The organism is Paenibacillus senegalensis JC66 (assembly GCF_000285515.1).
Classification (GTDB): Bacteria; Bacillota; Bacilli; order Paenibacillales; family NBRC-103111; genus Paenibacillus_L; species Paenibacillus_L senegalensis.
The window spans coordinates 1-57,671 of the sequence record NZ_HE610966.1 but is presented as its reverse complement, the minus strand read 5'-3'; the positions used below and the strand labels follow the sequence as shown (position 1 = coordinate 57,671).

60 protein-coding genes and 1 riboswitch (1 of these 61 running past the window's edge) are annotated in these 57,671 nt (G+C 47.1%); of the genes, 55 read left to right on the top strand and 5 right to left on the bottom strand.

The genetic code is table 11. The annotated features are described in order from the left end of the window. The 3 genes from PSHG_RS24965 to rsmI all read left to right on the top strand — a co-directional run. Positions 1 to 116, top strand: partial view of an initiation-control protein YabA gene (locus tag PSHG_RS24965; protein ID WP_010279439.1) — the 3' portion only. 223 nt of this gene lie to the left of the window's left edge; only the last 116 of its 339 coding nucleotides appear in the window; its start codon lies off the left edge, out of view; its stop codon occupies positions 114 to 116. A gap of 137 nt (positions 117 to 253) precedes the next feature. Beyond that, positions 254 to 1,054 (top strand): tRNA1(Val) (adenine(37)-N6)-methyltransferase, encoded by an 801-nt coding sequence (locus PSHG_RS24960; RefSeq protein WP_010279437.1) that lies wholly within the window; start codon positions 254 to 256, stop codon positions 1,052 to 1,054. Beyond that, complete coding sequence (rsmI, locus tag PSHG_RS24955) at positions 1,051 to 1,926, top strand: 16S rRNA (cytidine(1402)-2'-O)-methyltransferase (protein ID WP_010279433.1); 876 nt, start codon at positions 1,051 to 1,053, stop codon at positions 1,924 to 1,926. Before PSHG_RS24960 ends, rsmI begins: the two co-directional genes overlap by 4 nt. A 196-nt stretch (positions 1,927 to 2,122) precedes the next feature. Here rsmI and PSHG_RS24950 read toward each other — a convergent pair whose 3' ends face one another. Further along, on the bottom strand, positions 2,123 to 2,377 hold the full coding sequence (locus PSHG_RS24950; RefSeq protein WP_010279429.1) for an AbrB/MazE/SpoVT family DNA-binding domain-containing protein: 255 nt from the start codon (positions 2,375 to 2,377) through the stop codon (positions 2,123 to 2,125). A 427-nt stretch (positions 2,378 to 2,804) separates the two neighbouring features. Here PSHG_RS24950 and PSHG_RS24945 point away from each other — a divergent pair, with 427 nt between their 5' ends. Both PSHG_RS24945 and PSHG_RS24940 read left to right on the top strand, forming a co-directional pair. Next, complete coding sequence (locus PSHG_RS24945) at positions 2,805 to 4,070, top strand: HD domain-containing protein (RefSeq protein ID WP_010279428.1); 1,266 nt, start codon at positions 2,805 to 2,807, stop codon at positions 4,068 to 4,070. Positions 4,071 to 4,109: 39 nt separating this feature from the next. Further along, positions 4,110 to 4,877 (top strand): TatD family hydrolase, encoded by a 768-nt coding sequence (locus tag PSHG_RS24940; RefSeq protein WP_010279427.1) that lies wholly within the window; start codon positions 4,110 to 4,112, stop codon positions 4,875 to 4,877. Positions 4,878 to 4,955: 78 nt separating this feature from the next. Here the strand turns inward: PSHG_RS24940 and PSHG_RS24935 are convergent, their stop codons facing one another. Continuing rightward, entirely contained in the window at positions 4,956 to 6,164 is a 1,209-nt protein-coding gene (locus tag PSHG_RS24935) for an ABC transporter permease (RefSeq protein WP_010279426.1), read from the bottom strand. Further along, a complete protein-coding gene (locus tag PSHG_RS24930) occupies positions 6,161 to 6,913 on the bottom strand; it encodes an ABC transporter ATP-binding protein (RefSeq protein ID WP_010279425.1) in 753 nt (250 codons plus the stop codon). The genes PSHG_RS24935 and PSHG_RS24930 overlap by 4 nt, the downstream gene beginning before the upstream one ends. Positions 6,914 to 7,197: 284 nt before the next feature. Continuing rightward, a riboswitch (cyclic di-AMP (ydaO/yuaA leader) is annotated at positions 7,198 to 7,369 on the top strand. A gap of 267 nt (positions 7,370 to 7,636) precedes the next feature. Between PSHG_RS24930 and PSHG_RS24925 the strand changes: the two genes are divergently transcribed. The 13 genes from PSHG_RS24925 (at position 7,637) to PSHG_RS24865 (ending at position 18,121) form a co-directional block, all read left to right on the top strand. After that, positions 7,637 to 8,782, top strand: a complete 1,146-nt coding sequence (locus PSHG_RS24925) for a 3D domain-containing protein (RefSeq protein WP_010279423.1) — start codon at positions 7,637 to 7,639, stop codon at positions 8,780 to 8,782. A 136-nt stretch (positions 8,783 to 8,918) separates the two neighbouring features. Continuing rightward, positions 8,919 to 9,506 (top strand): ribonuclease M5, encoded by a 588-nt coding sequence (gene rnmV, locus PSHG_RS24920; RefSeq protein ID WP_010279421.1) that lies wholly within the window; start codon positions 8,919 to 8,921, stop codon positions 9,504 to 9,506. Continuing rightward, positions 9,499 to 10,383, top strand: a complete 885-nt coding sequence (gene rsmA, locus PSHG_RS24915) for a 16S rRNA (adenine(1518)-N(6)/adenine(1519)-N(6))-dimethyltransferase RsmA (protein ID WP_010279419.1) — start codon at positions 9,499 to 9,501, stop codon at positions 10,381 to 10,383. Before rnmV ends, rsmA begins: the two co-directional genes overlap by 8 nt. A 57-nt stretch (positions 10,384 to 10,440) precedes the next feature. Further along, positions 10,441 to 11,316, top strand: coding sequence for a sporulation peptidase YabG (gene yabG, locus PSHG_RS24910; RefSeq protein WP_010279416.1), 876 nt, complete (start codon positions 10,441 to 10,443; stop codon positions 11,314 to 11,316). Positions 11,317 to 11,529: 213 nt separating this feature from the next. Beyond that, positions 11,530 to 11,805, top strand: a complete 276-nt coding sequence (veg, locus tag PSHG_RS24905; RefSeq protein ID WP_010279413.1) for a biofilm formation stimulator Veg — start codon at positions 11,530 to 11,532, stop codon at positions 11,803 to 11,805. Positions 11,806 to 12,009: 204 nt separating this feature from the next. After that, on the top strand, positions 12,010 to 12,198 hold the full coding sequence (locus PSHG_RS24900) for a small, acid-soluble spore protein, alpha/beta type (protein WP_010279410.1): 189 nt from the start codon (positions 12,010 to 12,012) through the stop codon (positions 12,196 to 12,198). A 101-nt stretch (positions 12,199 to 12,299) separates the two neighbouring features. Continuing rightward, complete coding sequence (gene ispE, locus PSHG_RS24895; RefSeq protein ID WP_010279406.1) at positions 12,300 to 13,154, top strand: 4-(cytidine 5'-diphospho)-2-C-methyl-D-erythritol kinase; 855 nt, start codon at positions 12,300 to 12,302, stop codon at positions 13,152 to 13,154. A gap of 111 nt (positions 13,155 to 13,265) precedes the next feature. Continuing rightward, positions 13,266 to 14,087, top strand: coding sequence for a pur operon repressor (gene purR, locus PSHG_RS24890; protein ID WP_010279403.1), 822 nt, complete (start codon positions 13,266 to 13,268; stop codon positions 14,085 to 14,087). Between the two features lie 11 nt (positions 14,088 to 14,098). Beyond that, positions 14,099 to 14,485, top strand: coding sequence for a RidA family protein (locus tag PSHG_RS24885; protein WP_010279402.1), 387 nt, complete (start codon positions 14,099 to 14,101; stop codon positions 14,483 to 14,485). A gap of 122 nt (positions 14,486 to 14,607) precedes the next feature. Then, positions 14,608 to 14,895, top strand: a complete 288-nt coding sequence (gene spoVG / locus PSHG_RS24880; RefSeq protein ID WP_010279400.1) for a septation regulator SpoVG — start codon at positions 14,608 to 14,610, stop codon at positions 14,893 to 14,895. 118 nt (positions 14,896 to 15,013) lie between these two features. Next, positions 15,014 to 16,411 carry a bifunctional UDP-N-acetylglucosamine diphosphorylase/glucosamine-1-phosphate N-acetyltransferase GlmU gene (gene glmU, locus PSHG_RS24875; protein WP_010279398.1) on the top strand — a complete coding sequence of 466 codons (1,398 nt, stop codon included), beginning with the start codon at positions 15,014 to 15,016 and terminating at the stop codon, positions 16,409 to 16,411. A 32-nt stretch (positions 16,412 to 16,443) separates the two neighbouring features. Next, positions 16,444 to 17,391 (top strand): ribose-phosphate diphosphokinase, encoded by a 948-nt coding sequence (locus PSHG_RS24870; protein ID WP_010279395.1) that lies wholly within the window; start codon positions 16,444 to 16,446, stop codon positions 17,389 to 17,391. Positions 17,392 to 17,494: 103 nt separating this feature from the next. After that, entirely contained in the window at positions 17,495 to 18,121 is a 627-nt protein-coding gene (locus tag PSHG_RS24865; protein ID WP_010279392.1) for a 50S ribosomal protein L25/general stress protein Ctc, read from the top strand. Positions 18,122 to 18,357: 236 nt separating this feature from the next. Here the strand turns inward: PSHG_RS24865 and PSHG_RS24860 are convergent, their stop codons facing one another. Continuing rightward, positions 18,358 to 18,558, bottom strand: coding sequence for a hypothetical protein (locus tag PSHG_RS24860; protein ID WP_010279390.1), 201 nt, complete (start codon positions 18,556 to 18,558; stop codon positions 18,358 to 18,360). 230 nt (positions 18,559 to 18,788) lie between these two features. Here PSHG_RS24860 and pth point away from each other — a divergent pair, with 230 nt between their 5' ends. The 37 genes from pth to lysS all read left to right on the top strand — a co-directional run bounded on the left by pth (position 18,789) and on the right by lysS (position 57,145). Next, positions 18,789 to 19,352: an aminoacyl-tRNA hydrolase gene (gene pth, locus PSHG_RS24850; RefSeq protein ID WP_010279387.1), complete on the top strand. Its 564-nt coding sequence runs from the start codon at positions 18,789 to 18,791 to the stop codon at positions 19,350 to 19,352. Positions 19,353 to 19,448: 96 nt separating this feature from the next. Continuing rightward, positions 19,449 to 19,679, top strand: coding sequence for an anti-sigma-F factor Fin family protein (locus PSHG_RS30195; RefSeq protein WP_010279383.1), 231 nt, complete (start codon positions 19,449 to 19,451; stop codon positions 19,677 to 19,679). 89 nt (positions 19,680 to 19,768) lie between these two features. After that, positions 19,769 to 23,290: a transcription-repair coupling factor gene (gene mfd / locus PSHG_RS24845; RefSeq protein ID WP_010279381.1), complete on the top strand. Its 3,522-nt coding sequence runs from the start codon at positions 19,769 to 19,771 to the stop codon at positions 23,288 to 23,290. Beyond that, complete coding sequence (locus tag PSHG_RS29020) at positions 23,277 to 24,389, top strand: peptidylprolyl isomerase (protein WP_010279379.1); 1,113 nt, start codon at positions 23,277 to 23,279, stop codon at positions 24,387 to 24,389. Before mfd ends, PSHG_RS29020 begins: the two co-directional genes overlap by 14 nt. A gap of 213 nt (positions 24,390 to 24,602) precedes the next feature. After that, positions 24,603 to 25,145 carry a stage V sporulation protein T gene (spoVT, locus tag PSHG_RS24835; RefSeq protein WP_010279376.1) on the top strand — a complete coding sequence of 181 codons (543 nt, stop codon included), beginning with the start codon at positions 24,603 to 24,605 and terminating at the stop codon, positions 25,143 to 25,145. A gap of 147 nt (positions 25,146 to 25,292) precedes the next feature. Then, entirely contained in the window at positions 25,293 to 26,990 is a 1,698-nt protein-coding gene (locus PSHG_RS24830; protein WP_157213496.1) for a putative polysaccharide biosynthesis protein, read from the top strand. 35 nt (positions 26,991 to 27,025) lie between these two features. Then, complete coding sequence (gene yabN, locus PSHG_RS24825) at positions 27,026 to 28,519, top strand: bifunctional methyltransferase/pyrophosphohydrolase YabN (protein ID WP_010279370.1); 1,494 nt, start codon at positions 27,026 to 27,028, stop codon at positions 28,517 to 28,519. An 82-nt stretch (positions 28,520 to 28,601) separates the two neighbouring features. Then, positions 28,602 to 28,874, top strand: coding sequence for an HU family DNA-binding protein (locus tag PSHG_RS24820; protein WP_010279367.1), 273 nt, complete (start codon positions 28,602 to 28,604; stop codon positions 28,872 to 28,874). After that, positions 28,875 to 29,123 (top strand): RNA-binding S4 domain-containing protein, encoded by a 249-nt coding sequence (locus PSHG_RS24815; RefSeq protein WP_010279366.1) that lies wholly within the window; start codon positions 28,875 to 28,877, stop codon positions 29,121 to 29,123. A gap of 120 nt (positions 29,124 to 29,243) precedes the next feature. Then, entirely contained in the window at positions 29,244 to 29,525 is a 282-nt protein-coding gene (gene yabP, locus PSHG_RS24810) for a sporulation protein YabP (RefSeq protein ID WP_010279362.1), read from the top strand. Then, on the top strand, positions 29,522 to 30,100 hold the full coding sequence (gene yabQ / locus PSHG_RS24805; protein WP_026021602.1) for a spore cortex biosynthesis protein YabQ: 579 nt from the start codon (positions 29,522 to 29,524) through the stop codon (positions 30,098 to 30,100). Before yabP ends, yabQ begins: the two co-directional genes overlap by 4 nt. A 15-nt stretch (positions 30,101 to 30,115) precedes the next feature. Beyond that, positions 30,116 to 30,442: an FtsB family cell division protein gene (locus PSHG_RS24800; RefSeq protein WP_010279358.1), complete on the top strand. Its 327-nt coding sequence runs from the start codon at positions 30,116 to 30,118 to the stop codon at positions 30,440 to 30,442. Positions 30,443 to 30,533: 91 nt separating this feature from the next. Further along, positions 30,534 to 31,007 (top strand): S1 domain-containing RNA-binding protein, encoded by a 474-nt coding sequence (locus tag PSHG_RS24795; RefSeq protein ID WP_010279355.1) that lies wholly within the window; start codon positions 30,534 to 30,536, stop codon positions 31,005 to 31,007. 568 nt (positions 31,008 to 31,575) lie between these two features. Further along, entirely contained in the window at positions 31,576 to 34,092 is a 2,517-nt protein-coding gene (spoIIE, locus tag PSHG_RS24785) for a stage II sporulation protein E (protein ID WP_010279352.1), read from the top strand. A gap of 68 nt (positions 34,093 to 34,160) precedes the next feature. Continuing rightward, entirely contained in the window at positions 34,161 to 34,409 is a 249-nt protein-coding gene (locus PSHG_RS24780) for a hypothetical protein (RefSeq protein ID WP_148497860.1), read from the top strand. Between the two features lie 194 nt (positions 34,410 to 34,603). After that, positions 34,604 to 35,377, top strand: a complete 774-nt coding sequence (locus PSHG_RS24775; protein WP_010279347.1) for a vWA domain-containing protein — start codon at positions 34,604 to 34,606, stop codon at positions 35,375 to 35,377. Then, positions 35,361 to 36,290 (top strand): protein kinase domain-containing protein, encoded by a 930-nt coding sequence (locus tag PSHG_RS24770; RefSeq protein ID WP_010279345.1) that lies wholly within the window; start codon positions 35,361 to 35,363, stop codon positions 36,288 to 36,290. Before PSHG_RS24775 ends, PSHG_RS24770 begins: the two co-directional genes overlap by 17 nt. Positions 36,291 to 36,314: 24 nt before the next feature. Further along, positions 36,315 to 37,736, top strand: a complete 1,422-nt coding sequence (gene tilS / locus PSHG_RS24765) for a tRNA lysidine(34) synthetase TilS (protein ID WP_010279342.1) — start codon at positions 36,315 to 36,317, stop codon at positions 37,734 to 37,736. Between the two features lie 50 nt (positions 37,737 to 37,786). After that, positions 37,787 to 38,326: a hypoxanthine phosphoribosyltransferase gene (gene hpt / locus PSHG_RS24760; protein ID WP_010279341.1), complete on the top strand. Its 540-nt coding sequence runs from the start codon at positions 37,787 to 37,789 to the stop codon at positions 38,324 to 38,326. A 100-nt stretch (positions 38,327 to 38,426) separates the two neighbouring features. Further along, the gene (ftsH, locus tag PSHG_RS24755; protein WP_010279339.1) at positions 38,427 to 40,457 is read left to right on the top strand and encodes an ATP-dependent zinc metalloprotease FtsH; all 2,031 of its coding nucleotides are present in this window, start codon (positions 38,427 to 38,429) and stop codon (positions 40,455 to 40,457) included. A 296-nt stretch (positions 40,458 to 40,753) separates the two neighbouring features. Next, entirely contained in the window at positions 40,754 to 41,692 is a 939-nt protein-coding gene (gene nadA, locus PSHG_RS24750) for a quinolinate synthase NadA (protein WP_010279335.1), read from the top strand. 205 nt (positions 41,693 to 41,897) lie between these two features. Beyond that, the gene (gene nadB, locus PSHG_RS24745; RefSeq protein WP_010279333.1) at positions 41,898 to 43,505 is read left to right on the top strand and encodes an L-aspartate oxidase; all 1,608 of its coding nucleotides are present in this window, start codon (positions 41,898 to 41,900) and stop codon (positions 43,503 to 43,505) included. Beyond that, positions 43,505 to 44,371, top strand: a complete 867-nt coding sequence (gene nadC / locus PSHG_RS24740; RefSeq protein ID WP_010279331.1) for a carboxylating nicotinate-nucleotide diphosphorylase — start codon at positions 43,505 to 43,507, stop codon at positions 44,369 to 44,371. The genes nadB and nadC overlap by 1 nt, the downstream gene beginning before the upstream one ends. Beyond that, positions 44,368 to 45,141 (top strand): type III pantothenate kinase, encoded by a 774-nt coding sequence (locus PSHG_RS24735; protein ID WP_010279329.1) that lies wholly within the window; start codon positions 44,368 to 44,370, stop codon positions 45,139 to 45,141. Before nadC ends, PSHG_RS24735 begins: the two co-directional genes overlap by 4 nt. Positions 45,142 to 45,201: 60 nt before the next feature. Beyond that, positions 45,202 to 46,077: an Hsp33 family molecular chaperone HslO gene (gene hslO / locus PSHG_RS24730; RefSeq protein WP_010279327.1), complete on the top strand. Its 876-nt coding sequence runs from the start codon at positions 45,202 to 45,204 to the stop codon at positions 46,075 to 46,077. Positions 46,078 to 46,098: 21 nt separating this feature from the next. Beyond that, entirely contained in the window at positions 46,099 to 47,037 is a 939-nt protein-coding gene (locus PSHG_RS24725; RefSeq protein ID WP_010279326.1) for a peptidylprolyl isomerase, read from the top strand. A 252-nt stretch (positions 47,038 to 47,289) separates the two neighbouring features. Further along, positions 47,290 to 48,228, top strand: coding sequence for a cysteine synthase A (gene cysK, locus PSHG_RS24720; protein ID WP_010279324.1), 939 nt, complete (start codon positions 47,290 to 47,292; stop codon positions 48,226 to 48,228). A gap of 155 nt (positions 48,229 to 48,383) precedes the next feature. Then, complete coding sequence (locus tag PSHG_RS24715; protein WP_010279322.1) at positions 48,384 to 50,018, top strand: anthranilate synthase component I family protein; 1,635 nt, start codon at positions 48,384 to 48,386, stop codon at positions 50,016 to 50,018. Positions 50,019 to 50,056: 38 nt separating this feature from the next. Continuing rightward, a complete protein-coding gene (pabA, locus tag PSHG_RS24710; protein ID WP_010279319.1) occupies positions 50,057 to 50,644 on the top strand; it encodes an aminodeoxychorismate/anthranilate synthase component II in 588 nt (195 codons plus the stop codon). A 52-nt stretch (positions 50,645 to 50,696) separates the two neighbouring features. Next, positions 50,697 to 51,584, top strand: a complete 888-nt coding sequence (gene pabC / locus PSHG_RS24705) for an aminodeoxychorismate lyase (RefSeq protein ID WP_010279316.1) — start codon at positions 50,697 to 50,699, stop codon at positions 51,582 to 51,584. Further along, positions 51,577 to 52,437: a dihydropteroate synthase gene (folP, locus tag PSHG_RS24700; RefSeq protein ID WP_010279312.1), complete on the top strand. Its 861-nt coding sequence runs from the start codon at positions 51,577 to 51,579 to the stop codon at positions 52,435 to 52,437. The genes pabC and folP overlap by 8 nt, the downstream gene beginning before the upstream one ends. Before the next feature lie 2 nt (positions 52,438 to 52,439). Then, the gene (gene folB, locus PSHG_RS24695) at positions 52,440 to 52,805 is read left to right on the top strand and encodes a dihydroneopterin aldolase (protein ID WP_010279308.1); all 366 of its coding nucleotides are present in this window, start codon (positions 52,440 to 52,442) and stop codon (positions 52,803 to 52,805) included. A gap of 3 nt (positions 52,806 to 52,808) precedes the next feature. Then, positions 52,809 to 53,345, top strand: coding sequence for a 2-amino-4-hydroxy-6-hydroxymethyldihydropteridine diphosphokinase (gene folK, locus PSHG_RS24690; protein ID WP_010279305.1), 537 nt, complete (start codon positions 52,809 to 52,811; stop codon positions 53,343 to 53,345). Continuing rightward, positions 53,297 to 53,524, top strand: a complete 228-nt coding sequence (locus PSHG_RS24685; protein WP_010279301.1) for a helix-turn-helix domain-containing protein — start codon at positions 53,297 to 53,299, stop codon at positions 53,522 to 53,524. Before folK ends, PSHG_RS24685 begins: the two co-directional genes overlap by 49 nt. Next, positions 53,524 to 54,540, top strand: a complete 1,017-nt coding sequence (gene dusB, locus PSHG_RS24680; protein ID WP_010279297.1) for a tRNA dihydrouridine synthase DusB — start codon at positions 53,524 to 53,526, stop codon at positions 54,538 to 54,540. The genes PSHG_RS24685 and dusB overlap by 1 nt, the downstream gene beginning before the upstream one ends. 301 nt (positions 54,541 to 54,841) lie before the next feature. Next, the gene (gene greA, locus PSHG_RS24675) at positions 54,842 to 55,318 is read left to right on the top strand and encodes a transcription elongation factor GreA (protein ID WP_010279293.1); all 477 of its coding nucleotides are present in this window, start codon (positions 54,842 to 54,844) and stop codon (positions 55,316 to 55,318) included. Between the two features lie 336 nt (positions 55,319 to 55,654). Then, positions 55,655 to 57,145: a lysine--tRNA ligase gene (gene lysS, locus PSHG_RS24670; protein ID WP_010279289.1), complete on the top strand. Its 1,491-nt coding sequence runs from the start codon at positions 55,655 to 55,657 to the stop codon at positions 57,143 to 57,145. Positions 57,146 to 57,395: 250 nt separating this feature from the next. Here lysS and PSHG_RS31300 read toward each other — a convergent pair. Further along, positions 57,396 to 57,671 (bottom strand): hypothetical protein (locus PSHG_RS31300; protein ID WP_210436489.1); only part of this gene is annotated, 276 nt, incomplete at its 5' end.

The following is a 57,671-nucleotide window of genomic DNA, read 5'->3' as shown; positions in this document are numbered from 1 at the left end:
GCTACGATAACCTCGCCAGATTGTACTATGAGGGCTTTCATATATGCAATGTTTACTATGGTCATCTTCGCAATGAAGGAGATTGTCTGTTTTGTTTATCCTTTCTTAATAAGTAAATCCAACCGTGGAGATTCGTCTCTGCGGTTTTTTTGAATAATCAAGTGCCCGTATTACGTTCTCGAAATAATGCCAAGAATTAGCTTGCTTGAGAAAGAACAGAACCAGCGGGTTAGCCGAATCAAGGGGAGTATAGATGAAAACCGTGGAACTCAAAGATAGGGAGAGAGTCGATGATCTGCTGACTAATGACCTGCAGATCATTCAAAGCGATCAAGTCTTCAGTTTTTCGATGGATGCCGTGCTGCTGGCGAGGTTTTGCTCCGTTCCCCAGCGAGGCAGAATTATAGACCTTTGCACAGGAAATGGGGTTATCCCTTTACTGTTAACCACCCGTACGAAGGCAGAGATAGTAGGAGTGGAGCTGCAATCAAAATTAGCAGACATGGCTGAAAGAAATATCCGGTTGAATGATCTGACAGATCAGATTAGCATCTTGCATGATGATATTCGAACTGTGCATGAACGATTGGGCTATGGAAAATTTGACTTGGTGACGGTCAATCCTCCATATATGAAAGGGGATACCGGGGACCGTAACAGCAATCCATACATTGCAGCCGCTCGCCATGAAATTCACTGCACACTGGATGATGTAGCTGCGGCTTGCAGCAGGCTGGTACGTTCCGGAGGCAAGGTGGCTATGGTTCATCGCTCATCGCGATTGATCGAGATTTCAGTTGCTTTTCGAAAATATAAGCTGGAAATCAAGAAGCTTCGCTTCGTCCACCCGCGCGCAGGAGAAGAAAGCAATATGGTATTGATCGAAGCGGTAAAAGATGGAAAGCCGGAGGTTAAAATCCTGCCGCCGCTTATTGTCTATGAACCAAACGGGCGGTATGTGGATGAATTAATGAAGATTTATTATGGCGAGCGCAATTCAACGAACGAGTCCGCTCTAAAACAGCAGCCAAAAGGATCGGGGGGATTACAATGACTTTTCAAGTACAAAAAAGCTTTCAGCCCCATGATGGGAAAGGGTGCCTGTACTTAGTCGCTACTCCTATTGGAAACCTGGAGGATATGACCTTTCGGGCCGTTCGGATTCTTAAGGAAGCAGACTGGATTGCAGCTGAGGACACCCGGCAAACCCGCAAGCTGCTCACTCATTTTGACATCTCTTCGCGAGTGGTCAGTTATCATGAGCATAACAAAAAATCGAGCGGAGCTGAGCTTATAGAAAAGCTTGAATTAGGCCAGTCTGTAGCGCTTGTTTCGGATGCGGGACTTCCTTCCATCTCCGACCCCGGATATGATCTGGTTCAATCGGCGATTGCGCAGCAAATTCCCGTTATTCCGGTGCCTGGAGCGAATGCCGCCCTATCCGCTCTTATCGTTTCGGGATTAGCAACGGATCGCTTTGTGTTTATCGGATTTCTGCCGCGGGATCAAAAGAGCTTGAAGAAGGAGCTGGAAAGGTGGCAAGGAGTCCCTGCAACATTGCTTGTTTACGAATCCCCCCACAGGGTTAAAAAGACGTTGGAAGCCATTTACAAACAATGGGGGAATCGCCGGATAGCCTTAGTGCGGGAATTAACCAAACGCTACGAAGAAGTGATTAGAGGAACCGCGCTCGAGTGCATGCAGTGGCTTGATACGAATCCCCCTTTAGGAGAATATTGTATAGTTATTGAACAGGCTGGCAAAGAGGAGCTGGAGCAACTGGAATCCGTTTGGTGGGAGGAATATTCGCTGGAAGAGCACTTAGAGCATTACATGGAGCAGGGTGAGGATAAAAAAGCCGCAATGAAATGTGTAGCAAAAGATCGTGGCATGTCCAAAAGAGATGTATACAATTCACTATTATAATAGTAGAAACACGATTTTGTTAGGCATAAACCTCTGCTTTTTGCCTACTCCGAAGCAAAACATCATAGCCCCTGAAATTTGGGGGTGATATGTAAAAAAAGTCCCTAAGCCGGTTATAGCGGCTTAGGGATGTAGAGGAGATATGAAAAAGGTTAGAATTAACAAATGGTATTAGTTCTATTATACACTACTTTTTTTATTTTGTCACAGGTGTAGGCATTTCTGTTATGCAATTATGGCAAACAATTTTTCCTTTGAAGTAAGTTACTTCTTCAGCGTTGCCACAAAAGATGCAAGCAGGCTCGTATTTCTTCAGCATAATGCGCTCGCCGTCGACGTAAATTTCCAGAGCGTCCTTCTCACCGATTCCTAATGTGCGGCGAAGCTCTATCGGGATAACCACCCGTCCCAACTCGTCAACTTTTCTTACAATACCTGTAGATTTCATCATAGTTTTTCACCCCTAGTATATTAATCGGCATTATTCGACATTATTTTACTTAATTATAATACCAACTCTTCCCATAATAGTCAACTTAAATTCATATAACGCAATCAAGCAATCGGTGGAAGTTAATAGTTTCATAGGAGAATACAGGAAATAGATGGTTTATTCGGTTTTAGCGGGCACAACTTGGATTACTGTTATTTAAAAGATTCATTTGCAATCACTATTTTTATATTTTATTAATAATTTAATAATATTCAAGTATTAAACTAGTCAGTCTGTGAAAATTAGGTAATCAATTATTAGAAGAACTGGAAAAAGAATTTGTAGAATTTTCGACAAACTTAAGAATTGTTTGTCGAATAAGTAGTTAAGCAAATCCTATTAAGTGAGCATTTCGCCGAGATGATAATAGAAGGTAGGAGAGCGAATGAAAGAGGAAAAGGTATTTAAAGATCCGGTACATAAATACATTTATGTACAAGATAAGGTGATATGGGACCTGATTAACACTAAAGAATTTCAACGTCTTCGCCGCATCCGCCAGCTGGGCACCTCGTATTTGACTTTCCATGGAGCGGAGCACAGCCGCTTCTCGCACTCGCTTGGAGTTTATGAAATCACGCGCAAAATTATTTCATTATTTGAGCGGCATAATTATTCCGATTGGCCCCGTGATGAAAGACTGCTCTGTCTGTGTGCCGCATTGCTGCATGACATTGGCCATGGGCCTTTTTCCCATTCGATAGAAAAAGCTTTTCGGATGAACCATGAGGACTGGACCTGCCGCATTGTGCTGGGGGACAGTGAGGTTAACCGGGTACTATATCATGCAGATCCTACTTTTCCACAAAAGGTCGCTGACATCATCTGCAAAAAATACTCGAATGAGCTTGTTGTTAGCTTGATCTCCAGTCAGCTAGACGCCGATCGTATGGATTATCTATTGCGGGATGCTTATTTCACCGGCGTCAATTACGGAACGTTTGATTTGGAAAGAATATTAAGAATGATCCGGCCTCATCAGGGTCACCTCGTAATTAAAGAAAGCGGCATGCATGCCGTCGAGGATTATTTAATGTCGCGTTATCAGATGTATTGGCAGGTCTATTTTCATCCGGTGACGCGCAGCGGGGAAATATTGCTGGACAAAATATTTCAACGGGCAAAAGCTTTGTATCAGCAAGGCTATTCCTTCGGGTTCTTGCTTCCGCCCCTGGAGAAGCTTTTCATTGCGAATATGACAACAGAGGATTACTTTCAACTGGATGAATCGCTTATGCAAACGGTATTTATGCAGTGGAGCAGCGAATCGGATCGGATTTTGGCCGACCTGTGCAGCCGGTTTCTCCATCGCAAGTTGTTCAGATATACGGCTGTGGAATCTGACGCGGACCCCCGTTTAACCAATCTAAAGAATTGGATGAATCAGAATGGCTGGGATGCCGAGGCTTACCTCGAGATTGATTTCCCGCTGGACATGCCTTATGATATTTACCGGCCGGGAGAAATGGATGAAAAGCTGCCGATTTTGCTGCTCGATGATCAAAAGCAGCTTAATGAAATCTCGACGATTTCTGAAATCGTTCGTTCCATTAGCGGCATCCGAAAAGGAAAGCCACAGCTATATTACCCTGCAGAATTAGCGCAAGAGCCAAGCTTGCCGGGCGAAGTCAGATCGTTGTTGTTTCCGTAACCATTCGATAGATTAGAACAGGTTGGAAGGGAGATCATCATGTTAACGGACACACATACTCATATGAATGCCGAGGCCTTTGATGAAGACCGGGATGAAGCGATTCAGAGGGCTTGGGAGCAAGGTGTGACAAGAATTGTCAATGTCGGTTTTAACCGGGAGACGATTCCAAGCTCTATCGCACTGGCTGAGAAATATGATTTTGTTTATTCTACTGTAGGCTGGCATCCACAGGACGCGAAGAGCATGCGGGATGAGGATTTGCAGTGGATTGAGTCGCTATGTCAGCATGAAAAAGTTGTAGCCATTGGTGAAATTGGCTTGGATTACTATTGGGACAAGTCATTTAAGGAGACGCAGCAGCAGGTGTTCCGTGAGCAAATTCGGCTCGCCCGCAAGGTGGGACTGCCTGTCATCATACATAATCGTGATGCGCATCAGGATATCGTGCAAATTTTGAAAGAGGAAAAGGCTGCAGAGGTTGGCGGCATCATGCATTGCTATTCCGGGAGCTGGGAAATTGCGAAGCTGTGTCTGGATATGAATTTTTATATCTCCTTTGGCGGCCCGATTACGTTCAAAAATGCCAAGCAGCCTAAGGAAGTGCTGCAAAAAGTGCCGTTGGACCGTCTGCTCATCGAAACGGATGCTCCTTACCTCACGCCGCACCCCTACCGCGGAAAGCGGAATGAAACGGCTTATGTTCGTTTGGTTGCAGAAGCTGCGGGAGAACTGACAGGGCATACTTTCGAAGAAATCGCCCGCATTACGACAGAAAACGCTATCCGGCTTTTAAAGCTGCAATAGCTGCGCCTTGCGCTTCAAAAAAACGAAATTTCATCCGTGGCGAAAGCCGAAAAATAAAAAACTGGAGTGACGCTGTCGTCACTTCAGTTTTTTTGTCAGATAAACGTGGACATATAGCACAATAAGAAGTAGAGCAAATCCGATGGAAGCTAGCGGATAAAGCCAGGAAGCGGAAAGCCACAGCAGCAGGGCTCCGTTAAGCAGTGCGTGCAAGAGCAATACCGCAAGCGTCAGCTGACGGACAGCCCGGTTTTTTTCAGCGCCATCAAGCGGGTAGATCTGCAGCCAAAACCGGTAACGATGAATCTGCTGCAAGGAAGACAATTGGACGCCGCCCAGCCACAAAGGAACGAGATAGCATAATGCTTTAACCCAATCGTCTGATACTACAATCATCAAGAAAATCGAGACCAACAGGAGCCTTAAGCTGATGCTGGCTGTCTCTGACCGAAGGTAGGTTTTACTGAAAAGATACAAATAGGTGTTCGCAGGCTTTAGTGAGAGCCGGGAAGGGATTCCGGCCGCCCATCTTCGCGGTTTGACCCGTGTAGGCAGCTTGTCCACCTCAATAAACCAGCTGAAAAACAAGTAATGCTTCTGCCGGTGCTGTTTTTCCTGTTGAACCAAATAATCCCAATGAATGTAATGGCGCGGTATTCGGGAATAGCCGAACCAGGCGACAGCAACGGCTAAGAGTGCGGACAGGCAGGCGATCCATAGATCATTGGTATACATCAGAAAAAGTATAAACGCATTGGCTAATATCCTTAGAACCAGTGCCCAATGTCGCGGACTGTCGTAATGAGTTTGACTCTCCTGCCAGGATCCCATCAGATTGGCCCATTTGCCAAGAACTAAAAAAATCAGATAGACCCAAACTGGCGCCCGCTCCGGCTCCAAATGTGCATATAACGGCCAAAGCAAGAAAAAAATCAGGAGGACCACGATAGATTGACGGATAAGGCTGTACAGGATCGCTTTTGTGAAATAGGCTCCCATCTGTTGTTCCACGGGCAGAAGAAATACTTTGTCTGCTTCCCTTAGGAACGTGCGGATAGGGCTATGAGCGACGGCCCACGTAAGCAGAGGGACTGTAAGCCAGTAATAAGGAAAAGTCTCCGGTAAGCTCTCTACCCAGCGTGTGTATCCGTAAAACCCGGCAACTATCAGGAAGAACAGGAAGCCGCTGCTCAAATTTTGAAAAACATACTTCCAATAGTACGATGTTTCTTTGAAAAACTGATTTCTTCTTTGTATCCACCATTGGTCGCTTGAAGAGAAATTCATGACCGCTCCACTCCCTGTCCGCGGAGCAATTCAAAGAATAGATCATCCAGGCTAGCTTCTGGGGAACCAGCTGCCTGTCTCATATCAGACAATGTCCCTTGAAACAGAATCTCTCCATGATGCAGAACGATAAATTTGTCGCAGTAGCGCTCTAATGTAGATAGGATATGAGAACATATGAGAAAGGAAGCTCCCTGTTTTTTGAATCGAACCATAAGCTCAAGCAATGAACGGATCCCTAACGGGTCGAGGCCTAAAAAGGGCTCGTCAATAATGTACAACGCTGGTTCGACAAGAAAAGCGCTCATAATCATCACTTTTTGTCGCATTCCCTTAGACAGATGCGGCGGAAAATGAGCTGCCTTGTCTTTCATTTGAAATAGCTCCAGCAAGGCTTCGGAACGTTGGAGATAATCTTTCTCAGACAGTCCATATGCAAAAGCGCTTAAATGCAGGTGTTCTTGAATGGTGAGCTCATCATATAACTCTGGAGTTTCCGGCACATAGGCGAACGAAGCGCGGTAGTCCAGGGGGGCATGCTCAAGAGTGCGGCCAGCAATCTGTATAGTGCCCTGCTGCGGCTTCATTAACCCTAAAATATGCTTGATGGTGGTGCTTTTTCCGGCGCCGTTAAGTCCGATCAGTCCAACCATTTCCCCTTCATTCACAGAAAAGGAAATATTTTTTAAGATTGGCTTGTGTGAAAAATACCCTCCGAAAACGTTTTCAACAGACAAATATTTGGACATTCCATCACCTTTAATTTTACCAGATTTTAGGTTAAAAATTACCTAATTATGTAAAAAATTTTCGGATTGAAAAGTGAGTATTTTCTAAATTCAAAAGAAAACGGGAGAAAAATAATGATATAGTCAATAAAAACGAGAAATACCCTTTTTTCATTGTTAAAAATCGAAAATAATCTTGATTATGAATGAAAACAGCGTTTTTGGGTAGGCCGTTAGACCTTTACAGGTTCTTGGCTTCAGCGTATTATATCTTTCATGAAAGCATTAAACCAATTGCCGAAATTTCAAAAAATGCGCTGAACTCTCCTGCCGGAGAACGGGGGAACCATACATCTGTCATTGTACCACATACACTGTGCAGATGAATCTTGGGGTGAATACTTCACATCAGGGAAGTTAGGGCGGCTCTCTTGCCCGAATCCGTCAGCTAACCTCGCAAGCGTGAAGAGAGATTGTCGGGCTTTATAGCAACGAATCATAATGGGTAGTCATACCATTGCACATTATCCGTTTGGTTATACACATAAAAAAAGTGGGATATCCGCCCGATTACATTCATACATTTTGCTCTTAAGGGGGTGAAGCAAGTACAGTTCTACGCAAATAGGGCTTGTACAGCAGATTTCGGCTATTGAGCAAAAATCCATTTACTTACTTAGTCACGTCAGCTTTAATGCTAACCTGCAATACACGACGGCGCGGCTTTGAAGGAGGACCGAAGAAGTGGGCGAAATCCAGGTTGAGAACACCCATGTAAAGCGATCATCCAGCACGTCCCTCGCATTGCGATGGAAGCATGAGAACCTGCGTTTGGTCAGTTTGACTCTACTAGCTTCAATGGCATTGGCCTTATTGTTTATAGTCTTGCTGTATGGCACAGCTACCAAAAAGATATCGCTAGTTGTCGACGGTAAAGAAATGATCGTACAGACCCGGCACTGGGTTTTAGGTGACCTGCTTGAAGAACAAGGCATACAAGTACGTTCCAAAGACCGAATATCAGCCGAACTGGATAGGAAGCTTAGCAGTGGAGACCGTTTTATAATTGACCATACCTCGCCGGTACAAGTGATTGCCGATGGTAGGATAGTTACGATGCATACGACCGGAACTACCGTAGGCGGTGCTTTGGAAGACTTAAATATTGATCTCGGAGAGCATGATAAGCTCATACCGGAGGCAAATACATTGTTGGATTCCGACTCTCCGATCCAGATCGTCAGAGTGGTGAAGGAGATTGAAGAGAAACAGGTTCCTGTAGAGTTCCAAACGTTAACCCAGGAAGATAAGGATCTGTTAAAAGGCAAAGAGAAGATAGTGCAGGAAGGCAAGGAAGGAAGCAAGCTTGTTCAGACGGAAAAAGTGTATGAAGACGGCAAGCTGGTCGCTGAAAATATTATCAACGAAACCGTCACAGAAGAAAGTGTTAATAAAATCATAGCCATTGGTTCGAAAAATCCGACAGTAGCTGTACTGTCAGCCAAAGCAGAAGGTCCGTCTGGAACAGTAACGAAAGATGGGGCGCCAATTAATTATCAAAAAGTGCTAAATAACGTAACATTGACTGCATATTCGGCAGATGCGGCTTCTACAGGGAAAAACCCTGGAGATCCCGGATACGGAATTACAGCCTCTGGCACTACGGTGACTGAAGGCAGAACAATAGCTGTTGACAAAGATGTGATCCCGATGGGCTGGTGGGTGTATATAGATGGGATCGGCTATCGCCGTGCCGAAGACACCGGTGGCGCCATTAAAGGGAATAAAATAGATGTTTATTTCGATAGCCATTCCTATGCGAGTAAGTTTGGCGTAAAAAGAGGGTACACTGTGTACGTAATCGGACCTAATAAGCCGTCCGTGGATTAGGGATGGCGTGATGAACGGTTTAATGGTATAAATAGAAGAAGTTAGTCAAGAAGAGGAACGAAATCCTCTTCTTTTTCTTTGCTTGGGTATCAATGTCCTTTTAAGGAACCACGTTCAGGAAGCGATGGAGGAATTTATGATAAAAGAAATAATTGTCGTCGAGGGGAAATCAGACACGGCGGCCGTTAAACATGCAGTAAACGCAGAAACGATTGAAACCGGGGGCTCGGCCATCAACGAGGAGATTTACGAGCAAATTGAGCTGGCCTATGAGCGCCGGGGCGTTATTATCTTTACGGATCCGGATCATGCCGGGGAAAGATTGCGGAGATTGATTACGGAGCGTATTCCCGGGTGCAAGCACGCTTTTCTGGAGAGGGATATGGCCCGGAACAAAGAAGGGAAAATCGGCATTGAACATGCTTCTCCTGAGGCGATAAGAGAGGCGCTGTCCTGTGTGAAGCCGGTTTTTCAGGAGGATGATTTTGCGGCGGGAGTGGAATGGAGTGATTTGCTGGCAGCTGGCTTGATTGGCACCTCTTCGGCAGCCGGCCGGAGAGCCGCTGTAGGCAAACTGCTTGGAATAGGGTATGCTAATGGGAAGCAATTTTTTAAACGCTGTCAGATGTTTCAGATCGGGCGTGAAGAGTTTGCAGCGGCCGTAAGTGCAGCGGCAGCGGCTCATAAGACCGTTCAAAACGATAATGAGGGACGATATGAATAATCAATCACTAAAAGATATTTCAAGCCCCACGCGTACTAAAGAAATTATTTCTAAGTATGGCTTTACCTTTAAAAAAAGCCTGGGACAAAACTTTCTTGTCGACCAAAATATATTGGCGAGGATTGTGGATGCGGCCAATCTGCGTGAAGACGAAGGGGTATTGGAGATCGGCCCGGGCATCGGCGCATTGACAGAAAAGCTGGCACGTGAAGCTGGCCGGGTTGTGGCTGTCGAAATTGATCAGCGCTTGCTGCCTATTCTTAGAGATACCTTGAGCGTTTACCCCAAGGTGACGGTCATTCACGGAGATGTGTTGAAGCTATCTCTCAAGGAGATTTTTGACCAGCATTTTGCCAAAGACCAGCCTGTCAGTGTGGTGGCCAATCTGCCGTACTACGTAACCACTCCTATAGTCATGAAGCTCTTGGAAGAGAAATTGCCTTTAAAACAAATTGTGGTCATGATTCAGAAGGAAGTAGCCGAACGCATGACGGCCTCTCCCGGCGGCAAGGAATACGGCAGCTTGTCCATTGCCGTTCAGTATTACTGTGAGCCTTCCGTAGAGCTAATCGTACCCCGTCAAGCCTTCGTTCCCCAGCCCAATGTAGATTCAGCTGTCATTAAGCTGAAGGTGCGGGAGAAGCCGCCTGTTGATGTGGACGATGAAGCTTTCTTCTTTAAAGTGGTGCAGGCTTCGTTCGGCCAACGCCGCAAAACGATTGCGAACAATTTGCTGGGCAGCTTTTTTCAAAAAGGGCAGCGCGAGCTTTTGGAGTCTATTTTGCATAGCTTGAGCATCGACCCGACCAGACGCGGAGAAACTCTTTCTTTGGAGGAATACGCGCTTTTGAGCAACACCTTGCATAAACGCCTCTAAACTTATACACCAAATGCCTAATTCGACCATAGGATAGTCGGGGGAGGTGCTTTTGGCTTGAAGCAAGGTGATCTGGTTATGAGGAAGTCATATGGCGGCGATGTCATTTTTAAGATTGAAGCAATGACTAAGGATAATGCGTGGCTGCGGGGAGTCAATTTTCGTCTGCTGGCGGATTCTCCACACCATGATTTGGAAAGAGTCACTTCTACCCGGTTTTATAAACATGAAGAAATGTTTGAAGAGCAGACCAATGAGTCTGTACGCAGCTTAAAAGAACCTTCTGCATGGAAACGTACAGGGAGAACACAGGGGAAAAGTAAACAAACCCGGCTTCAATCATATTTTGAGCTTCCGGGCAAAGTACTGCATCTCGATGGAGATCCAAGATATTTAAAGAAAAGTATGGAATTGTATAATCAGTTAAAGGTCCCTGCCAAGGGCTTCCATATGCATGAAACAAATATGGCTGATGCGTTATATCAGCTTTTGCCGGAAATTCATCCGGATATTGTTGTCATAACGGGACATGACGGTTTAATCAAAAACCGGCCTAACCATAATCTGATGGATATTAATAACTACAAGAACTCCCATAACTTCGTCAACGCAGTAAGGGTGGCGAGGCAGTATGAGAAGAACCGTGATTCCCTAATCATTATTGCGGGTGCCTGTCAGTCTCATTTTGAGGCATTACTGCAGGCGGGAGCTAATTTTGCCAGTTCCCCTTCCAGGGTTTTGATTCATGCTCTAGACCCACTAATTGTGGCTGCCAAGGTTTCCTATACTCCAATTCGCGATACCGTCCATGTGGCTGATGCCATTCATCCTACGCAAAGCGGCTTGGAAGGCATGGGAGGCATTGAGAGCAGGGGAAGCTACCGGATGGGAGTTCCAAAACTGAATCATTATGCGAATCCAGGCGCCTTTTAACGGGGCGCTTTTCTCATTGCCAGGGAAACATAGGATTTAATAAAAACCGAACAATGAGGTAAAGATAAGGTGAGAAATAGTAAATGAGCGCAAGCAAGGCATGGCAAATAGATATTGACAACACAATTATAGTGCTGATATAATATATCGCTTTATTTGACAAGCCTGATTAATTAGGTTATAATGGATAAAGGAAAGAGGTGGTAGCTTACAATGGCAAAAAATGCGCTATTGGAGATCCGACGCAGTTTGGAGCCTCATGTGGGGCAGAAGATCATGTTACGTGCTAACGGGGGTCGTCGAAAGACGATTGAACGTTCGGGTGTATTAGAAGAAACCTACCCTTCTGTATTTATTGTAAAGCTTGACCAAGAACAACATGCTTTTAAACGTGTTTCATACAGCTACGCAGATATTCTAACCGAGTCCGTTGAAGTGACGGTCTGTGAAGATGCGGGACAAGTTCGGATATCCTACGTACAACAATAATGGATAGTAAAAACCAACAGAGCCAACTTCTGTTGGTTTTTTACTGTTAATTGGCCCCGCTCTTCTTTTCACAATGTGTGGTATTCACAAACGTTTACTAAGCTGTGCCATGCAATTCAATCTGCAGTTTCCTGAATTTGAAGAGGATTGATTTAGCGGAGTTCACGCATACTAGTCGTAAATCCGCTAAAGGAGGTACAAATCATGGGCAGAAGAAGACGCAGTATCATGTCAGAAGAGTTTAAATATGAGCTGGCAAGGGATCTCGGCTTTTACAATACGGTTAAAGAAGAGGGATGGGGCGGCATTACAACGAAAGACGCCGGAAATATGGTTAAACGGGCCATTCAGATGGCAGAGCAGGCAGCCAAAGCCAACCAAAACCGGCCATAACCGATATAAAGCTGAGCTGGTGACAGACCAGCTTTTTTTTATTCACAGCCATTTGTTATAATGTGATAAGCGTTGTAATGAAAGGCCAAAGAGGTGAGGTTGTGAAGGTATTTGAGAAAGCCCCTGCGAAAATTAACTTGTCCCTGGATGTTTTACATAAACGACAGGATGGCTATCATGAGGTAGAAATGATCATGACTATGGTTGATTTGGCAGACCGTCTGGAAATGCGGGAGCTCCCCCGGGATACGATCATCATCTCGAGTCAAGTAGGGTATATTCCTGTAGATGAAAAGAACCTGGCTTTTCAAGCTGCCCGGCTGATTAAAGAAAAATACGATGTCCGTAAAGGCGTTTACATACATCTCGACAAAAAGATTCCGGTAGCTGCAGGCTTAGCTGGCGGCAGCAGTGATGCTGCCGCCACTTTAAGAGGCTTAAACCGCTTGTGGGGCCTGGGATTAACCGTTCGTGAGCTTATGGAGCTCGGTGAAAAGCTGGGCTCGGATGTGCCTTTTTGTGTCCGGGGTGGAACCGCTCTGGCCACCGGCAGAGGTGAAAAGCTGCAGCCTTTGCCTTCGCCTCCGCAAGGATGGGTCATCTTGGCCAAGCCGCCCATTAACGTATCCACTGCCGATATATATGGACGTCTCCGGGCTGATCAGATTGACCGCCATCCGTCCATACCGGATATGATCAGAGCTTTGCGGGAAGGGGATTTCGCAGGCATCTGCAGCTCTCTCGGCAACGTTCTGGAGGATGTCACCCTGCAGGTATACCCGGAAGTATTACGGCTTAAACAGTGTATGCAAAAACTGGGGGCGGACGGAGTGCTGATGTCCGGAAGCGGTCCGACTGTATTTGGTTTGGTAGCCAAGCAGGCCAAAGCGCTAAAGATTTATAATGGGCTCCGGGGATTCTGTAATGAGGTGTATGCTGTAAGACTGCTTACTTAAAGATAAATACCCTCCAACAGATATCTTGTATAAAACCGTATATAAGTGTTATATTGATTATTAATATTCGGATTTATGAGTCGGTTATAAGCCATTAGCCAGAGGTGTGCAATGAAGAAGATGAAGCGCAGTGCCAGATTGGTGGAAATGACGCAGTATTTATTATATCGGCCGCATACATTAATTCCACTGACTACTTTTGCCGAACGCTATCAGTCGGCTAAGTCATCCATTAGTGAAGATTTGGCGATTATCAAGGAAGTGTTTGAATCTGAGGGGGTAGGTGAGCTGCTGACGCTGGCGGGCGCCGCCGGCGGGGTGAAATTTATTCCCTTATATAAAAAAGACGCATCGCTAGAGCTGATTCAGAAGCTTTGTGTGATGCTTGAGCAGCCCGAAAGAATTCTTCCGGGAGAATATTTGTATATGTCCGATATTTTAGGGCAACCTTCCATAATGAATGAAATAGGCAAGCTGTTTGCCACTGCATTTGCTAATCATGATATTGATGTAGTCATGACAGTAGAAACCAAAGGGATTCCTTTGGCTTACGCGACTGCCAGCTTATTGGGGCTGCCAGTGGTTATCGTTAGACGGGATAGCCAGGTAAGTGAAGGGTCCTTGGTGAGCATCAACTATGTTTCCGGATCCAACCATCAGATTCAAAGAATGTCGCTAGCCAGAAGAGCAATCAAAGAGGCTTCAAAGGTTCTGATCATAGATGACTTTATGCGTGCGGGAGGGACAGTGCAGGGAATGATAGACCTGCTTCAGGAATTTAAGGCATCTGTTCAAGGAGTCGGGGTTCTGGTAGAATCCATGGACGTTCAGCAAAGACTGGTGGATAACTACGTTTCCTTGCTTCGGGTAACAGGTGCAGAATCAAGACCTAAACGGGTGAGTGCTGCCCCAGGCAACTATTTCAACAAGTAGAGGTGAATATGATGAGACCAGTTCCGATATCATCAGAAAATGCTCCGGCCGCTATTGGCCCTTATTCTCAAGCCGTTCAATTCGGCAATGTCTTGTTTACATCCGGGCAGATTCCACTTGGCCTGGATGGCCAAGTTGTACCTGGCGGAATCCGGGAGCAAACCCATCAAGTGTTTATGAATCTCAAAGGTGTCCTTGAAGCAGCCGGGGCAGATTTCCAACACGTTATTAAAGCCACGGTGTATTTAAAGGATATGAGTCAGTTTTCCGAAGTGAATGAGATCTATGCGAGCTACTTTGAAAACCATAAACCGGCCCGCTCAACTGTAGAAGTAGCAAGGCTTCCCAAGGATGTTCTTGTCGAAATTGAATTGATTGTAGCGATTGGTGTCGAATAATTTTTAATTGGAAAATAATTTTAGAAAACCCCATTTTTTCATCGAAAAAAAGAAGGAATTCCTTTTAATTTGTGGAATTCTATACCAAGTCTTTTTTGATGATAAAAGGTGGTGAACTGATAGTGCAAATTACAGATGTGAGACTCCGCCGAGTCAACACAGAAGGAAGAATGAAGGCGATTGCATCGATTACGATTGATAATGAATTTGTCGTTCATGATATCAGAGTAATTGATGGCAACAACGGAATGTTTGTTGCAATGCCCAGCAAGAGAACTCCTGATGGGGAGTTTCGTGACATTGCCCATCCGATCTCTTCTTCCACTCGTGAAAAAATCCAATCGGCTGTTCTGACAGAGTATGAAAGAGCGGCTATTGAAGAAGAGGAAGTCATTGAAGAGGGAGCTTAACCCTCTCTAACGAAAGAGAGTCATTAACGGTGTCCGTTAACGACTCTCTTTTCTTTTTACCTAAAGTGAGCTATATTGGGTTATGAACTTTTTAATTAGTAAAGGGAGCTGATCCCCGTTGAATATTTACAGCGTAATTCTAGCTGCTGATTTCGGTAAACAAATGAAGTCGAAAACACATAAATCACTGCATCCTCTTTGCGGCAAGCCGATAATTGGCCATATTCTGGATACATTAAAAGGAATAACAACGGCATCGACTGTCCTTGTAATAGGAAACGATGCGGAAGAACTTCAGCAGTACGCAGGTTCTGGGCTGAACTATACTTTTCAGAAAACGGCAGAAGGAACGGGGCAAGCCATAAAGCAAGCAGGGGTGTGGCTGGAGCAAGAGGAAGGAGTCACCTTGGTTGTGAACGGTGATGCTCCACTGCTTACCGAGGGCACTTTTCATGAAATGATTCGTTTGCATAATCATCATCGTGCGGGAGTTACCCTGCTAACTGCCATGATCGGGAAGCTTCCTGCTAACGGGCTTATTCTGCGGGATGAGAAAGGCACCTTGACAGGCGTTGTGAAGAACGGCGTGGCGGCCGCAGATCCTGATCCGATTCACGAGGCTTATGCAGGGGCGCTATTGATTGATAATCAGAAGCTGTTCAAAGCACTGGATCAGGCGGACCACGAGAAAGGGTTACAGGAGTGCGGTTTGACAGAGATTGTAGCGGCCCTGCGGGCCAACGGGGAAGAGCTGCAGAGCTATTGCATACCGGATTCTGCGGAGGCAGCGGTCATTAACGACCGGATTGACCTTGCTCAGGCGGAGAAAGAACTCCGCGAGCGCATAACCCGGACGCATATGCTTAATGGGGTAACGATTGTAGACCCGGCGAATACTTATATCGAGGCCAATGTAACTATTGCCAGGGATACCGTCATATTGCCAGGCTGCTTTCTAAGAGGTGCTACCCATATTGGCGAGGATTGCGTCATTGGCCCCAATTCTGATATTACGGACAGCAGAATTGGCAATGCGGTAGAGGTTAAGCATTCTGTGTTAACCGAAGCTGAGGTCGGTGATCGCTCCCATATTGGTCCTTACGCCTATTTGCGGCCAGGTAGTAAACTGGGCAGCGAGGTCAAGGTCGGGGATTTCGTAGAGATTAAAAATTCTTCGCTTGGCGACAAGTCCAAAGTGTCCCATCTTAGTTATATCGGAGATGCTTCTGTTGGTGAGGATGTCAATATCGGTTGCGGGGCTATCACAGTCAATTACGACGGATTCCGAAAGCATCGAACGGAAATAGGCGATTTCGCTTTTATAGGCAGTAACGTCAATCTTATCGCACCGCTCAAAATCGGCAAGGGAGCTTTTGTAGTAGCAGGTTCCACGATTACTTCCTCTATAGAAGATGGGGATGTTGGTATTGCCAGAGAGCGGCAGGTGACCAAGCCAGGATATGCCGACAAGCTAAGAAAGAAATTAGAAGCCCAATCCAATAAGAAGAGTAAATAAATCAACCTTAAAGCCAAGGAGGCCGTCGGTATATGCCATACTGCGATTCTAAGCTAAAAGTGTTTACGTGCAATTCCAATCCTGAGCTGGCTAGAGAAATTGCCGAATATATAGATGTACCATTGGGAAGTGCGGAGATTGTCCGATTTAGCGATGGAGAAATTCAAATCAAGCTGGACGAGAGCGTCCGCGGCTCTAACGTGTTTTTGATCCAGTCGACCTGCAGCCCGGTAAACGATCACCTGATGGAAATTTTGGTCATGACCGATGCTTTGAAGAGAGCTTCTGCAAAAAGCATTAATGTCGTCATCCCCTATTACGGTTATGCCCGTCAGGACCGCAAAGCAACCTCCCGTGATCCGATAACAGCCAAGCTGGTAGCTAATTTAATTGAAACAGCCGGAGCGCACCGCGTTATCACTATGGATTTGCACGCCATGCAGATTCAGGGCTTTTTTGATATCCCTGTTGATCATTTGTTAGGGGTTCCCATCCTCGGCCAGTACTATCGTGACAAAGGCTTAACCGATGTAGTGGTCGTATCGCCGGACCATGGCGGAGTTGTCCGGGCCAGAAGGCTTGCTGATTCTCTTCGCGCCCCCTTGGCCATTATAGATAAGCGCAGGCCCAAGCCGAATGTCAGTGAAGTCATGAATATTATTGGTGATATTAAAGGAAAGACCACGATTTTAATTGATGATATCATTGATACGGCAGGCACCATGAGTCTCGCAGCGAATGCTTTGATGGAGTATGGGGCGAGCGAGGTTTATGCTTGTGGAACACACGCTGTTCTTTCAGGCCCGGCGATGGAACGTATTGATCAATCTCCAATCAAAGAATTAGTTGTGACAAACACGATCCCTTTAACGAACCGGGAGGCCTCTCCCAAAATCAGAACGTTGTCGGTCGCAAAATTGATGGGGGAAGCCATCATTCGTGTGCATGAGGAACAATCCATCAGCAGCTTGTTTGAATGATAGTTGCTTTCCGCTCAACGGGTTATTTGGATAATTAGGTTTCAACCACCTGGCAAATGGGTAAATTAACGGGTAGAGTTAATAATCCATGGAGGTGTTTGGAATGTCGGCAGCAATCAAGGTGAAGGATCGGCCCGATTTGACCAAATCACAGAAAAAACAAATGAGAGCAGAGGGATTCGTGCCCGCTAGTGTCTATGGCAAATCGATAGATAATGTTTCCGTATCGGTTAATCAGAAAGATATTTTTCAAATACTGAAGACCAACCCGAACGGTGTTATACAGCTTACTCTACCTTACGAAAACCAGAGTCATCCTGTCATGATTCAGCATGTTCAGAGGGACCCGATTTCTGGGGAGCTGCTTCATGTTGATTTTCACAAAATCCAAATGGACGAGCCTGTCAGGTCCATGGTACCAATAGAGATAGTGGGTGAAGCCGCAGGTGTTAAGGAAGGTGGCGTTCTGCAGGTTCAAGCTCACGAACTGGAGGTCAAATGTCTTCCGGATCGGATTCCTTCCAGTCTGCAGCTTGATGTAACCAATCTGGAAATCGGCGGAAATCTGACGGTCGCGGATATTTCTGTGCAGGATGGAGTAGAAGTGCTGTCTGATGCGAATGAAGTTGTCGTGACTCTGCTTGCTCCGCAGAAGAATGAAGAGGCCGAAGACGGGGCGGGTGAGGCTGAAGCGCCTGCCGAAGCCGCAGAGGAAGACGCTGCGGAATAAAGTCAGGTTCTCTTGTACGTTTCCGGGGGCTGTCCAGAGAGTCAGTGAAAACTGACGACTGGACGCCCCTTTTTTGTTGTAAGGCAGAAAGGCAGGCTGCGACCTAGATTCAGCTTTTATTTGGGGGGCTTATGGCAGCTCCTTTGCCTGGGCAACCCTTTCTTAGTTTCCGGGGGCCCTGCGTGTTATACCAGTGGCCTTAACCCTAGCTTCAACATTAGAGGTGAAGGTTTGAACTAGTAGCCTGGGCGTGAAATAAATGTATACAGGCTGCGGCTGTAGAACGTGCCGTTAATTTTGATAAAGCGGCTGCTATAGGACTGCACGTACCCAATATCCTGGTGCTGCTCGCCCATATAGATTTGTACGGGAACTTGGTGCTCGTAATGATCTTTAAAATGCTGGTCTCTGGTTAAAGGCTGACCGAATTGATACATAAAACAATCACCTGGCCTTAGTCGTTCAAAAGTCCGGACGGATGCATTTGATCTTCCTTTTAAATCACTATACAATAATACAGACAGCGGCAGAGCTGCTTCTGTTCCATGATATTTTGGATAATTTCACGAATCAGGCAGGGCTGACGGTGCAGCCGTATTAGATGAACAGGCGGCAGCTGTCAGTAAGCCGCTTATTAGCTGGAACTAATGAAGAGGTGAAGTTCGTGGTGAAGTGTTTGATTGGCCTGGGTAATCCTGGTGCTGCTTATGCAAAAACCAGGCATAATGTGGGCTTTATGGCTATAGATCAGATTGCCAGGGAATGGGGAATAGACGTTTCTCAAAAGAAATGCAAAGCTTTAATAGGCGAAGGCAATGTAAGAGGAACGAAGGTTTGGTTAATTAAACCACAAACGTATATGAATTTATCAGGCGAATCATTGAGAGCGTTTCTGGACTATTATAAAATTGAGCTCGAGAACATAACCGTATTATATGACGACCTCGATACCCCTTTCGGAAAGTTCCGGCTGCGTTATCAGGGAGGCGCGGGAGGCCATAACGGCATCAAATCGATTATCCAGCATACCGGGACCCAAGTCTTCAACCGGATTCGCATAGGGATCTCCAGGCCGGCTCCAGGCTATAATATAGCGGATTACGTGCTCTCACCGTTCAGCAAGGAAGAATTTCAATCATTACCGGAAGTGTTGGAGCAGATTCAAAAAGCGGTTAAGTACGATTTGGAGCATACCTTCGAGCAAACGATGGCCGCCTTTAACAAAAGCTGAAATAGTTTTCCCGCGAGCGTTCTAGCTTGACCATGCTTAAAGCAGATGCATTCAGGGCATACTGTCAGGTATAGGACGATTTCGGGAGGCATAAATATGTCAGTAGTTTACGTATGCAGACACTGTCGCAGTCATGTGGGGAGCATTGATCTTCAACAGGTCAGTGAGGAAAGATTAGGGTTCCAGTTCTTGACCCCCGATGAACGCAGAGATATAATATCCTATAACCCAAATGGAGACGTTGTGGTCAAGGTTACCTGTGATTATTGCACAGAAGCATTAGAGCATAATCCTGAGCTATCTTTACTAGGCAGTCCCCTGCAATAATTGAAGCGTACTGGATCAAGGAAGCAGAATACTACGGCCTTGGCTGTTTTGCCGAGGCTTCTTTTTGATGGTTGAGAGGAGTGAATTCATTGCGGTCGCTAATTCAAGCTTTTTCAGAGGATGCTGACTTCCAGTCGGTGGTTTCCGGAATCCGCTCTGGAATGAGGGAACAGCTCATTGCCGGGCTGGCCGGATCTTCCCGCCAGGTCATGTTAGCCGCATTAGCCGCTGAATTACAACAGCCGATCATTATTGTTACTCATAATATGTTTTCGGCACAAAAAATAGTGGAAGATTTGCTGGAGTTTATGAATGAGGATGAGGTTATGCTGCTCCCCGCGCAAGAGCTTTTTGCAGCAGAGGCAGCCGTCTCCAGTCCGGAAACTTTGGCCCAAAGAATTGATGTCTTAACCCGACTTTCGTCAGGTTTTCATGGAATATTGGTTACCCCTTATGCGGGTCTGCGGAAACTGCTCCCCGAGAAAACCGTATTCGCGAAGTCTCAGATCACGATCAATGTTGGGGATGAATTGGATCTGCATTCCTTTTTAACCGAAATGACGGAGCTGGGCTATGAACGGGTAGAACAGGTTGAGAAAAAGGGAGAAATGAGTGTACGCGGAGGAATTATCGATATTTTCCCTCTGCCCTCGGCGGAACCCTACCGAATTGAGCTGTTTGACGTAGAAGTCGATTCCATCCGGACATTTGATGTAGTCAATCAGCGCTCTATAGATAAGAAGAACACAATAATGATTCCCCCTTCCAAAGAGATTATCGCCGAGGGAAAGCGCTTTCAATATGCCGCAGAAAAAGCCTATGATCTTCTTCAGGAGCAGCTAGGCAAAATGACGGACCGCCAAGCCAAGCAAAGGCTGGATGAAGAAATACGCGGCGAAATTGAAAAGCTGCGTGAGCGGGTGTTTTTTCCAGGGTTATACAAATATATCTCGCTACTTTACCCGGAGCAGCATACACTGCTGGATTATATCGGGGATCAGGCGCTTCTCGTTTTGGATGAGCCTGCCCGATTGCTGGAAACGGCCAAACAGCTGGAAAAAGATGAGGCCGAATGGGTAACCGGCATGCTCGAGAATGGCCAAACCCTGCCTTCACTGCTGCTATCCAAATCTTACGAAGAGCTGATTCAACGCAAAGCTTTACCCACGCTGTATATTTCACTGTTTTTGAGACAGGTGCCGCAAGCTCAACCGCAAAATATTGTGAATTTTATGAGCCGGGCCATGCAAAATTTTCACGGACAAATGAATTTGCTTAAATCGGAAATGGAGCGTTGGAAAAAAACCGGCTACCGGGTCATGCTGCTTGCTAACGGTGAGGAACGGCAGGAGCGCGTGCGCAGAGTGCTGAATGACTATAAGATTGACGAGCCTACCCTGTTGAATGGCACCTTGCAGAGCGGCTTTGAGCTGCCGTCTATTCATTTGGTCGTGCTGACTGAAGGGGAAATGTTCAGCCAGAAGCAGCGCAAGGCGCGCAGGGTCGACAAAAAAATAGAAAATGCCGAGAGAATCAAAAATTACCAGGAGCTTAAAGTCGGGGATTATGTAGTTCACGTCAATCACGGCATTGGCAAATATGTGGGCATCGGTACGCTCGAGATTAACGGAATTCATAAAGACTATCTGCATATTCTTTATGCTGGTGGCGATAAATTATCCGTTCCGATCGATCAAATCGATCTTATCCAGAAATATGTAGGGGCCGAAGAAAAAGAGCCTAAAGTATACAAGCTCGGGGGCACGGAATGGAACCGGGTCAAAGGCAAAGTCCGAACCTCGGTAAAGGATATAGCGGATGAACTGATTCAGCTGTATGCCGCCCGACAATCGACACCTGGCTACCCCTTTACGAAGGATACTCCTTACCAGCAGGAATTTGAAGGGCTGTTTCCGTATGATGAAACACCTGACCAGCTGCGGGCCATTGAAGAAATTAAGAAGGATATGGAGAAAGCCTATCCAATGGACCGTTTGCTATGTGGGGATGTGGGCTACGGTAAAACGGAAGTTGCCATTCGTGCAGCATTTAAAGCAGCGATTGATGGCAAACAGGTTGCAGTGCTGGTGCCGACTACGATCTTGGCGCAGCAGCATTACGAGACGTTCAAGGAGCGTTTCTCTGATTATCCCTTCAATATTCAGGTGCTCAGCCGCTTCCGGTCACGCAAAGAACAGAACGAAGCGATTAAAGGCATTAAAAACGGCTCTGTAGATATCGTTATCGGAACACACCGGATTTTATCTGCGGACGTTCAGTTTAAGGATTTGGGGCTGCTGATTGTTGATGAGGAGCAGCGCTTTGGCGTTTCCCATAAAGAGAAGTTAAAACGCTTGAAAACAAATGTAGACGTATTAACCCTGACGGCTACACCGATTCCCCGCACACTTCATATGTCGATGCTGGGAGTTAGAGATTTATCGGTCATCGAGACCCCGCCGGAAAATCGGTTTCCCGTGCAAACCTATGTTGTTGAGCATAGCCAGGTACTGATCCGGGAAGCGATAGAGCGTGAGCTCTCGCGTGAGGGACAGGTGTATTATCTGTACAACCGTGTCCAGGGTATTCAGCAAATGGCCGAGCAAATCTCTATGCTCGTACCGGAGGCGCGAGTCGCTGTGGCTCATGGTCAAATGTCGGAGCAGGAACTGGAAAGGACCATTCTGGACTTTCTCGATGGCGAATACGACGTGCTCGTTAGCACAAGCATAATTGAGACAGGTGTCGACATCCCGAATGTCAACACGCTTATTGTCCATGACGCCGACAAAATGGGGCTCTCCCAGCTGTATCAGCTTAGAGGAAGAGTAGGCCGCTCGAACCGGATTGCTTATGCTTATTTCACTTATCAAAGGGATAAAGTATTAAGCGAAGTGGCAGAAAAAAGGCTGCAGGCGATCAAGGAATTCACGGAATTAGGCTCAGGCTTCAAAATCGCAATGAGAGACTTGTCTATCCGTGGTGCGGGGAACTTGCTCGGGGCGGAGCAGCATGGGTTTATTGCCTCTGTGGGCTTTGATTTGTATTCTCAAATGCTGGCAGAGGAAATAGCTAAGAAAAAGAAAGAAATGGGCGGAGAACCGGTAGAACAAGCAGAGCAGTGGAATACGAAACTCGATTTACATTTGGATGCTTACTTGCCTTCCGACTATATTTATGACAGTATACAGAAGATAGAAATATACAAAAAGGTAGCCAATATCACCACACTCGAAGATGCATCAGAGCTTTATGATGAATTGGTGGACCGCTTTGGCGACCTGCCTCAGGCTGTCGATAACTTGCTGGCTGTTGCCCGCTTCAAGGTATACGGCTCTCTGTATAAAATAGAGTCGATTACTCAGCGCGGAGACGACTTCATCCTGAGGATGGATAAGAGTCAGAATACAGTCCTGGAAGGGAAGAAGCTAGTAGCGCTTGCTTCTCGTTTTGACGGGCGTCTAAAAGTTAATCCCGGTGCTCAAATTGAAGTGGTGATTAAAGGCAAAGGGCTTCAACCTGATCAAGCGATAGCTTTGGTCGATCGATTTTTGGTACAATACAAGGAAGCCTTTAAACAGAAGGGAGAATTGCAGAATGTTGCAAAATAGACAACGTCGTGCGCGCTTGTTTTTATCAAGCCTTGCATTACTGCTTGTACTGGTATTGCTTGCGGCTTGCGGAAATAAGAACGAAGGCGGAGAAGAACCGGGTGAGCAGACTGCGCCTGGTGATGTGGTAGCCAGCTACGAAGGGGGTTCGGTTACAAAGGCGGAGTTCGACAAATTTATTGACACAGTTAGTTTTTTTAATGCTCAATTTGCATCGGTAAGAGATCTGCCGGAATTCCAGGAATATATCCTGCAGCAGATGGTTGCTTTGGAGCTTATGTATGGACAGGCCGGTGAAGAGAGCAAAGAAGGAGCGGATGAAGAGGTAAATAAGCAGCTTGAAGACATCCGCACCATTCTAACCGCACAAGGCGGGGAGAATGCTTTTGAAGAGCAGCTGGAAACTTTCGGGATAACAGAAGAAGATATTCGCAGTTATATCCAAAAAAGCTTCGTAGTTATGACTGACCTCGAGAGCAAAGTTACTGACGAGGAAATCCAGGCATACTATGATGATCTGAACGAGCAAAATGTTCTTGATGTTGTTACGGTTAGCCATGTCCTCATTGCTTTGAAAAATCAGGATGGCTCCGACCTGCGCACGAAAGAAGAAGCGCTGGAGCGGGCAAATGAAGTAAAAGAGAAGCTGGACGGCGGAGCAGACTTCGGTGAGATTGCCAAGCAATACTCAGATGATGGCGGCTCCAAGGATAATGGCGGAACTTATGAGAATGAAGTGCTTGGCCAAAGCATGTGGGTTCCCGAATTCAAGCAGGCTGCCCAAGAGCTGCCTATTGATACAATAAGTGAGCCGATCGAAACTCAGCACGGCTACCACATTATGAAGGTAAGTGCGCGCAATCCTCAGCCGCTGGATGAGGTGAGAGAGCCGATTCGCGATACGATCGCTTCCGAGAAGATTGCTCAATTTATTTCGGAAGAACTTAGTAATTACAATTTTGAAACCTTCCTTCCTCAACCGGAACCAACTCCGGAAGAATCGCCGGAAGGTACTCCTGAGGACGGGTCAGAAAACACTCCTCAAGAGGAAGGGGACGGAGAAGGTGAAGGAGAAGGGGAGCAGCCGCCTGCATCCTAAAATGGCCCCGTATCTTAACCTTGGGCAGTAAATAAAAAGCTTTTTTGGGATTTGTTATGCACTCGCTGAACAGCGGGTGCTTTTTTTCTGTAAAGTTAATAAAAAGTTAGAACCGGAAAATGTATAAGATTATGGAAATGGAACAATACTTTAAATACACTTCTGCTCTACATGAATTGATTTCATCTAAGAAAGAGAGGCATCGAAAGAAGCATGAAAGCAACTGGAATAGTACGTCGGATAGACGATTTGGGTAGGGTGGTCATTCCTAAAGAGATTCGCAGAACCTTAAGAATCCGTGAAGGAGACCCGTTGGAAATTTTTGTGGATCGTGATGGGGAAGTGATTCTGAAAAAATATTCCCCAATTGGCGAATTAGGTGACTTTGCTAAAGAATATGCGGAATCATTGTATGAAAGCACCAATCACATTGTGTTTATTTCAGACCGTGATACCCTGATTGCAGTGTCGGGAGCGCCTAAAAAAGATTTCCTGGAGAAATCCATCGGCTCTATCGTAGAAAGCTGCATGGAGAATCGCAAGTCGGTATTGGAAACAAACTCAGGCTCATACGAAATTTGCAAAGATATGAAGGAGAACTATTCTTCGTATGTAATTGCCCCAATTATTGCTGGTGGGGATCCGATCGGGGCTGTCATTTTGACAAGCCGGGAAGAATCCGGCAAGATGAGCCAAATGGAATTGAAAATGGCGGAAACCGCAGCAACTTTTCTGGCCAAGCAAATGGAACAATAATAACCTTGCTTTCCCTCCTTCTGTCCTCAGGGCTTGATGCTCTTTGGTAACAGGAGGTTTTTTTATAGCCTTCCGTTGATTTTTCAATTAGCAGCGCTTTAAGGTATAATAAGGGAATCTGTTTTAGAGGGAATGGCGGGAAAGCGCATGGACAATCGAGGGATCCGTCGGTCAACTGGCAGCGGGCTGCTTGAGGGAGCGGCCATACTCGGTGCTGCTGCGGCGATCTCCAAGCTGCTGGGGACGCTGCAGAAGATTCCTTTGCAAAATTTAGCCGGGGACGGGGTCTTTGGTATTTATAATGCGGTTTATCCGCTTTATATTCTTCTGCTGACTTTAGCTACAGCAGGCATACCTGCCGCAGTCTCCAAATTTGTGTCCGAGGAGCTTGCGCTCGGTCGTACTTGGCATGCGAGCAGACTGCTGCGTATTGCTTGCGTTGTATTATTTGCAAGCGGGTTCTTATTTTTCATCCTTCTTTATTTTGGTGCAGGCCGGATCGCGTCCTGGATCGGGATAGCCCAAACAGAACCCGCGATTCGAAGTATAGCTGCGGCGCTATTATTTGTTCCCGTAATGGCTGCTCTGCGGGGTTATTTCCAAGGACACAAGAACATGGTGCCGTCGGCTTTGTCACAAGTTATTGAACAGCTTGTCCGGGTGTTCACGATGGTGCTTCTGCTGCTCCTTTTGCTGCATTGGGGAGCTGGCGATGAATGGATTGCCGCCGGCGCGACTTTTGGTTCAGTAACGGGCGCTCTGGCCGGACTTCTTTTTTTGCTGGTCTATTGGGTGAAGCACGCTGCCGCTGGCAAGAAAGCAGAGAACCGGATGGAAGAGATCCCATTTGCCGGGAGGACAATGAAGAAAGCCGCTGACAAGCATAAGGCGGTAGCGCCTGAGCCAATGCTATCTGTTGTGTATCGTTTTCTCCGATATGCTGTGCCAATCAGCCTGGGCTCGTTGGTGGTTCCCTTGCTTACTTTGGTAGATACGTTTACTTTGCCCCGGTTGTTAATGAATGAGGGTAACAATGAGTCGGCAGCGCTATATCAATTTGGTCTGTATCATCATGGGATGCCGCTTATTCAGCTCATTACACTGGTTGCCGGCTCGATGTCAACAGCCTTGGTTCCAGCTATAGCTCAAGCTCGCGTGCGTGAAGACTGGATGTCCATACGCCAGCATTCAGTGCAATCGATCCAATTCACGTGGTGGTTAGGCCTGGCAGCCTCTTTAGGGCTTGCTCTCACTTCGTTTCCTTTGAATATTATGTTCTACAGGAACGGGGAAGGCTGGGAAGTGATAGCCATTCTCGCTTTTGTGGCGCTGTTTAGCACCGTGCATATCGTCTCCTCTGCGATTCTCCAGGGGATTGGGGACCTCCGAAAGCCGATGTATCATTTATTAATAGCTGCGGTCGTAAAAATCGGCCTGAACCTCGTCCTCGTGCCCGTATGGGGGATTCACGGCGGGGCATTGGCGGCTGTAGCCGCTTATGCAGCTGCGTGCGGGCTTAATTTGTTAGCCTTGCACAAGCATGGAATAGGAATGGCCTGGTCCTTAAAAGCTCATTCCCAAGCGTTATTGGCGTCAGCAGCTATGTGTGGGGCCGTTGCTGTTATACTCCTGCTCTCCCAAGGTCTTTTGTCCATCGCAGGGTCCTTCTTTCCCTACCGTGGCTACTATACAATAGTTGCCCTATTAGCTGTTATCACCGGGATACTCGTATATGCTGTTGTTTTGTTTAGAGGGCGAGACCTGCAAGCGGAGCAATTGGAGCATGTACCCGGTGCAGGGAGAAAAATCGGGAGGCTATTAAAGAAACTCCGTTTCATCAAATAAATAGTGGTTATGTATTATGAAGGGAGGGGCAGCGTATGTCTGCAGCCATTACCGTAGTTGGTTTAGGAACAGGCGACGAAAATCAGCTCACATTGGGAAGCTGGAATCTAATCCGCCAAGCAGCGATTGTTTATTTGCGGACGGAGCATCATCCCGTTGTTAAATTTTTGAAGGAAAACGGAGTTCTCTTTCAATCCTTTGATTCTATATACGAGGAAAAAGATTCCTTTGATGAGGTTTATGAGGAGATTGCCTCCCGTCTGATCCAAGCAGCCGGACAAGCGGATGGGCCGATTGTCTATGCCGTTCCGGGACACCCTTCTGTTGCCGAGAGAACTACGCGGCTCCTTGAGCAGAAGGGGCGGGAAGCGGGTGTCGAGATCAACTGTTTGGGAGGAGAAAGCTTTCTTGATCAGGCTTTCCTTAAGTTTGGGTTTGACCCTATAGACGGGTTTCAACTGCTGGATGGAACCGACCTGATTATGGAGCAGATCAATCCCGCTTTGCATACATTGATCGCCCAGGTATATGATTCATTTACCGCTTCGGATGCAAAATTGGCATTAATGGAATGGTATCCTGATGATTATCCGGTATACATAGGGCATGCCCTGGGAGTTCGCGGAGAAGAAGTCATTCTCCAAGTCCCGTTATACGAGCTCGATCGGGTGGAGGGATACGGGAATCTCTCAATTATTTGGGTGCCGGCTGTTCAGCAGCAGGAGCTCAGGCATCGCAGCTTTCAACGGGCAGTCGATATTGTAGCCGCATTAAGGAGTCCAGGCGGCTGCCCTTGGGATCAGGAACAGACTCACGCCAGCATACGCAGTAATCTCATCGAAGAAACGTATGAAGTGATAGAAACAATAGATAACAACGACCCGGAAGCGATGTGTGAAGAGCTTGGAGATTTGCTGCTGCAGGTGCTTATGCATGCGCGAATGGAAGAAGAGGCCGGGATGTTTACCGTGCGGGATGTGATCCAAGGTTTGAACGACAAGCTTGTTCGCAGACACCCCCATGTATTCGGTGATCATGCCGCATCCAATGCTGAAGAAGCACTGGGCAGATGGGATGCGATCAAACAGGAGGAGAAACGCAGCAAAGGCGAGAACCTCGAGGAGCTTTCGGTTCTGGCCGGAATCCCTCCTGCATTACCCTCTCTTAACATGGCGTTCAAACTGCAAAAGAAGGCTGCCAAAGTTGGCTTTGATTGGGATGATGCCGACCAGGTGGTGGACAAGCTGCTGGAAGAAGTGCAGGAGCTGAGACAAGAAATAAATCAGCAGCATAAGGAAAAGCAGCGTGAAGAGATGGGAGATCTGTTGTTTTCAGCCGTTAATCTGGCGCGTTTTCTAAAGATTGACCCAGAGGAGGCATTAAGCGCAGCGAATCGCAAATTCCGCCAAAGATTTGAATATATGGAGCGGAAACTGCGTTTAAAAGGCCAAAAAATTGACCAGACTGATCTACAAGAGATGGAAGACTATTGGCAGGAAGCGAAAAAAGTTTTGGAAAATCTTAAGTAAGCAGAAGGATTTTCCGTCTCAACAAAGAATAGTATTTTCATGCTCTGGAAAGAATTCAGACGAAATCTAGGAGGTACTTATCATGAATAAAACGGATTTGGTAAATAACATTGCTAGCAAAAGCGGAATGTCCAAGAAGGATGTAGAGAGTGTTCTTAACGGTTTTCTCGGCGAAATTACGGATGCCCTTTCTGCCGGGGAGAAAGTACAGCTGATCGGTTTTGGCACTTTCGAAACCCGCAAGCGCTCCGGCCGTACCGGTCGCAACCCGCAAACAGGTAAGGAAATTACGATCCCTGAATCCATCGTACCTGCATTCAAGGCAGGCAATAAGCTCAAAGAAGCCGTAAAATAAATGCGGCTTGACAAGTTTCTTAAGCTTTCCCGGCTGATTAAGCGTCGCACGGTTGCGAAGGATGTTTCAGATCAGGGAAGAGTGTGGCTGAATGGCCGGGAAGCTAAAGCGAGCAGCACGGTTAAGGTTGGAGATGAGCTGACGATTCAGTTTGGTCAAAAGCAGGTGACCGTCAGAATAGAGCAGCTGACTGAATCCACCCGCAAGGAAGACGCAGTTCAAATGTATACCTTACTGCGCGAGGACTAATACACACATATGCAACTTGCAGAAAAAGAGACTAAGCATCATTTAGTCTCTTTTTCCTCCCTTGGTTCTAAATTCGGACATCCCCCCATATGGTAATGATAAAAGGGAGGGGTACATGCCATGGTGGACCAAGGTAAAGTAAAACGGCAAGAAGTCAAAATGCTGAATCGTAAGTTAATGGAAATCTCAGGCGTGCTGAATGTAGAAAGCTTTGATAGCGAAGAGTTCTTGTTGGAAACCGAATGCGGCTTCCTGGCGATTAAGGGGCAGAATCTCCATATCAAAAACCTGAGCCTGGAACAGGGGCTTGTAGCCATTGAAGGACTCGTCCATTCCATGGAATATCTAGATTCCACTTCCCAGACAAAAACCAAAGGGTTATTCGGTAAACTGTTCAAGTGACCCTACACGTTCAGTTTCTAACCATGGGCGTAATGTTTGCCAGCGGGACGGGAATGGGCATATTATTCGATGTCTACCGCATACTGACTGGGCAGTTGCGGGTTCCGCGCTGGGCTGTCGCTATTTTGGATCTCGTATATTGGGTCCTGGCTACATTGCTTGTCTTTCAAATGCTGTATACAAGCAATCAAGGGCAGCTAAGGTTATTTGTCTTTATAGGTTTGTTCGCGGGAGCTACTTTTTATTGGTTGTTTTTAAGGGTAGGTACGGTTAAAGCGATCCACTTTGTCCTTAAAGTATTTAACTGGCTGCTTGAGCTCGGGGAAAAAGTCATCCATCTGTTCATTGTGAAGCCGATTCGTTTGTTGTATAAGGGTTTACTATTACTTATAAGCTTCTTGGCTGCATTTGCTTTGTTCGTGTACAAAATTGTGCTACAATTACTGTATCCTGTATTTTATCTGTTCGGAAAACCGGTTAAATTCCTATGGCGGCAAATTCGTTGGCCGTCATGGTTGATAAATGGCTGGAAAAGCGTCCGTGCACTCGTTCATCAATGGTTTGCAAAGAAATAGGAGGATCTCAATTCCATGGCGCAGGTTAAAAAAACAACCAAGAACACCAATACTGCAGTGGGCGCTCGTCGACGAATGAGACTGTTGATGATCGCTGTTTTCTGTGTAATGATATGGGCTGGGGTAACAGTATGGGATCAAATGGACTATTTGAACGAGAAATCCGTTAAGCTGGAAGAACTGGAAGCCCGGCTTGCCGAAGTAAGTAAGCTCAATGAAGAGGCAAGAAAAGAACTTGCTCGTCTGAACGATCCGGAGTATCAGGAAGAGAAGGCCCGGAAGAATTTCCAGGTCGCCCGAGAAGGGGAAATTGTGTTTGACGTAAGTTCTCCTTCCCCCTAGGCAAACGCCTTGTTGACCTCTTTTCAAGCATCATGTATAATCTCCATAGCCAGTCTTTTTTGAATTTTTTAAGGGAGGAACTCAATCATTTATGGCAATTGAAGTGGGCACCAAGTTAGAAGGAAAGGTGACGGGAATTACTCACTTTGGCGCATTCGTTGAGCTGCCAGAGGGAGGAACCGGCCTCGTTCACATCTCGGAGATAGCCGATAACTATGTTAAAGATGTAAATGATCATCTGAAGCTGGAAGATAAGGTTCTGGTGAAAGTGATCAATGTAGACAAAGATGGCAAGATCGGTCTATCCATTAAACAAGCGGTTGACAAACCTCCTACCGCTGAACGCCCTCCTAGACCACCACGCCAAGGTGGATTCGAAAGAAGAGAAGGTGGCGGTGGCTTCAATCGTGGGGATCGAGGGGGACGCCCATTTAAACCTCCCATGGGTAAAACGTCCTTTGAGGACAAAATGAGCCGATTCCTTAAAGATAGCGAAGAACGTATCTCGTCTCTCAAGAAGAATACGGATTCTAAACGCGGAGGCAGAGGCGCTAGACGCGATTAATATAAGTTCTTTTCTTGCCGCAAATCGACATTGATTTGCGGTTTTGTATGTATTGAGCAAAAAGAGGCTGTCCAATAAGTCCCTAAAGGCCGAGCGGGAAAACGTAAGGTTTTCCGCCAGGCCTTTTTATGTGCCTGTTTTTGTAGGAAGGGAAGGTAGCGCGGCGGATGCCTGCCATTTTCAGTAGATTGGGGGCCAAAGTCACAATGCCTAGCTCGGTGTGAACCTTGTTCAGCCCCCGTAAAAAGAACCGCCGGAACGACCCGGCTGCCCTTGAGGTGACCGAACACGCTCTCTACCTCCACTAACTTTTTTTCTTAGAAATTATTGGCTGAATCGACAGGAAGGGACGAATTCGTCTCTACTCTCTTGTCGCCTCACCGGGAATGGTAGCCCAAAACCAATCGAACTATAGGGAGGGCGCTGTAGTTTTTCGCAGATAAAAGAGAATGAACACTGATTGCTTGTCGGAAATTTCTTTTAATCCGGCACCGCATTCTGACAAACTTCCTGCCGGGCACTCTATATAATTAGGAGCACAAGAAAACGGGTTAGGTGGTGCGCATAGATGCAGAAAGAAACGAAAGCAAATGTGAATGTTCAAAACGGCCATTGGTGGAAGCGTCAATGGTCGGCTCTTACTCGGCAGGTACAGGAAGGCGGAATGAATAAGAAGCTTTCGGAGAATCGCGTGGTGCAGGCGTGGCTGGTCAAGCGCTGGACCATCCTGCTTATCGGGATTGCCTTCTTGCTCGGCAGGGCGACGATCTTGGATGAGCTCTCACCTTTTGCTATTGCCTACTTTGCAGTTTTCTATTATGTACGTAAAGATATGCTCCACTGGGTCGGTTTAGCCCTCTGTGCCGGCAGCTTGCTTTCTACCCATGGCCAGCCAGGATTCATTGTCGCTCAGATGGTAGTGTTTCTGCTGCTGCAGAAAGGTTTGGAGAAATTTGAAAAGGCAGACCTGTCCTATGTTCCTCTTCTGGTAGCCTTTACAAGCTTTTCAGTGAAGCTGTTCTCACATTTAGTAGCCGCTAATGTCAGCTGGTATACCTTAATGATGACGGGGATTGAAGCCATATTGGCTCTTATCCTTACCCTTATTTTCGTCCAGGCTGTGCCGGTATTTACGATGGCGAGGAAAAAGCATAGTCTCCGGAATGAGGAAATCATTTGCTTAATTATTTTGCTGGCTTCGGTGATGACAGGAACCGTAGGTTGGGTTATTGGCGATGTGACCGTAGAACATGTGCTATCCCGTTACTTGATTCTGTTATTTGCGTTAGTTGGCGGGGCGCCTCTCGGGGCATCGGTAGGTGTGATTACCGGCTTGATCCTTAGTCTTGCTGATGTTAATGCTATCTATCAAATGAGTTTGCTAGCCTTTGCCGGAATGCTTGCAGGCTTGATGAAGGAAGGCAATCGTCTGGCTGTAGCTCTGGGAATGCTGATTGGTTCCTCTATACTCTCTATTTATATTGGAAGCCAGTCCACGGTAATGGCATCGACATGGGAATCACTAGCCGCAGTTCTATTATTTCTATTAACCCCGCGAAGTGTAATTCAGACGCTAGCCATTTATGTTCCCGGAACTCAGGAAAATATGAAGTCACATTATGATTATGCGAAAAGAGTACGCGATATTACTGCGGAGAGAGTACGGCAGTTCTCGGAAGTGTTTCGCCAGCTCTCCAGTAGCTTTAAACAGTTAACCTCCGAAGGCTATGCAATGAACCGGGACGGGGAGGTCGAGCAGTTCGTTCAGTTGGCTGCAAATAAATTTTGCGGGAATTGCGGCAAACGCGACATGTGCTGGGGCAGAGATACGGACAGGACCTGGGCCTTTATGACAGAAATGATGAACGCGATCGCCAGTGATCAGGTTCCCGCCAGAAAGGACATTCCCAAGGAATGGTCACGAGCCTGCATCAAAAACGAAAAAGTGATGAACACGATGGTGCAGGAATATCAGATTCACCGTCATAACATGCATTGGAAGAAGCAAATTTTGGAGAGCCGCCAGCTAGTCGCCGACCAATTGACCGGAGTCTCCCAGGTCATGGAGGATTTGGCCAAGGAGATCAAGAGAGAAGGACAGGAACTGTTCCTGCAGGAGGAACAAATCCGCAGTGCCTTGGAGGAGCTGGGCTTATCCATTCATAGCATAGAGATCATAAACCTGGAGGAGGGGAATGTAGAAATTGAAGTCGTCCATCAATATCGAAAGGGGTACGATGAATGCCGTAAAATTGTAGCGCCTTTGTTAACGGACATTATCGGGGAAAATATTGCAGTGAAATGGGAGAAGCCAAATGAAAGCGGTAACGATTATTACACGGTCCTATTCGCTTCGGCCAAAGAGTTTGAGGTCTCTACAGGAATAGCCGGTGCAGCCAAAGGAGGAGATCTGTTATCCGGAGATAGCTTTAGCGCAGTGGAGCTGGGAAGCGGTAAATTTGCTGTCGCCCTGAGCGATGGAATGGGCAATGGGGAAAGAGCCCGGGCGGAAAGCAGCACAGCACTGAATATTTTGCAGCAGCTGCTGCAGTCGGGTATGGATGAGAAGCTGGCGATCAAGTCTGTCAATTCGGTGTTGATGCTTCGCTCCCCCGATGAAATTTTTGCTACCGTAGATATGGCAATTATAGATTTGTATACCGCTCATACTACATTTATGAAAATCGGCTCCACACCGAGCTTCATCAAGAGAGGGAAGGAGATTATTCCAATAATGGCCAACAATTTGCCGGTAGGTATTCTTCAGGAAATTGATGTTGATTTAATTAGCGCTTCTTTAAAGCCGGGTGATATTTTGGTGATGATGAGCGATGGAATCTACGATGCTCCTGGATATACGGTCAATAAAGAGCTCTGGATGAAACGAATTTTGCAGGAAATGGAGGTTGAAGACCCGCAAGAATTGGCAGATTGCTTGCTGGAACGTATTGTCCGATACCAAGATGGCGATATTGAAGATGATATGACTGTTATTGTAGCTAAAATAGACAGATACCAGCCGGAGTGGGCTACCTTTAGCTGGCCTGGCGTGTCCCGGATCGAACGGCCTAAGGTGGTGAGCTGAGAATGGTCAAGAGGCTAGATAACCACCAGCCGATCATTATTGACGATAGCTCATAAAGAGGAAAGGAGGTGATGAAGCTGATCTTTTTATTGGCGCTTCCGGTTTGGGTAGCTGCCGGGTTATATTTAATGGCCACAGGCAGCACGAAGAAGCTGAAGATACTAGGGATGCTGTCTGTTAGCGCCGCAATCATTTTGGGGCTGGTATTCTCAGGCTCGCTGCAGACGGGAGGGGTTACGGATATAGCCAAAAGTGAAAGGCAAGGGGGAGAGCCAGCTGTCCAGGTAGCGCCGAGCCATCAGAAGGCGAGAGAATAAGGGAGTCTTGCTCCAGTAGAGCAGGGCTTTTTTGCTTGGTTTAATTGATTCAAGCTGGCGTGCTCCAAAGGGTAACCGGAAATTCAGGTAAAATACTAAGTTATATCCCTGTTAAAAGCAGTCAATAATTGGTAATGGGCGTGTGAATGACAATGCCATAATATGCTGGTACGCCACGAAAGGGGACTAACCTAGTGAACCAAATTATTCTAGTGACTGATGGCTGTTCGAATGTGGGCGCAAGTCCGGTTGCAGCAGCAGCAAAGGCATATGCGGAAGGAATTATTGTTCATGTCATAGGGATAACCGGATCGGAGGGGGAGAGCGGCTCCGGCTGGCAGGAAATTAGCGATATAGCCAGGGCAGGAGGGGGAATGAGCCGTTTGGTGGTGCCTCATCAGATCGCCGGTACCATGCAGATGATGACAAGAAAAACGGCCGTACATACGATCCGGGACATGGTTAATGAAGAGCTGCGCCAGATCATGGGACCGCAGACGAGTGTGGAACAGCTTCATCCTGAGCGCAGGGGACAGGTGGTTGAAGTGATTGACCGTTTATCCGAATCGATTGATTTAAGGGTGGCTTTACTGATTGATTGCAGTTCAAGCATGCTTCCTAAGATAGCCTCGGTGAAGCTGGCGGCAAGAGACCTTATGCTCAGCCTGCAAGCCCGAAAAGGTGTAAGCGAGCTGGCGGTTTTCCGTTTTCCAGACCCGTCAGGGTGCAGGGAGGTTAGTCTGGAAGTTCCATGGACTCAGCAGCTTGCAAATATGCGGGATTTATTCTATAACTTAAACATGAAAGGAACAACGCCTACTGGCCCTGCACTGCTCAGTGTCATCAACCATATGCTTCAATATCAGGCGGGTGGCCCAAGGTTGAGTGAAGCGGATCAATGGCAAAGGGGAAACCCCTCTGTCGCATTGCCTGACGAAGGCGGGATGTTAAGTGACTATATGGTCTGAACCAGATTTTCCAGCAGGCTATACGATCCATGGGAAATGGAACGGGCGCAAGTACCGGTTTGAGCGCAAGCTGGGTGAAGGCGCGAACGGAAAAGTTTATTTAGTCAGTCAGGGCAGCAAGCGATTTGCTTTGAAGCTTGGCGCCAACACGGTTGATCTGCAGTCCGAAATAAACATTGTGCGCAAGCTGTCCAATTCCTGCAAAGAATTTAAAGGTTATTTGATTGATGCCGATGATACAGAGTCTTCAGGCAAGGTAAGCTCTTTCTATGTGATGAAATATTTTCGCGGAGATTCTCCTCTGCATTTTGTAAGCCAGCATGGGAGTGAGTGGATAGGAATCATCGGAATTCATGTTTTACGCAAGCTTGTTAGCCTGCATCAAATGGGCTACTGCTTTGGCGATTTGAAGATGGAAAACTTAATTACGACCGCTTATGGCGATGTAGAGCTTATTGATTTTGGCGGAGTTACTGAAATTGGAAATGGTGTAAGGCAGTTTACCGAATGGTATGACCGGGGCTCATGGGGAGCTGGCAGCCGGAAGGCGGATGAGCAGTACGATCTTTTTTCCTTTGCTATCATCTGCTGCCAGCTGGCAGGGACTAAACATAGCCTGCTTGGTCCCCAATTGCTTCCGCAAAATCGTACTTTGGAATTGCTGGAGGATGAACTTGAGCGCAATCCGGGACTTGCCAATTACAAAGCCTTTTTGCGGAAAGCGTGGCGGGGAGGATTTGCCTCCTCTAGGGAAGCTCTGGCACACTGGCGGAAGATCCCGCTAGCCAGTGGCCGCAGCGAGACAAGGGCCAAAACCTCGTTCTTGAATCATTGGCTGGGGGCGGGTTTTGCCGCTTCTGTAGTTCTATTTGGCACAGCCCTCTACTGGCTGTGGATTGAAGGCTTGCGATAATTACCGGAAAGGACTATAAAGAAGATGCAGTTGATCCACAAGGTAGAGCAGCTTATTCAGCAAGAAAAATTGATCGCACCCGGTGAACGCCTGGTAGCAGCGGTTTCCGGCGGACCGGATTCGATGGCGCTGATTCATCTGCTGTTACAGCTGGCAAAGACCTGGAACTGGAAGCTGATGATCGGCCATGTCAATCACCAGTTCAGGAAAGAAGAGTCTGTACTTGAGGCTGAGTTTGTTCAGGGCTGGGCCGAGCAGGCCGGCATCCCATGTCAAATCGCTGTTATCGATGTTCCCGCCTATATTCGGGAAACAGGTGACAATGCCCAGAATGCGGCAAGGGAGAAGCGGCTCCAATTTCTTGCCCATGTGGCAGGGCAATTTAAGGCAAGGAAGATAGTATTGGGGCATCATGCGGATGATCAAGCGGAGACAATCCTGATGAGGCTGATTCGCGGGACGGGGCCATCTGGCCTAGCTGGAATGGCTTACAGCCAATCCTGGAATGGCTTGCAATTAGTCAGACCGCTTCTTGATGTGCACAAAGAGGAACTTATTGGCTACTGCAAGGAGCATAAGCTGGAATATCAGCTAGACAGCAGTAACGCCGAACGTAAGTACACCCGCAATCGCATCCGCTTAGACGCGATTCCTTATCTGCAATCCTACAACCCCCATTTTGTTGAAAATCTTAACCGTTTAGCAGGTATGATGCGCGCAGAGGAAGACTACCTGAACAGTGAAAGCGAGGAAGCTTTTAAGCAGCTGGTCCAAAGCGATACAGAAGGTGAGATGTCATTTTCGGCAAAAGCTTTCTTAACTCTACATGTTGCTTTACAAAGGCGTTTGATTAAACTAATATTAAATTATCTCGATTGCTGCGCGGATTCCGTGGATTTCGCTGCTATAGAATCTATGCGGTTGGCGATAGGGAGAAATGCCCCCTCAAACCTGACATTAGATATACATAGAAACCTCTCTTTTTTCAAGGAGTATGACCGTATATCACTAGTAGTGGGATATAAGCCAGCTGCTCTTTTTGAGTATTCGCTGGATTTCACAATGAATGGTTTTGAGATCGCCAATACGGGTAAATATGTGAAATACATGATCTTGGATACCTTGCCGGAGCTGCATAATGAGCTTGCCGGGCGGGCTGCGGTATTTGATTATGACCGTTTGCGTCTGCCGTTAGTTATTCGTAACCGAAGGAATGGGGACCGGATGCAGGTTTTTGGTTTAAATGGCTCAAAAAAGGTAAAAGATATTTTCATCGATGCTAAACTCCCTCCAAGAAAGAGGGATCACATGCCCTTGCTTGTAGATTCAGAAAATTCGGTGTTATGGATTCCTGGTGTTAAGCGTTCCGCTCATGCATCGGTAACAGATAGCACGACCCGTTTTTTATACATAGTCATTAGTGAAGAGCAGTCGGAAATGGTTTAGCATGCGGAAATTTGTTGTCACATAGGATATGAAGTAGGGGGTTGCATCGTTTGCATAACGACATACAACAAGTACTTTTCAGCGAAGAAGAAATCAACCGTAAGGTTGCGGAACTTGGCGAACAGATAAGCGAAGCCTACCGCGGCCGCAATTTGTTTGTCATCTGTGTTTTGAAGGGCGCTTTTATCTTTATGGGTGATTTGGTCAAGCGCATCACCATTCCCATGGAGCTGGATTTTATGGCCGTGTCCAGTTATGGACAGTCAACGAGATCCTCAGGGGAAGTCAAAATCATCAAGGATCTCGACGTTCCGGCAGAAGGGCGGGACATTCTTATTGTAGAAGATATTATAGACAGTGGACTTACTTTAAATTACTTAATCGACACATTAAAAAGAAGAAACGCACACTCTGTTTCGGTTGTAACTCTGTTTGACAAGCCCGCTCGCAGGACTGTGAAGATCGAGCCGGATTACAAGGGCTTTACCCTTCCGGATGAATTCATTGTAGGCTATGGCTTAGATTATGCGGAGAAGTACAGGAACCTGCCTTACGTCGGCATTCTGAAGCAAGAAGTATACTCTGACTAGAGACTACCTTCGGCTGTTCGCTTTGTTTCCCGCTTTGTTGTGAAGCGCAGACCAGCTGTGGTAAAATAAAACAAGTGTGCCGTTTGAGAGGAGGTAGGGGATGAATCGGGTCCTCCGAAATACTGGTTTTTATCTAATTCTCTTTTTAGTCGTTGTTGGAATCTGGAGGTTTATTGGTGCTCAGAACAATTTAGAGGAGCAGATTTCGTACAGCCAGTTCCGCAATGAAATCACGAACGCTGCAGAAGCGGGGGATAGGATCACTGAAGTAACCGTGAAGCCGGAAGGCTACACGTATGTGATCAGGGGTAAATATGAATCGGGTACCAACTTTGTCACCCGAGCCCCTATGGACGAAAGAGTTATTGCACTCATTGAAGAGAGCAACGTGGAGGAAATCCACGAGAAAGCGGAAGAAGGGAGCATTTGGCTCACCTTTCTGACTACGCTTATTCCGTTCGTCATCATCTTCATCCTGTTCTTCTTCCTGATGAATCAGGCCCAGGGCGGCGGCGGCAAGGTGATGAACTTCGGCAAGAGCAAGGCTCGTCTATATAATGAAGAGAAAAAACGAGTCACCTTTGAAGATGTCGCTGGCGCAGATGAAGAGAAGCAGGAATTGGTTGAGGTCGTTGAGTTTTTAAAAGATCCGCGGAAATTCGCAGCTGTAGGCGCAAGAATACCTAAGGGTGTGCTGCTAAACGGGCCCCCCGGTACGGGTAAAACCTTGTTAGCGAGAGCAGTTGCAGGAGAAGCGGGTGTTCCGTTCTTCAGCATAAGTGGTTCCGACTTTGTTGAAATGTTTGTCGGGGTCGGTGCATCCCGTGTTCGCGACTTATTCGAGAACGCGAAGAAAAACGCCCCTTGTATTATTTTCATTGACGAGATCGATGCTGTCGGACGTCAAAGGGGAGCCGGGCTCGGTGGAGGACACGACGAGCGCGAGCAAACGCTCAATCAGCTTTTGGTCGAGATGGACGGTTTTGGCGCTAATGAAGGCATCATCATTATCGCCGCAACGAACCGGCCTGACATTCTTGATCCGGCCTTGCTGCGTCCTGGTCGTTTTGACCGCCAAATTACGGTCGATCGTCCGGATGTCAAGGGCAGGGAGGCTGTGCTTAAAGTACATGCGCGTAACAAGCCGTTAGCTAACGATGTCAAGATGGACGTTCTTGCCCGTTATACGACCGGGTTTACCGGTGCAGACCTGGAGAATTTGCTGAATGAAGCAGCTTTGATAGCGGCCCGCCGCAATAAGAAAGAAATCGGCATGGCAGATGTTGAAGAAGCTTTCGACCGGGTCGTAGTCGGAACTCAGAAGAAAAGCCGGGTCATCAGTGAACGCGACAGAAAAGTTCTCGCCTATCATGAATCCGGTCATGCGATCATCGGTTACTATGCACGTGATGCATGGATGGTTCACAAGGTAACCATCGTTCCCCGCGGCCGGGCTGGCGGTTATGTGATGATGCAGCCCAAGGAAGCTGAAGATCCATTAGTTGTGACCAAGTCCGAACTGCTGGATCAAGTGACAGGCCTTTTGGGAGGCCGGGTTGCGGAAGAATTGTTTATCGGTGAAATCGGAACCGGTGCGTATGATGATTTCAACAAAGCCACTTCGATCATCCGTCGTATGATTGTCGATTACGGTATGAGCGAGAAGCTGGGACCTATGCAATTCGGCAGCTCGCAAGGCCAGGTTTTCTTAGGAAGAGACATTGGTCATGAACAGAATTACAGTGATGCGATAGCTTATGAAATTGATCAGGAAATGCAAAGAATGATTCGTGAGTGTTACGCCAAGGCCAAAGAAATCTTGCAGAAGTATGAGGACAAGGTTCATCTGGTAGCTAATACTTTACTTCAGCGCGAAACGCTGGTTAAGGAACAAATCATTCATTTGATCGAGCATGGCACAGTAGGTGAAGATACAGCCAACGAAAAAGAAAGAGCAGAGCGCTCCGAGCGTTCAGCGAGCGAATCGGCTTATGATGCTTACAAGCGTGAGGAAGAACTCCGGGTGAAAATTCAAGGGCAGAACAAGCAAAAGCCCTCTAATAGATCCGAAGACCAAGATAAAAAAGACGACAGCACCAAGTCAGATGATAAGAAAGAAAATGATGAATAGGAAGATGCCAAGTAATCAGGCAGGAACGCGGATAGCGCTCCTGCCTGATTTTTGTTGACCTGCGTAGAATTTATCAGTAACCATGAGAAACAGCGGGTCAAAGCTTCACTTGATGGGGGATTTATGCATTTTTATGCATTGACACCTTGCGCGAGGTTGTGTAAATTAGGGTTAAACTTGGGGGAATTCTCAAGGAATGCTTTGATAAATTTTATTTTTTTGTACAAACATAATACCACTAGGGGTCATACATTGTTTTTAATTGGTCCCATCTGGGGCTAGGAGGGGGAGTAAGCATGGAGGCTCTTGCTTTGGCAAGAAAAGAAGAGCAGAACCAACAGTTGAAAGAGCGGATCCTTCAGTTGAAGAAGGAAAGGAATGCGATTATTTTGGCGCATTATTACCAGCGGGACGAGATTCAGGAAGTAGCTGATTTTCGGGGGGATTCCTTCTTGCTGGCGCAAAAAGCGGCTTCCACAGATGCCGATGTCATTGTTTTTTGCGGCGTTCATTTTATGGGCGAAAGTGCTAAGATTCTGGCCCCGAATAAGACCGTCATCATTCCGGACGAGAGAGCCGGTTGTCCCATGGCTGACATGGTAAATGTAGACGGCTTGAGAGCTTTGAAGAAGAAGCACCCGAATGCCAAAGTCGTGGCTTATATTAACACCTCCGCAGAGGTTAAGGCGGAAACGGATATTTGCTGCACCTCCGCTAACGCCATAAAAGTTATCGAATCCGTCGATTCCGATGAGATCATCTGGGTACCGGATAAAAATTTGGGTGACTATGTGTCAAAATTCACAGATAAGAAAATGATTATCTGGGAAGGCTACTGCAACACTCACGACATGCTGACTGTACGCGATGTTGAAGAGATGAAGGCCAAGTATCCGGAAGCGGAATTTGTTGTTCATCCTGAATGCCGTCCGGAAGTTGTTAAGCTGGGTGATTTTGTCGGAAGTACTACGGCGATTATTAAATACTGCAAGGAATCGCCGGCCAAAGAATTTATCGTTGGTACTGAAGATGGAACCGGATATCAGCTGCGCAAAGATAGCCCGGATAAAACATTCCATTTTGCAACTAAGTATCTCGTTTGTCCGAATATGAAAGTGAACAATTTAAAGAAAGTGGCCAAATGCCTGGAGACGATGTCTCCTCAAATTTATGTTCCACCTCATATCGCGGATCAGGCCAGGTTGTCTTTAGAGCGCATGCTGCAGGTAAAGTAGCATGCGCTGCTTTCCTTTGTATGCGGGTTTCCAACCATCTGTGGCCTGAATGCAAACTTTCCACCCCAGATTTCCACAAGAATATTAGTCTATTCGGCAAATAACAAATAGCTACGGCAGCGACCGTCTCAGAAAGGAAAGGACAAGCTTTCCGCTGGGCGGTTTGCTGACTATGGGCTCATTTTCATAAAGAAAGGTGAAACGGATGATTCCCCGGTATTTAACTGATATTCATTTGGAGCAGTGGCCCAGCTATGAAGCCGAAGTGTTGGTCGTCGGGGCCGGTATTGCCGGACTGTTCACTGCAATTAAAGCCGCTGAAAATCGCAAAGTATTGCTAATCACTAAAAAAACTATTATGGAAAGCAACACCCGCTATGCACAGGGGGGAATAGCTGCAGTCATCTCTAAAAATGACTCTCCAGCCTATCATCGCCAGGACACCTTGATAGCCGGGGCTGGTTTATGCGACCCCGAAGCGGTGGATGTTCTCGTTCATGAGGGCCCGGAAGGTGTGCGCGACTTGATTCATATGGGGGCCCAGTTCGACCAGGAGAACGGGGAATTGGCTTTGACCCGCGAAGGAGCCCACAGTCAGCGCAGAATCCTGCATGCCAACGGTGATGCGACTGGCTTTGAGATCGTGAGAGCACTCTCTGAGAAGGCTATGAAGCATCCAAACATTGAAGTGTGGGATGACCATTTTGTTATCGATTTAATCTCCGAGGATGGGGAATGTTACGGTGCTTTGATTCAGAAACCGGACGGCAAACAGCTCTTTGTCAGAGCCCAAGCGACTGTGCTGTGCACAGGCGGGACAGGTCAATTGTACCGATATACAACCAATCCGGTAATTGCGACTGGAGACGGTATTGCTCTGGCTTATCGCGCAGGCGCCTTAATTCGTGATATGGAATTTATTCAGTTCCATCCTACAGCTCTAGTATACCCGGGTGCTCCAAGATTTTTGATTTCCGAAGCTGTCCGCGGAGAAGGGGCTGTACTTCGCAACATTCATGGGGAACGATTTATGCAAAATTACCACCCTCAACTGGAGCTTGCGCCGCGGGATGTAGTAGCCCGTGCGATCGTCCGGGAGATGGAGAAAACCAACTCGACCTTTGTATTTATTGATTTTACGCATGAGGCTGCCGATAAAGTTAAACAGCGATTTCCTACCATTTATGAATTTTGCATTTCCTACGGGCTCGATCTGGCTTCAGACTGGATACCTGTAGCCCCTGCCGCACACTATATGATGGGTGGCGTCAAAACCGGGCTGATGGGAGAAACTTCGGTGAAGCGGCTATTCGCCTGCGGCGAGGTTTCATCGACAGGTGTGCATGGAGCCAATCGTCTGGCCAGCAATTCACTATCTGAAGCAGTAGTATTTGGGAGACGCATTGTACAGGAGATTCTTTCCCTTCCGCCGCTGCCCTCAACTCCTGTTATTTCTTACACGAAGAATGTCAAGGATACAAGTACGCAGCCCTTTATTGAGAAGCGGCTTAAGCTGCAAAAAATTATGCTCCGTTACGTAGGGCTGTCCCGAAATGCTAAAGGATTGGAAAAGGGATATGAGGAGCTTCTGCGCCAGCTGCCTATCTTTGACAGCTGCCTCACCAAACGTGAGGAGTATGAATTTGCCAACCTGCTGACCTGTGCGCTGCTTGCCGCAAAAGCTTCTCTAATTAGAGAAGAAAGCCGCGGCGGCCATTACCGGGAGGACTTTCCGAAAAAAGATGATTTGCTCTGGAGAAAGCATATCGTATTCAGTCGTAAGGACGGGATTCTAGAGGAGTGGATGAACTAATGTTTACAAAAAACGAAACTTTTGCTGATCAAATTCGTCTCTGGTTAAGAGAGGATATTGGCAGTGGGGATGTAACAACCGAAGCAACCATTCCTGTTGAAAGTCAATCGGTAGGGATCTTACATGTGAAGGAAAGCGGGTATATAGCGGGACTGCCGGTTGCCGAAGAAGTGTTTCGTATAGTTGATTCTTCACTGCAATTTAATGCCGCCATAGCAGAAGGCGATTTTGCTGAAAAAGGGACGATCATCGCCAAGGTGCAAGGAGCTACCCGGAGCATACTGACAGGCGAGCGGCTCGCCCTCAATCTATTGCAAAGAATGTCCGGGATCGCGACCCGCACCAGACAGTTCGTGGAACAAACCACGGGGACAAAGGCTCGTCTTGTCGATACGCGTAAAACAACACCCGGCCATAGGATGCTGGAGAAGTACGCTGTAAAAGTAGGCGGCGGGCATAACCACCGCTTTGGGTTATACGATGCGGTGATGATTAAGGATAATCATATCGTAGGCGCAGGCGGAATAGCTCCGGCTATTCGCGCGGCTAGAGCTTACATTCCCCATACGATGAAAATAGAAGTTGAAGTGGAAAACCTCGCCCAGCTGGAAGAGGCGCTGGCTGAACAGCCCGATATCATTATGCTCGATAATATGACACCTGAGCTTATGAAGAAGGCCGTCCAGCTAAGCAAGAGTCATTCCCCCCACATCATTATTGAGGCCTCGGGCTCAATTAATTTGGAAAATATTCGTGCCGTCGCGGAAACCGGAGTCGATGTAATCTCGGTTGGCCGATTAACCTACTCGGTGAATGCGCTGGATATCAGTCTGGACTTAAATAAGACAAAGGGGCAGCAGGTATGATATTAGTTGTCGATGTGGGCAATACCAATATCGTTCTAGGCATTTACAAGCAGCAGCAGCTTCTGCATCATTGGAGGCTAAGCACCAACCGGACCGCTACGCCGGATGAGTACGGCATGACGGTTTATAATTTATTCCAGCACGCTGGACTTGATTTAGCGGATGTCGAAGGCGTAATCATTTCCTCTGTAGTCCCTCCACTTATGTTTGCCCTTGAGCAGCTTAGTGTTAAGTATATTAAGAAAACTCCTTACGTAGTTGGTCCCGGTATAAAAACCGGACTAAATATCCGTTATGAGAACCCAAGAGAGGTCGGAGCTGACCGGATTGTGAATGCTGTGGCCGGAATTGAGCTGTACGGTACGCCGCTCATCATTGTAGACTTCGGCACGGCAACCACCTTTTGTTATATCGATGAATCTGCACAGTACATAGGCGGGGCCATTACCCCGGGTGTAGGGATTTCCACTGAAGCGCTCTATCAGAGAGCGGCCAAACTTCCGCGAATCGAACTGACGAAGCCGAAGTCGATTATTGGCCGCAATCCGGTGACTTCCATGCAAGCGGGAATTATATTCGGCGCCGCCGGTCAAGTGGACGGAATCGTCGGACGAATAAGAGATGAATTTGGAACTAACCCTAAGGTCATAGCTACTGGTGGATTGGCGGAATTGATTGCCACTGAATCTAGAATGATCGATGTGGTGGACCCGCAATTAACTCTTCAAGGATTGCGGATCTTGTATGAAAGGAATTCCCCCCAGTCTTAAAAATCAGGAACAATGCTAAGTAACAAGAACAGAACAGATAAAAAAGCGGGTGAGCGATACATGGCGGATCAATTGTTGCGGGCGACCGCATTAGGAGGAAAGGTACGGGCGATTGCAGTTCGCACCAAAGAATTGGTTGAAGAGCTGCGGCAAAGACATCATTGTATGCCTACCGCTACGGCGGCGCTCGGCAGAACGGCGACAGCCGGGGCAATGATGGGCATGATGCAGAAGGGAGAAGAAAAGCTGACCATTCAGGTTAAGGGGGATGGCCCCCTTGGTCAAATCGTAGTTGATGCGAACGCTCATGGCGATGTTCGCGGCTACGTGGAGCACCCGGAAACGGACCTGCCCTTGAATGCTATTGGCAAGCTGGATGTAGCGGGAGCAGTTGGTGAAGGGTACCTGTACGTGATCAAAGACTTAGGTCTTAAGGAGCCTTACCGGGGAAGTGTGCCGATTATTTCCGGTGAGCTGGCGGAGGACTTTACCTATTACTTTGCTAAATCCGAGCAAACTCCGTCCGCTGTAGCATTAGGCGTTCTGGTGGATAGAGACTTATCGGTTAAAGCCGCGGGCGGATTTATAATCCAGCTTCTTCCCGGATTGTCGGATGAGGAAATCACACAAATAGAGCAGAAGATCAGTCAGCTCCCCCCGATTACAGCTTTGCTGGACTCCGGCAGCTCTCTTGAACAAATTCTCGAGTCGGCGGTGGGCGAGATTAGATCGCTGGAAAAAAGCCCGATTCAGTTCCAGTGCAAATGCTCGAGAGATCGTGTAGAACAAACGCTTATCAGCCTAGGTGTTGATGAGCTGGAAGCTATTTTGCGCGAAGATTCCAAGGCAGAGGTCGTTTGTCATTTTTGTAACGAAGCTTATGGCTTTTCCGATGAAGAGCTGCGGCAGCTGATTCAACAGTTGCATCAAAAATGATGAGATCGAGAGGAGATGAGGATGGGAAATCACAGACTGGTTTGGGGTCTTAATATTGTCTTGGCCGCGGCTGTCCTCTTATTGACGGGATTATTAATCAAGTCAAACTCCTCTGCTCCTCAGGACAATAACGGATCGGCACCGCAGGAAGAGGACAGAGTTATTGCCGCTATCGGGAATCATACGATCCGGATGAGCGAACTGCAGCTTAATTTAATGAAGAAATATGGGTCGCAGGTGCTCGATGAAATGCTGGACCGTTATGCCATCAAGCTGGAGGCCGAAGAGCACGGCATAATCATTACCGACAGCGAAATACAGCAGGAACTTATGGAAATGAGCCGCGGCTACGAGAGTGAGGAGGATTATTACCGCTCGATGAAGCAGCAGCTTGGTTTGGACAAAGAAGATATTATTGAAGATATTCGCTACAAGCTCTTGCTGGAAAAGCTGGCAATTCGCGATATTCCGGTGACAGAGGAGGAAGTTGACCAGTTCTTGCAGAACAATAATAAAGATTATGCAGATCGGGTGCATTTGCGCATCGCCCAAATTATCACTTTTACAGAAGAACAGGCTGCAGAGGTGCTGGCCTTATATAGACAAGGGCACGATTTCGCGGAACTTGCTAAGACGAGATCAGTGGACACCTTCAGTGCTATAGATGGCGGGGACTTGGGCTGGCTGGAGGATGATGATCCATTTGTCGATCCGGCGATTTTGCAGTCGGCATCGCAGCTTGAAGTAGGGGAGGTTAGTGCTCCTATTCAACTGAATGAAGGCTTTGCAGTTATTAAGCTGACTAACCGGCGGGTAGATTCGCTTGGCGATGAAGAGCAGATTCGCAGTAAAGCCCGCAAGGAACTTTCTTTGCAAAAAGCCCCTCCATTACGGGAAGTCATCTCCATGCTCCGTAAGAAGCGCAATGCGATCACTCTTGAAGAGTCGCTGAATTCTTGAGCGGTAATTCTTTCGATGAGCATTTTGCATAATTCGATATGATCAATTGTGGGGCAGCAAGATATAGACAAACTATTCGTTTTGATCTATATCTTGTTTTGATTAAAGCTCTGGCGGGATTTATGCAAAATGCTGAAATTAAAGAAAACTTCCTTTTTGTGACAACCCGAGGATTGACAATAGGGAAAATGATCTGCTATCATAAAGGTTATAAAACCAACTGAAATAGTCGGAAATGGGAGGGCGTTCTTGATGGCCAAATTGGTGCAAAATATTACTCAGCTAATAGGGGATACTCCATTGGTAAAACTGAACCGTGTAGTACCGGAGGATTCTGCGGAGATTTACTTGAAGCTCGAATTCCAAAATCCCGGGGCCTCAGTCAAAGACCGGATTGCCGTCAGCATGGTAGAGGTAGCGGAAGCTGAAGGAAAGCTTAAGCCAGGGGACACGATCATCGAACCCACCAGCGGAAATACGGGAATTGGTTTGGCTATGGTCGCAGCGGCCAAAGGCTACAAGGCAATTCTGGTAATGCCGGAAACCATGAGTATTGAAAGACGCAATTTGCTCAGAGCTTACGGCGCCCAATTGGTGTTAACCCCAGGCTCGGAAGGAATGAAGGGTGCAATCAAGAAAGCGGAAGAGCTCAAGGAAGCCAACCCGGATTATTTTATGCCTCAGCAGTTTAAGAATCAGGCTAACGTCAAGATCCACAGGGAAACAACCGGGCCTGAAATTGTTGAAGCGATCAAGAGCCATGATGGCAGGCTGGATGCGTTTGTAGCGGGAATTGGCACAGGCGGAACTATTACTGGAGCCGGAGAAGTGCTTAAAGCCGAATTTCCTAACATCGAAATTTACGCGGTTGAGCCAGCAGCGTCTCCAATCCTATCCGGAGGCAAACCCGGTCCCCACAAAATTCAAGGAATTGGAGCTGGTTTCGTACCGGATATCTTAGATACTGAAATCTATACTGGGGTCATCACCGTTGAGAATGAAGATGCATTTGAAACGGCCCGCAAGGTAGCCAAAGAAGAAGGAATCCTCGGAGGAATTTCCTCAGGCGCCGCTATTTTTGCCGCGCTTCAGGTAGCCGAGAAGCTTGGAAAAGGCAAGCGAGTGGTAGCGGTTATTCCTAGTAACGGTGAGCGTTATCTTAGTACTCCGTTGTACCAATTTGAAGAGTAACGAGCAATCGGATATGAAATTCGACCCCCTTCGAGGGGGTTTTTGATTTGCCAATGGAATCATACTGGTGTCCTCAGGTGGAGTAAGTTATACTTAGGAGCAAATACTACTATGCAGCAGGATGATATGTGCTTTTCGGAAGGAACGGTCATTTCATGGAACAGGAAGTTTTGACAACTCTACAGCAATGGCAGCATTGGACTGGTGAAGGGTTTTCTATGCTGCCTTATGTAGTCAGGCACCCGCTTGCTCAGGGGGAAGACCGTCCGTTAACCTGGCAAAGGGCCTGGAGGGATTATCCCGCTTCGTTCGTGCTGGAGAGCGGGAAAAGCGGCAGATATACCTTTTTAGGGCTGGAGCCTATAGAAATATTGGAAGGGAAAGATCAGCGCGGGCTGCTTAAGACAGCGGATGGACAAGCTGTCCGGCTAGAGGGCAAGCCGCTGCGCTTGCTGGAGAAGTGGATGAAGCCTTACCGTTCTCCCCGCCTGGAAGCAGCACCTAAGTTTTTAGGCGGCTGTGTCGGGTATTTTTCTTATGATATCGTGAGGTCGTTGGAGAAGCTTCCGCGTCAGGCTAAGGATGATCTGCCGATTCCCGACTATGTATTCATGCGTTTTGAAGAAGTGTGGGTCATCGATCATCGCGACAGGAGCCTTTTTTGCGTTGTCCATCATTCGGCAAAAGGCGGTCAAACAGAAACATCCGACATGGAGAACGCCTACCTTTTGACCGCTGAGCGCGCTCAAGCAATGAAGAAATGGTGGGATGATACATTAGGCAAAAAAGCGGATCAACAAGCTGAAAAGCAGTATCGGCAGCGAGTCGAGCTATGGGAGAACTTGTCCTATTTGAAAAAACAGCAGGTCTACTCATTTGAAGATGAGTTTGCTTCTTCTATTCAACCTGTTTTTCCGAAACAGGATTTTATTGCAGCGGTTCATAAAATCCAGAACTATATTGCAGAAGGAGATGTTTTTCAGGTCAATTTGTCCGTTCGGCAGAGCAAGCCGCTCCTGGCTGATCCAACTGATATTTATGAGTGGTTAAGAATTCTGAATCCCTCTCCTTATATGGGTCTGCTGCGTTTACCCCACTTTCAAATGGTTTCCGCTTCTCCCGAGCTGCTCGTTCAGCTGGAGGGAGCCACGGTACGGACACGGCCGATAGCGGGAACGAGGCGCCGTGGAGCGAATCCTGAGGAAGATGAAGCTTTAGCCCGCGAGCTGATTGAGAACGAGAAGGAAAGAGCGGAGCATATTATGCTGGTGGATCTGCTTCGCAATGACCTCGGCAGAGTGTCGGAATATGGAACAGTGAAGGTCGATGAGCTGATGGTCATCGAAAGCTATTCTCACGTGATGCATATCGTTTCCGAGGTGAAGGGCCAGCTGGCCAAGGGCAAAAGCCTCTATGATGTGATTGCTTCGATTTTTCCCGGAGGCACTATTACCGGGGCGCCCAAAATCCGCACGATGGAAATTGTCGAGGAGCTTGAACCAGTAAGGCGCGGCCCTTATACCGGCTCCTTAGGCTGGATTGACTACAATGGGAATATGGAATTAAATATAATTATACGTACGCTGCTAGCTGTTCAAGGGACGGCTCATGTGCAGGCCGGGGCTGGGATCGTAATTGACTCTGTGCCGGAAAAAGAATATGAAGAATCGTTGAACAAGGCCAAGGCGCTTTGGAAAGCTATAGAATTAAGCGAATGGATTGTAAGTTCGAAGGATATAAATGCGCAGGACATGGCATCAACAACGGGGGATTTGCTGAACAAGACATAGCCGGTCTCATGCGATCCGATCAGGCGGGGGGAAGCGTTATGATTATTGTTATTGACAATTATGATTCATTTACTTACAATCTGGTTCAATATTTGGGAGAGCTTGGGGAAAAAGTGCTGGTTTACCGCAATGATGAAATTACTCTGGATGAGATAGAAGAGCTCAAACCGGATCATTTGCTTGTTTCCCCAGGACCTTGCACGCCTAATGAGGCAGGGATTAGTCTAGCTCTCATTGAAAGATTCAAAGGGAGGATCCCCATTTTTGGAGTTTGTTTGGGCCACCAGGCAATTGGCCAGGCTTTCGGCGGAGAAGTCGTGAGAGCGGAAAGGCTGATGCACGGCAAGACCTCGGAAGTGCTGCATGATCAAAAAACCATCTTCACGGATATCCCAAGCCCATTCACGGCTACAAGATATCATTCGCTGGTTGTTCGCCGTGAAACGCTGCCTGATTGTTTGGAAATTAGTGCAGAGACAGCGGAGGGTGAAATTATGGGCCTGCGGCATAAGGAATACCAGATTGAAGGAGTCCAGTTTCATCCGGAATCCATTATTACGAATTACGGGCATCAGCTGCTGAAGAACTTTTTGCAGCAGACTACTGCGTCGGGCAGCAAGCAGTAGGTATTCTTTGTAATAGGGAGGAGTCCCGTGAACAAAGGGGGGCCGGACAGATATGATCATTTACATGAATGGCCGGTTCTTGGAAGAAAAGCAGGCCTCAATATCGGTCTATGACCATGGTTTTATGTACGGCATGGGCCTTTTTGAAACGATGCGCACCTATAACGGTGTACCTTTCTTGTGGGAGCGGCATCTCGAAAGACTGAGGGGAGATTGCCGCCGGCTTTCCATTGCCTGGACCGCAAATTCGGGGGAGCTGCTTGAAGCTGTACGAGAACTGCTGTTCCGTAATCGGCTAACCGATGCGTACCTGCGCTTATCCGTCTCGGCGGGAAGCCGAGACATTGGCTTGCCTGAGCTGCCCTATGAGGAGCCGAACCTGATCCTATATATCAAGAAATTGCCGGCTGAAGCCCGCTCTTTGGAAGCCGCAAGCCGTCATTTGCAGCGCTTAAAGCTCTGCCGCAATACACCGGAATCAGGTCGAAGGATGAAGTCTTTTCACTACATGAACAATATATTAGCAAAAAGAGAACTGGTCGGGTATGCTTGGGCAGCCGGTGCAGAAGGGCTGTTTCTTGATGCAAGAGGCTATGTGGCTGAAGGTATGGTTACCAATCTGTTTTTTGTTCATCATGAGACGATATATACCCCTCATTTGGATACGGGTATTCTTCCCGGGATTACGCGGCAACTTATTATGGAACTGGTTGAGCAGCAAGGATGGCGTATGGAAGAGGGTTATTATACCTGGGAGCAGCTGCAGCGGGCGGATGAGATATTCCTCACGAACTCGGTCCAAGGCATTGTCCCGGTTGTCTGTTTGTGGGACACGGACGGCCAGGATACCAGAATTGGAACAGGGAAGCCGGGCAAGATCACTAGAGGATTGTTTGAACAGTACCAAACCGTTGTAAGGGAGTTCTGCCAACATGTATAGGGATATCAAATACCCGGAAAGGGTGCTTGATTGCGGAAATTATCAGCTCGTACTGGGACAGAAAACACAAATTATGGGGATTTTGAATGTGACTCCCGACTCCTTCTCCGATGGCGGCCGCTACACCGATTTGCGTGCTGCGGTTGAGAGAGCGAAGCAAATGGTGGCGGAGGGAGCCGATATTCTCGATATCGGAGGAGAATCAACCCGGCCTGGCCATACGCAAGTAAGTGCTGAAGAAGAGCTTGCCCGCGTTATTCCCGTCATTCAATTGCTCAAAGAGGAAGTAAGCGTCCCGATCTCCATTGATACCTATAAAGCTGAAGTAGCCAGACAAGCGATTGAAGCAGGCGCACATATCATTAATGATGTGTGGGGAGGCGCATTGGATCCGGAAATGGCTGGAGTGGCGGCGGCTAAGAAGTGTCCGATCATCGTAACGCATAATCGTCCCAATATGGAATACGTTCACTTTATGAACGATGTAATTGGCGACTTGCAAAGGCGGGTAGAGGCACTTAAAGCCCAAGGTGTAACCGATCATCAAATCGTGCTTGATCCCGGTATCGGGTTCGCCAAAACGTATGAGCACAACCTGATCATGATGAAATATTTGCATCAGGTTACAGCTCTCGGTTTTCCGGTGTTATTAGGGACATCACGCAAAAGATTTATTCAGCGAACCCTGGATTTGCCGGCGGCAGAAGTGGTAGAAGGAACTGCAGCAACGGTCGTTTGGGGAATTGCCCAGGGCTGTGATATAGTTAGAGTTCATGATGTAGCTGCCATTCATCGTACGGTACAAATGGCGGATGCCATTGCCCGTAATCCGTTTACGGCGAAGGGGGACTGATGATGAAGGACAAGATAGTGATGAGCGGAATGCAGTTCTTTGGCTATCATGGAGTTTATGCCGAAGAGAATAAACTGGGTCAGCGATTTAAGGTTGACCTGGAGCTATATCTTCCGCTGCAGCCGGCGGGACAATCCGATGAATTGAAGGATACGGTCAATTATGGTGAAGTATATGAGACGGTAAGAGGACTGGTTGAAGAAAGGACCTTTCAACTTATTGAAACCGTGGCTGAACAGATCGCCGTTCAAGTTTTGGAGTGCTATTCCATGGTGGAAGAAGTGATTGTCCGAGTGCATAAGCCTAATCCCCCTTTCAAAGTCTTTTTTGATGGAGTAACGATTGAAATACACAGAAAGCGGGCATAGCTTATGAATTATACACACTTGAATGGACCATCTACAGCGTATATTGCCCTGGGCTCCAACCTGGGTGAACGGGAACGTTATTTGCTGGAAGCTCTGCGCAGGCTTCAACACCATGAACATATCCGTGTGAGCAGATGTTCTTCTATATACGAAACCGATCCGGTAGGAATAGTGGACCAGGGGCCTTTTTTAAATATGGCTGCCAAGCTGGAAACGACACTGACTCCAATGGAACTGCTGGAATGGATGATGCAAGTGGAAGCGGAGCTTGGACGGGTGCGGAACGTTCGCTGGGGGCCCAGAACAATTGATTTGGATATGCTCCTTTACGAGAAAGCGGAATTAAACACCGACAAGCTTACCCTACCTCATCCCAGGATGCACGAGCGGGCTTTTGTGCTGATTCCTTTGGCGGATATTATAGAAGAAAGCGATTATCCCGAGTGGCGGGAGTTATTAGATAAATGTGAGGATAAAGGAGGGGTCCGGCTGTGGAAAAAAACGGATTGGCATCGAGAATTCGTGCCTTCCGAAAGCTGAAAGGCTATACTCAGGTAGAGCTCGCGGAATCATTAGGCGTATCCGTGTCCATTATTGGATCTATAGAAAGAGGCACAAGGTACGCGGATTCTCGCACATTACAAAATATTGCAGATGTTTTAGGGATAGAGCTGGAGGAGCTGCAGCCGTCCGGAACGGTAGGAAAGGAGGAGATATAATGTTAAAAATCGGAAACGTAACGGCTAAAAACAGGGTAGTGCTGGCTCCTATGGCTGGAGTGTGCAATCCGGCGTTTCGTCTAATTGCCAAAGAGTTCGGCACCGGCCTGGTTTGTGCTGAGATGGTAAGTGACAAAGCGATAGTCCATGGCAACGAACGCACTATGCAAATGCTTTATGTAGATGAAAGGGAGAAGCCCTTGAGCCTGCAAATCTTTGGCGGTGATACGGAAACATTGGTGGAAGCGGCCAAGGTGGTGGATCGCTACACCAACGCGGATATTATAGATATTAATATGGGATGTCCTGTCCCCAAGATTACAAAATGTGATGCGGGGGCAAGATGGCTCCTGGATCCATCCAGAATTGAACAGATGATCAGTACAGTGGTCAAGGCTGTATCCAAACCTGTCACAGTAAAAATGAGAATCGGTTGGGATGAGGATCACATTTACGCAGTGGAGAATGCTAAGGCTGTAGAGAATGGCGGAGGCCAAGCCGTTTCTGTTCATGGCCGCACCCGTGTGCAAATGTATAGCGGAACCGCGAATTGGGATATTATCAAGGAAGTGAAAGAGGCGGTTTCGATTCCGGTCATCGGGAATGGCGATGTGTTTACTCCGGAAGATGCACACCGCCTGCTTGAGCATACCGGCTGCGATGGGGTAATGATTGGCAGAGGAGCGCTTGGCAATCCGTGGATGCTGTATCGTACCGTGCAATATTTGACCACAGGCGAACTCATCCCTGACCCAACCCCGCAGGAAAAAATCCGCATCGCAATTCTGCATCTGGACCGCTTAATCGACTTGAAAGGCGAAGCGGTTGCCGTAAAAGAAATGCGCAAGCATATGGCCTGGTACTTGAAGGGGATGAAGGGTGCCGCTAAAGTTAAGGATACGATTATGGAATTAACAGAGAGGGAAAAGCTCGTCAATGTATTGGAAGATTATGTCCAATCTTTTGGGGAGCCTACCGGCTCGGAAGACGTATGGAACGCGGTTGTGCATCACTAAAAGAATGGGCAAACCCAAGGGGCTCATGTAGATTGACTTTTGTTGGGGGTTGCAATATAATCAGTCAATAACGCGCATCATAAATGATTTTGCGGGGTTAGTGGAACTGGTTTTCCCAAATTAATGTCATCTTGATTGATGTGAGCAATATATTATTTATTGGAGTCTGTTTGCCACAGGTGATCAGGCGAATAAATTGTGAGTTCTTACGGCAGAGTGGCCTTTTTTACATCCAGTGCTAGGTCATAAGTGAAATGGACAATGTCGTTGAACAATTTTTCACATGAACAGGAGTTTAGCTATGAGTGAAAAAGAAGTCATTCTTACCCAGGAAGGGTTAAAGAAGCTGGAAGAAGAACTGGAAAATTTGAAATCTGTCAAAAGGCGCGAAGTGGCTGAGCGGATCAAGATTGCTATTGGTTACGGGGATATTAGTGAAAACTCCGAATACGAAGATGCCAAAAACGAGCAAGCCTTTATTGAAGGAAGAATTATTACGCTGGAGAAAATGCTGAGAAATGCCCGCATCATTAATAATGATGAAGTGGACACCAACACGGTCAGCATCGGGTCCATTGTGACCTTGAGAGATATCGAATACAATGATACCTTCGAGTATTCCATTGTAGGAACAGCGGAATCCGATCCTTCTCAAAATAAAATTTCCAATGAGAGCCCGGTAGGTAAATCGATCCTGGGCAAGAAAAAAGGCGCAGTGGTCGATGTCAGTGTACCGGCGGGCATTATTCAATACGAGATTATTGATATCAAGAAATAGCAGCACCCTTTTGGTCCAGGTAAGGTTAGAGGAATGGAAAAGCTTCCGTTGGAAGCTTTTTTCATTGCAGTTTGGCTCGCGATCACGTAATCTTTGGTAAAGAGATCCAGATGCAAGACTAAGGGACAAGCTAAATAACGTTAAGGGTAAGGCATGGCTTGGAAAATTCCCCGAATGGCAGATGTGGTTGAAGCTGAGCGAGTCTGCGGCTCGGCAAAAGGGGAAGGCTAGTACGGGAAGCTATCATATTTGTTGTCGTATGGCGGCCCGGGCGGCTGCTTGTCCATTTTGTTTTCAATCGTAAGCTATCGCATGTGAAAAAAGGAGATGATTCCCTTGAGTGAGGTCTTGGAATTAAATGAGCTGCTAAAAATTCGCAGAGACAAATTGGACGAGCTGCGGCAGCTGGGAGTGGACCCGTTTGGGCAAAAATACGAACGGACGCACACGGCCCGCGACATTATCAACAAGTATGATCAAAGCACAAAAGAAGAGCTTGCGGACTTGAATGCCGAGGTGAGTGTGGCCGGCCGGATTATGCAAAAGCGTGGAATGGGCAAGGCGTCCTTTGCTCATATCCAGGACCTGACCGGAAAAATTCAAATCTATGTGCGTCAAGATAGTATCGATGAAGTTGAGTACAAGGCCTTTGATATTTTGGACATTGGTGATCTAGTAGGGGTGAAGGGAGTCGTTTTTAAGACTAAAACGGGCGAAACTTCTATTAAGGTTCAATCCCTTCAAGTACTGACGAAGTCTTTATATCCTCTTCCGGATAAATTCCACGGACTTAAAGATGTAGAAACCCGCTATCGCGAGCGTTACGTGGATTTGATCGTAAATGAAGAAGTAAAAGATACGTTCATCACTCGCTCAAAAATTATTCAATCCATGAGGCGGTATTTGGATTCCAAAGGTTATCTCGAGGTTGAAACGCCTACGCTTCATACGATTGCCGGGGGAGCTGCAGCGAAGCCTTTTATTACCCATCACAATGCATTGGACATGCAGCTGTACATGAGAATCGCAATAGAGCTGCATTTGAAAAGACTGATAGTCGGCGGTTTGGAAAAAGTATACGAAATTGGCAGGGTCTATCGGAACGAGGGCATTTCCACCCGGCATAATCCTGAATTTACAATGATTGAGCTGTATGAGGCTTACGCAGACTACAAAGACATCATGCGTTTAACGGAAGAACTAGTGGCTCACATTGCTCAGGATGTACTGGGAACGACCAAAATCAACTATCAAGGACATGAAATAGACCTGGCTCCTCCTTGGAGACGTGTGTCTATGGTTGAAGCAATCCGTGATGTTGTCGGTATTGATTTTCAGAAAGATATGTCGGATGAAGAAGCTATCGCCCTGGCCAAGCAGCATAAAGTTCCGGTAGAGCCGGGAATGACCTTTGGGCACATCGTCAATCAGTTTTTTGAAATGTTTGTCGAAGAGACGTTGATTCAGCCTACGTTCATCACAGGGCATCCTGTTGCGATTTCACCGCTTGCGAAGAAAAGTGAAGCCGATCCGCGATTTACGGACCGCTTTGAGCTGTTTATCGTAGCCAGGGAGCATGCTAATGCTTTTACAGAGCTGAATGATCCTATTGACCAGCGCGAACGTTTCGAATCACAGCTGAAGGAAAGAGAGCTTGGCAATGATGAAGCTCATATGATGGACGAAGATTTCATCCATGCACTTGAGTATGGTATGCCTCCGACAGGCGGTTTAGGAATTGGAATAGACCGACTGGTTATGCTGTTGACCAACTCGGCTTCCATTCGGGATGTCTTGTTGTTTCCACATATGAGGGAAAAGCATTAATTCATGCCACTGCTGGACATAAATCAGGAAGGAAGAGTCTTCACCAGGTTGACGACAGGATGGGTCAATTGGTGGAGCTCTTGCTCCTTACAGTCTAGTAGTGATGAGGGCGGCGTCAACAGCTGCGCGGCTCGTGTGTAACAGCATCGCAGGGGCAAAATTAGAAGGAAACATTACATTTTCATTAGCAGGGCAAGTACAGGAATGCTTGAATGGATAGCAGATATTTGGTTTTGAATAAGATGCTGAATTAAATGCTTGACATTTTTCTGTTTCCGATGTTAATATATAAAGGTCGCTCTGATATGAACGATGAATAAATCATTGGTTGTGTCAATATAAGCGATGTTGCTTTAACAGCCCTTTGAAAACTGAACAATGAGTGAGTAATAAAGCCAGTGCAGCGGTCTAATAGACCGTGTGCGAAACGTTGATTGATATGAGCTAATCGCTCTTTCGGATATATTGCTTTCAGTACAGGACATCCTGTGTTGGGGGCACCCCCGAAAGTACTTGAATAAGCTTC

Bases quoted from the DNA above. Each gene is read 5' to 3' on its own strand.
- PSHG_RS24960 (WP_010279437.1), top strand. From the start codon at position 254: ATGAAAACCGTGGAACTCAAAGATAGGGAGAGAGTCGATGATCTGCTG.
- rsmI (WP_010279433.1), top strand. From the start codon at position 1,051: ATGACTTTTCAAGTACAAAAAAGCTTTCAGCCCCATGATGGGAAAGGG.
- PSHG_RS24950 (WP_010279429.1), bottom strand. From the start codon at position 2,377: ATGATGAAATCTACAGGTATTGTAAGAAAAGTTGACGAGTTGGGACGG.
- PSHG_RS24945 (WP_010279428.1), top strand. From the start codon at position 2,805: ATGAAAGAGGAAAAGGTATTTAAAGATCCGGTACATAAATACATTTAT.
- PSHG_RS24940 (WP_010279427.1), top strand. From the start codon at position 4,110: ATGTTAACGGACACACATACTCATATGAATGCCGAGGCCTTTGATGAA.
- PSHG_RS24935 (WP_010279426.1), bottom strand. From the start codon at position 6,164: ATGAATTTCTCTTCAAGCGACCAATGGTGGATACAAAGAAGAAATCAG.
- PSHG_RS24930 (WP_010279425.1), bottom strand. From the start codon at position 6,913: ATGTCCAAATATTTGTCTGTTGAAAACGTTTTCGGAGGGTATTTTTCA.
- rnmV (WP_010279421.1), top strand. From the start codon at position 8,919: ATGATAAAAGAAATAATTGTCGTCGAGGGGAAATCAGACACGGCGGCC.
- rsmA (WP_010279419.1), top strand. From the start codon at position 9,499: ATGAATAATCAATCACTAAAAGATATTTCAAGCCCCACGCGTACTAAA.
- veg (WP_010279413.1), top strand. From the start codon at position 11,530: ATGGCAAAAAATGCGCTATTGGAGATCCGACGCAGTTTGGAGCCTCAT.
- PSHG_RS24900 (WP_010279410.1), top strand. From the start codon at position 12,010: ATGGGCAGAAGAAGACGCAGTATCATGTCAGAAGAGTTTAAATATGAG.
- purR (WP_010279403.1), top strand. From the start codon at position 13,266: ATGAAGAAGATGAAGCGCAGTGCCAGATTGGTGGAAATGACGCAGTAT.
- PSHG_RS24885 (WP_010279402.1), top strand. From the start codon at position 14,099: ATGAGACCAGTTCCGATATCATCAGAAAATGCTCCGGCCGCTATTGGC.
- PSHG_RS24870 (WP_010279395.1), top strand. From the start codon at position 16,444: ATGCCATACTGCGATTCTAAGCTAAAAGTGTTTACGTGCAATTCCAAT.
- PSHG_RS24865 (WP_010279392.1), top strand. From the start codon at position 17,495: ATGTCGGCAGCAATCAAGGTGAAGGATCGGCCCGATTTGACCAAATCA.
- PSHG_RS24860 (WP_010279390.1), bottom strand. From the start codon at position 18,558: ATGTATCAATTCGGTCAGCCTTTAACCAGAGACCAGCATTTTAAAGAT.
- PSHG_RS30195 (WP_010279383.1), top strand. From the start codon at position 19,449: ATGTCAGTAGTTTACGTATGCAGACACTGTCGCAGTCATGTGGGGAGC.
- PSHG_RS29020 (WP_010279379.1), top strand. From the start codon at position 23,277: ATGTTGCAAAATAGACAACGTCGTGCGCGCTTGTTTTTATCAAGCCTT.
- spoVT (WP_010279376.1), top strand. From the start codon at position 24,603: ATGAAAGCAACTGGAATAGTACGTCGGATAGACGATTTGGGTAGGGTG.
- PSHG_RS24830 (WP_157213496.1), top strand. From the start codon at position 25,293: ATGGACAATCGAGGGATCCGTCGGTCAACTGGCAGCGGGCTGCTTGAG.
- yabN (WP_010279370.1), top strand. From the start codon at position 27,026: ATGTCTGCAGCCATTACCGTAGTTGGTTTAGGAACAGGCGACGAAAAT.
- PSHG_RS24820 (WP_010279367.1), top strand. From the start codon at position 28,602: ATGAATAAAACGGATTTGGTAAATAACATTGCTAGCAAAAGCGGAATG.
- PSHG_RS24815 (WP_010279366.1), top strand. From the start codon at position 28,875: ATGCGGCTTGACAAGTTTCTTAAGCTTTCCCGGCTGATTAAGCGTCGC.
- yabP (WP_010279362.1), top strand. From the start codon at position 29,244: ATGGTGGACCAAGGTAAAGTAAAACGGCAAGAAGTCAAAATGCTGAAT.
- PSHG_RS24800 (WP_010279358.1), top strand. From the start codon at position 30,116: ATGGCGCAGGTTAAAAAAACAACCAAGAACACCAATACTGCAGTGGGC.
- PSHG_RS24795 (WP_010279355.1), top strand. From the start codon at position 30,534: ATGGCAATTGAAGTGGGCACCAAGTTAGAAGGAAAGGTGACGGGAATT.
- spoIIE (WP_010279352.1), top strand. From the start codon at position 31,576: ATGCAGAAAGAAACGAAAGCAAATGTGAATGTTCAAAACGGCCATTGG.
- tilS (WP_010279342.1), top strand. From the start codon at position 36,315: ATGCAGTTGATCCACAAGGTAGAGCAGCTTATTCAGCAAGAAAAATTG.
- ftsH (WP_010279339.1), top strand. From the start codon at position 38,427: ATGAATCGGGTCCTCCGAAATACTGGTTTTTATCTAATTCTCTTTTTA.
- nadA (WP_010279335.1), top strand. From the start codon at position 40,754: ATGGAGGCTCTTGCTTTGGCAAGAAAAGAAGAGCAGAACCAACAGTTG.
- nadB (WP_010279333.1), top strand. From the start codon at position 41,898: ATGATTCCCCGGTATTTAACTGATATTCATTTGGAGCAGTGGCCCAGC.
- nadC (WP_010279331.1), top strand. From the start codon at position 43,505: ATGTTTACAAAAAACGAAACTTTTGCTGATCAAATTCGTCTCTGGTTA.
- PSHG_RS24735 (WP_010279329.1), top strand. From the start codon at position 44,368: ATGATATTAGTTGTCGATGTGGGCAATACCAATATCGTTCTAGGCATT.
- hslO (WP_010279327.1), top strand. From the start codon at position 45,202: ATGGCGGATCAATTGTTGCGGGCGACCGCATTAGGAGGAAAGGTACGG.
- PSHG_RS24725 (WP_010279326.1), top strand. From the start codon at position 46,099: ATGGGAAATCACAGACTGGTTTGGGGTCTTAATATTGTCTTGGCCGCG.
- cysK (WP_010279324.1), top strand. From the start codon at position 47,290: ATGGCCAAATTGGTGCAAAATATTACTCAGCTAATAGGGGATACTCCA.
- PSHG_RS24715 (WP_010279322.1), top strand. From the start codon at position 48,384: ATGGAACAGGAAGTTTTGACAACTCTACAGCAATGGCAGCATTGGACT.
- pabA (WP_010279319.1), top strand. From the start codon at position 50,057: ATGATTATTGTTATTGACAATTATGATTCATTTACTTACAATCTGGTT.
- pabC (WP_010279316.1), top strand. From the start codon at position 50,697: ATGATCATTTACATGAATGGCCGGTTCTTGGAAGAAAAGCAGGCCTCA.
- folP (WP_010279312.1), top strand. From the start codon at position 51,577: ATGTATAGGGATATCAAATACCCGGAAAGGGTGCTTGATTGCGGAAAT.
- folB (WP_010279308.1), top strand. From the start codon at position 52,440: ATGAAGGACAAGATAGTGATGAGCGGAATGCAGTTCTTTGGCTATCAT.
- folK (WP_010279305.1), top strand. From the start codon at position 52,809: ATGAATTATACACACTTGAATGGACCATCTACAGCGTATATTGCCCTG.
- dusB (WP_010279297.1), top strand. From the start codon at position 53,524: ATGTTAAAAATCGGAAACGTAACGGCTAAAAACAGGGTAGTGCTGGCT.
- greA (WP_010279293.1), top strand. From the start codon at position 54,842: ATGAGTGAAAAAGAAGTCATTCTTACCCAGGAAGGGTTAAAGAAGCTG.